At 68.5% G+C, this 56,108-nt stretch carries 56 protein-coding genes, 1 tRNA gene and 1 pseudogene (1 of these 58 running past the window's edge); 32 read left to right on the top strand and 26 right to left on the bottom strand.

The features are described from left to right. Positions 1–344: the beginning of an SOS response-associated peptidase gene (locus D9V41_RS03135; protein WP_121793089.1), read on the bottom strand. The gene continues 373 nt to the left of window position 1, outside the view; the window shows 344 of its 717 coding nt (coding positions 1–344); the start codon lies at positions 342–344; its stop codon lies beyond the left edge, outside the window. A gap of 162 nt (positions 345–506) precedes the next feature. Here D9V41_RS03135 and D9V41_RS03130 point away from each other — a divergent pair, with 162 nt between their 5' ends. The 8 genes from D9V41_RS03130 to folP all read left to right on the top strand — a co-directional run bounded on the left by D9V41_RS03130 (position 507) and on the right by folP (position 7,583). Next, complete coding sequence (locus tag D9V41_RS03130) at positions 507–1,901, top strand: RNA polymerase sigma factor (protein WP_121793088.1); 1,395 nt, start codon at positions 507–509, stop codon at positions 1,899–1,901. 40 nt (positions 1,902–1,941) lie between these two features. Then, positions 1,942–2,421, top strand: coding sequence for a DoxX family protein (locus D9V41_RS03125; protein ID WP_121793087.1), 480 nt, complete (start codon positions 1,942–1,944; stop codon positions 2,419–2,421). Positions 2,422–2,424: 3 nt separating this feature from the next. After that, positions 2,425–3,693, top strand: a complete 1,269-nt coding sequence (aroA, locus tag D9V41_RS03120) for a 3-phosphoshikimate 1-carboxyvinyltransferase (RefSeq protein ID WP_121793086.1) — start codon at positions 2,425–2,427, stop codon at positions 3,691–3,693. Then, the gene (rsgA, locus tag D9V41_RS03115) at positions 3,690–4,682 is read left to right on the top strand and encodes a ribosome small subunit-dependent GTPase A (RefSeq protein WP_121793085.1); all 993 of its coding nucleotides are present in this window, start codon (positions 3,690–3,692) and stop codon (positions 4,680–4,682) included. The genes aroA and rsgA overlap by 4 nt, the downstream gene beginning before the upstream one ends. A gap of 47 nt (positions 4,683–4,729) precedes the next feature. Continuing rightward, the gene (locus tag D9V41_RS03110; RefSeq protein ID WP_121793084.1) at positions 4,730–5,602 is read left to right on the top strand and encodes an inositol monophosphatase family protein; all 873 of its coding nucleotides are present in this window, start codon (positions 4,730–4,732) and stop codon (positions 5,600–5,602) included. A gap of 56 nt (positions 5,603–5,658) precedes the next feature. Then, positions 5,659–6,087, top strand: a complete 429-nt coding sequence (locus D9V41_RS03105) for a CBS domain-containing protein (RefSeq protein WP_121793083.1) — start codon at positions 5,659–5,661, stop codon at positions 6,085–6,087. A 207-nt stretch (positions 6,088–6,294) separates the two neighbouring features. Beyond that, a complete protein-coding gene (gene arfB, locus D9V41_RS03100) occupies positions 6,295–6,711 on the top strand; it encodes an alternative ribosome rescue aminoacyl-tRNA hydrolase ArfB (protein ID WP_121793082.1) in 417 nt (138 codons plus the stop codon). 5 nt (positions 6,712–6,716) lie between these two features. Beyond that, positions 6,717–7,583, top strand: a complete 867-nt coding sequence (gene folP / locus D9V41_RS03095; protein ID WP_121793081.1) for a dihydropteroate synthase — start codon at positions 6,717–6,719, stop codon at positions 7,581–7,583. Here folP and D9V41_RS03090 read toward each other — a convergent pair. The 3 genes from D9V41_RS03090 to D9V41_RS03080 are packed head-to-tail and all read right to left on the bottom strand — an operon-like array spanning position 7,580 to position 10,670. Beyond that, positions 7,580–9,088, bottom strand: coding sequence for an acyl-CoA synthetase (locus D9V41_RS03090; protein ID WP_121793080.1), 1,509 nt, complete (start codon positions 9,086–9,088; stop codon positions 7,580–7,582). The genes folP and D9V41_RS03090 overlap by 4 nt on opposite strands. Further along, positions 9,085–10,062, bottom strand: a complete 978-nt coding sequence (locus D9V41_RS03085; protein WP_121793079.1) for an NAD(P)H-dependent flavin oxidoreductase — start codon at positions 10,060–10,062, stop codon at positions 9,085–9,087. Before D9V41_RS03085 ends, D9V41_RS03090 begins: the two co-directional genes overlap by 4 nt. After that, complete coding sequence (locus D9V41_RS03080; RefSeq protein ID WP_121793078.1) at positions 10,059–10,670, bottom strand: TetR/AcrR family transcriptional regulator; 612 nt, start codon at positions 10,668–10,670, stop codon at positions 10,059–10,061. Before D9V41_RS03080 ends, D9V41_RS03085 begins: the two co-directional genes overlap by 4 nt. 61 nt (positions 10,671–10,731) lie before the next feature. On the opposite strand from D9V41_RS03080, the gene D9V41_RS03075 reads away from it, so the two are divergent. From D9V41_RS03075 to D9V41_RS17685, 3 genes are all read left to right on the top strand, one after another. After that, positions 10,732–11,865: an acyl-CoA dehydrogenase family protein gene (locus tag D9V41_RS03075; protein WP_121793077.1), complete on the top strand. Its 1,134-nt coding sequence runs from the start codon at positions 10,732–10,734 to the stop codon at positions 11,863–11,865. An 8-nt stretch (positions 11,866–11,873) separates the two neighbouring features. Continuing rightward, entirely contained in the window at positions 11,874–12,629 is a 756-nt protein-coding gene (locus D9V41_RS03070; protein WP_121793076.1) for an SDR family NAD(P)-dependent oxidoreductase, read from the top strand. Between the two features lie 114 nt (positions 12,630–12,743). Continuing rightward, positions 12,744–12,887 (top strand): hypothetical protein, encoded by a 144-nt coding sequence (locus D9V41_RS17685; RefSeq protein WP_166375894.1) that lies wholly within the window; start codon positions 12,744–12,746, stop codon positions 12,885–12,887. A gap of 2 nt (positions 12,888–12,889) precedes the next feature. Here the strand turns inward: D9V41_RS17685 and D9V41_RS17680 are convergent, their stop codons facing one another. The 3 genes from D9V41_RS17680 to D9V41_RS03060 all read right to left on the bottom strand — a co-directional run bounded on the left by D9V41_RS17680 (position 12,890) and on the right by D9V41_RS03060 (position 15,088). After that, positions 12,890–13,051, bottom strand: coding sequence for a hypothetical protein (locus D9V41_RS17680; protein ID WP_166375893.1), 162 nt, complete (start codon positions 13,049–13,051; stop codon positions 12,890–12,892). A gap of 103 nt (positions 13,052–13,154) precedes the next feature. Continuing rightward, entirely contained in the window at positions 13,155–14,276 is a 1,122-nt protein-coding gene (gene ald, locus D9V41_RS03065; RefSeq protein WP_121793075.1) for an alanine dehydrogenase, read from the bottom strand. A gap of 50 nt (positions 14,277–14,326) precedes the next feature. Further along, positions 14,327–15,088, bottom strand: coding sequence for an ABC transporter permease (locus D9V41_RS03060; protein ID WP_121793074.1), 762 nt, complete (start codon positions 15,086–15,088; stop codon positions 14,327–14,329). A 95-nt stretch (positions 15,089–15,183) separates the two neighbouring features. On the opposite strand from D9V41_RS03060, the gene D9V41_RS03055 reads away from it, so the two are divergent. Both D9V41_RS03055 and fdhD read left to right on the top strand, forming a co-directional pair. Continuing rightward, complete coding sequence (locus D9V41_RS03055) at positions 15,184–16,005, top strand: alpha/beta fold hydrolase (RefSeq protein WP_208006716.1); 822 nt, start codon at positions 15,184–15,186, stop codon at positions 16,003–16,005. Between the two features lie 22 nt (positions 16,006–16,027). Next, positions 16,028–16,852 (top strand): formate dehydrogenase accessory sulfurtransferase FdhD, encoded by an 825-nt coding sequence (gene fdhD / locus D9V41_RS03050; RefSeq protein WP_121793073.1) that lies wholly within the window; start codon positions 16,028–16,030, stop codon positions 16,850–16,852. Positions 16,853–16,863: 11 nt separating this feature from the next. On the opposite strand, the gene D9V41_RS03045 is transcribed toward fdhD, so the two are convergent. Together D9V41_RS03045 and D9V41_RS03040 are read right to left on the bottom strand one after the other, a co-directional pair. Beyond that, a complete protein-coding gene (locus tag D9V41_RS03045) occupies positions 16,864–17,493 on the bottom strand; it encodes an MBL fold metallo-hydrolase (RefSeq protein WP_121793072.1) in 630 nt (209 codons plus the stop codon). Then, positions 17,490–18,587 carry an S-(hydroxymethyl)mycothiol dehydrogenase gene (locus D9V41_RS03040; protein ID WP_121793071.1) on the bottom strand — a complete coding sequence of 366 codons (1,098 nt, stop codon included), beginning with the start codon at positions 18,585–18,587 and terminating at the stop codon, positions 17,490–17,492. The genes D9V41_RS03045 and D9V41_RS03040 overlap by 4 nt, the downstream gene beginning before the upstream one ends. Before the next feature lie 106 nt (positions 18,588–18,693). On the opposite strand from D9V41_RS03040, the gene D9V41_RS03035 reads away from it, so the two are divergent. The 3 genes from D9V41_RS03035 (at position 18,694) to D9V41_RS03025 (ending at position 22,759) form a co-directional block, all read left to right on the top strand. Next, complete coding sequence (locus D9V41_RS03035) at positions 18,694–21,027, top strand: FdhF/YdeP family oxidoreductase (protein WP_121793070.1); 2,334 nt, start codon at positions 18,694–18,696, stop codon at positions 21,025–21,027. 385 nt (positions 21,028–21,412) lie between these two features. After that, positions 21,413–22,294, top strand: a complete 882-nt coding sequence (locus D9V41_RS03030) for a DUF817 domain-containing protein (RefSeq protein WP_208006715.1) — start codon at positions 21,413–21,415, stop codon at positions 22,292–22,294. A 51-nt stretch (positions 22,295–22,345) separates the two neighbouring features. Next, on the top strand, positions 22,346–22,759 hold the full coding sequence (locus D9V41_RS03025; protein WP_121793069.1) for a hypothetical protein: 414 nt from the start codon (positions 22,346–22,348) through the stop codon (positions 22,757–22,759). A gap of 3 nt (positions 22,760–22,762) precedes the next feature. Here the strand turns inward: D9V41_RS03025 and D9V41_RS03020 are convergent, their stop codons facing one another. The 4 genes from D9V41_RS03020 to D9V41_RS03005 all read right to left on the bottom strand — a co-directional run bounded on the left by D9V41_RS03020 (position 22,763) and on the right by D9V41_RS03005 (position 24,957). Continuing rightward, on the bottom strand, positions 22,763–23,596 hold the full coding sequence (locus D9V41_RS03020) for an alpha/beta hydrolase (RefSeq protein WP_121793068.1): 834 nt from the start codon (positions 23,594–23,596) through the stop codon (positions 22,763–22,765). A 39-nt stretch (positions 23,597–23,635) separates the two neighbouring features. Continuing rightward, positions 23,636–24,316, bottom strand: coding sequence for a cation diffusion facilitator family transporter (locus tag D9V41_RS03015; RefSeq protein ID WP_121793351.1), 681 nt, complete (start codon positions 24,314–24,316; stop codon positions 23,636–23,638). Then, positions 24,316–24,642, bottom strand: a complete 327-nt coding sequence (locus D9V41_RS03010) for an ArsR/SmtB family transcription factor (protein WP_121793067.1) — start codon at positions 24,640–24,642, stop codon at positions 24,316–24,318. Before D9V41_RS03010 ends, D9V41_RS03015 begins: the two co-directional genes overlap by 1 nt. A gap of 90 nt (positions 24,643–24,732) precedes the next feature. After that, on the bottom strand, positions 24,733–24,957 hold the full coding sequence (locus D9V41_RS03005) for a hypothetical protein (RefSeq protein WP_121793066.1): 225 nt from the start codon (positions 24,955–24,957) through the stop codon (positions 24,733–24,735). A gap of 130 nt (positions 24,958–25,087) precedes the next feature. Between D9V41_RS03005 and gdhA the strand changes: the two genes are divergently transcribed. The 4 genes from gdhA to D9V41_RS02985 are packed head-to-tail and all read left to right on the top strand — an operon-like array spanning position 25,088 to position 28,211. Then, positions 25,088–26,425, top strand: a complete 1,338-nt coding sequence (gene gdhA / locus D9V41_RS03000; RefSeq protein ID WP_208006714.1) for an NADP-specific glutamate dehydrogenase — start codon at positions 25,088–25,090, stop codon at positions 26,423–26,425. Between the two features lie 49 nt (positions 26,426–26,474). Next, entirely contained in the window at positions 26,475–26,819 is a 345-nt protein-coding gene (locus tag D9V41_RS02995) for an ArsR/SmtB family transcription factor (RefSeq protein ID WP_121793064.1), read from the top strand. A gap of 17 nt (positions 26,820–26,836) precedes the next feature. Beyond that, positions 26,837–27,814, top strand: coding sequence for an SRPBCC family protein (locus D9V41_RS02990; RefSeq protein ID WP_121793063.1), 978 nt, complete (start codon positions 26,837–26,839; stop codon positions 27,812–27,814). Positions 27,815–27,836: 22 nt separating this feature from the next. Next, complete coding sequence (locus D9V41_RS02985; RefSeq protein ID WP_121793062.1) at positions 27,837–28,211, top strand: ankyrin repeat domain-containing protein; 375 nt, start codon at positions 27,837–27,839, stop codon at positions 28,209–28,211. Here D9V41_RS02985 and mgtE read toward each other — a convergent pair. Next, the gene (gene mgtE, locus D9V41_RS02980) at positions 28,180–29,532 is read right to left on the bottom strand and encodes a magnesium transporter (RefSeq protein WP_121793061.1); all 1,353 of its coding nucleotides are present in this window, start codon (positions 29,530–29,532) and stop codon (positions 28,180–28,182) included. The two genes, D9V41_RS02985 and mgtE, sit on opposite strands and share 32 nt — an antisense overlap. 153 nt (positions 29,533–29,685) lie before the next feature. Here mgtE and D9V41_RS02975 point away from each other — a divergent pair, with 153 nt between their 5' ends. Beyond that, complete coding sequence (locus D9V41_RS02975) at positions 29,686–35,364, top strand: GH92 family glycosyl hydrolase (RefSeq protein WP_121793060.1); 5,679 nt, start codon at positions 29,686–29,688, stop codon at positions 35,362–35,364. Positions 35,365–35,693: 329 nt separating this feature from the next. Continuing rightward, positions 35,694–36,338 (top strand): G5 domain-containing protein, encoded by a 645-nt coding sequence (locus D9V41_RS18275; RefSeq protein ID WP_208006713.1) that lies wholly within the window; start codon positions 35,694–35,696, stop codon positions 36,336–36,338. On the opposite strand, the gene D9V41_RS02965 is transcribed toward D9V41_RS18275, so the two are convergent. From D9V41_RS02965 to D9V41_RS02955, 3 genes are all read right to left on the bottom strand, one after another. Then, complete coding sequence (locus D9V41_RS02965) at positions 36,306–37,583, bottom strand: MFS transporter (RefSeq protein ID WP_208006712.1); 1,278 nt, start codon at positions 37,581–37,583, stop codon at positions 36,306–36,308. The two genes, D9V41_RS18275 and D9V41_RS02965, sit on opposite strands and share 33 nt — an antisense overlap. Further along, positions 37,580–38,221, bottom strand: coding sequence for a GntR family transcriptional regulator (locus tag D9V41_RS02960; protein ID WP_166375892.1), 642 nt, complete (start codon positions 38,219–38,221; stop codon positions 37,580–37,582). The genes D9V41_RS02965 and D9V41_RS02960 overlap by 4 nt, the downstream gene beginning before the upstream one ends. A 113-nt stretch (positions 38,222–38,334) precedes the next feature. Next, complete coding sequence (locus tag D9V41_RS02955; RefSeq protein WP_121793058.1) at positions 38,335–38,715, bottom strand: very short patch repair endonuclease; 381 nt, start codon at positions 38,713–38,715, stop codon at positions 38,335–38,337. Positions 38,716–38,847: 132 nt separating this feature from the next. Between D9V41_RS02955 and D9V41_RS02950 the strand changes: the two genes are divergently transcribed. Further along, positions 38,848–39,945 (top strand): DNA cytosine methyltransferase, encoded by a 1,098-nt coding sequence (locus D9V41_RS02950; protein ID WP_121793057.1) that lies wholly within the window; start codon positions 38,848–38,850, stop codon positions 39,943–39,945. 2 nt (positions 39,946–39,947) lie between these two features. On the opposite strand, the gene D9V41_RS02945 is transcribed toward D9V41_RS02950, so the two are convergent. Further along, a complete protein-coding gene (locus D9V41_RS02945; protein ID WP_121793056.1) occupies positions 39,948–40,706 on the bottom strand; it encodes an NgoMIV family type II restriction endonuclease in 759 nt (252 codons plus the stop codon). A 98-nt stretch (positions 40,707–40,804) separates the two neighbouring features. Here D9V41_RS02945 and D9V41_RS02940 point away from each other — a divergent pair, with 98 nt between their 5' ends. From D9V41_RS02940 to D9V41_RS02930, 3 genes are read left to right on the top strand one after another with little or no spacing between them, the layout of a single operon-like run. Further along, positions 40,805–41,512: a histidine phosphatase family protein gene (locus tag D9V41_RS02940; protein ID WP_121793055.1), complete on the top strand. Its 708-nt coding sequence runs from the start codon at positions 40,805–40,807 to the stop codon at positions 41,510–41,512. A 10-nt stretch (positions 41,513–41,522) separates the two neighbouring features. Beyond that, positions 41,523–42,071, top strand: coding sequence for a DUF3090 domain-containing protein (locus D9V41_RS02935; protein WP_121793349.1), 549 nt, complete (start codon positions 41,523–41,525; stop codon positions 42,069–42,071). After that, entirely contained in the window at positions 42,068–42,835 is a 768-nt protein-coding gene (locus tag D9V41_RS02930) for an SCO1664 family protein (protein WP_243697139.1), read from the top strand. The genes D9V41_RS02935 and D9V41_RS02930 overlap by 4 nt, the downstream gene beginning before the upstream one ends. Here the strand turns inward: D9V41_RS02930 and D9V41_RS02925 are convergent. Continuing rightward, entirely contained in the window at positions 42,832–44,226 is a 1,395-nt protein-coding gene (locus D9V41_RS02925) for an alpha/beta hydrolase fold domain-containing protein (protein WP_121793054.1), read from the bottom strand. The genes D9V41_RS02930 and D9V41_RS02925 overlap by 4 nt on opposite strands. Positions 44,227–44,374: 148 nt before the next feature. On the opposite strand from D9V41_RS02925, the gene D9V41_RS02920 reads away from it, so the two are divergent. After that, entirely contained in the window at positions 44,375–44,815 is a 441-nt protein-coding gene (locus D9V41_RS02920; protein WP_121793053.1) for a carboxymuconolactone decarboxylase family protein, read from the top strand. Here D9V41_RS02920 and D9V41_RS02915 read toward each other — a convergent pair. Beyond that, the gene (locus D9V41_RS02915; protein WP_121793052.1) at positions 44,812–45,726 is read right to left on the bottom strand and encodes a sigma-70 family RNA polymerase sigma factor; all 915 of its coding nucleotides are present in this window, start codon (positions 45,724–45,726) and stop codon (positions 44,812–44,814) included. The genes D9V41_RS02920 and D9V41_RS02915 overlap by 4 nt on opposite strands. A 396-nt stretch (positions 45,727–46,122) precedes the next feature. Further along, positions 46,123–47,475: an FAD-binding oxidoreductase gene (locus tag D9V41_RS02910; protein ID WP_121793051.1), complete on the bottom strand. Its 1,353-nt coding sequence runs from the start codon at positions 47,473–47,475 to the stop codon at positions 46,123–46,125. A gap of 66 nt (positions 47,476–47,541) precedes the next feature. Between D9V41_RS02910 and D9V41_RS02905 the strand changes: the two genes are divergently transcribed. From D9V41_RS02905 to D9V41_RS02890, 4 genes are all read left to right on the top strand, one after another. Next, positions 47,542–48,264 carry a methyl-accepting chemotaxis domain-containing protein gene (locus D9V41_RS02905; protein WP_121793050.1) on the top strand — a complete coding sequence of 241 codons (723 nt, stop codon included), beginning with the start codon at positions 47,542–47,544 and terminating at the stop codon, positions 48,262–48,264. 249 nt (positions 48,265–48,513) lie between these two features. Beyond that, the gene (locus D9V41_RS02900) at positions 48,514–49,476 is read left to right on the top strand and encodes an ice-binding family protein (protein WP_208006711.1); all 963 of its coding nucleotides are present in this window, start codon (positions 48,514–48,516) and stop codon (positions 49,474–49,476) included. A 3-nt stretch (positions 49,477–49,479) separates the two neighbouring features. Beyond that, entirely contained in the window at positions 49,480–50,064 is a 585-nt protein-coding gene (locus tag D9V41_RS02895) for a class F sortase (protein ID WP_121793048.1), read from the top strand. Between the two features lie 169 nt (positions 50,065–50,233). Then, positions 50,234–50,569 (top strand): hypothetical protein, encoded by a 336-nt coding sequence (locus D9V41_RS02890; protein WP_121793047.1) that lies wholly within the window; start codon positions 50,234–50,236, stop codon positions 50,567–50,569. A gap of 202 nt (positions 50,570–50,771) precedes the next feature. On the opposite strand, the gene D9V41_RS02885 is transcribed toward D9V41_RS02890, so the two are convergent. From D9V41_RS02885 to D9V41_RS02870, 4 genes are all read right to left on the bottom strand, one after another. Next, positions 50,772–51,314, bottom strand: a complete 543-nt coding sequence (locus D9V41_RS02885) for a hypothetical protein (protein ID WP_133434098.1) — start codon at positions 51,312–51,314, stop codon at positions 50,772–50,774. A 304-nt stretch (positions 51,315–51,618) separates the two neighbouring features. Then, a tRNA-Met gene (locus tag D9V41_RS02880) sits at positions 51,619–51,695 on the bottom strand. 321 nt (positions 51,696–52,016) lie between these two features. Then, complete coding sequence (locus tag D9V41_RS02875; RefSeq protein WP_121793045.1) at positions 52,017–52,889, bottom strand: ABC transporter permease; 873 nt, start codon at positions 52,887–52,889, stop codon at positions 52,017–52,019. Continuing rightward, positions 52,886–53,806 carry an ATP-binding cassette domain-containing protein gene (locus tag D9V41_RS02870; RefSeq protein ID WP_279432328.1) on the bottom strand — a complete coding sequence of 307 codons (921 nt, stop codon included), beginning with the start codon at positions 53,804–53,806 and terminating at the stop codon, positions 52,886–52,888. The genes D9V41_RS02875 and D9V41_RS02870 overlap by 4 nt, the downstream gene beginning before the upstream one ends. A 127-nt stretch (positions 53,807–53,933) precedes the next feature. Between D9V41_RS02870 and D9V41_RS02865 the strand changes: the two genes are divergently transcribed. Continuing rightward, entirely contained in the window at positions 53,934–54,671 is a 738-nt protein-coding gene (locus tag D9V41_RS02865) for a TetR/AcrR family transcriptional regulator (protein WP_166375890.1), read from the top strand. Positions 54,672–55,066: 395 nt separating this feature from the next. Here D9V41_RS02865 and D9V41_RS18645 read toward each other — a convergent pair. Continuing rightward, positions 55,067–56,087: pseudogene (locus D9V41_RS18645) on the bottom strand (alpha/beta fold hydrolase). Positions 56,088–56,108 lie beyond the last annotated feature (21 nt).

Genomic DNA, 56,108 nt, shown 5'->3' with positions numbered 1-56,108 from the left:
TGGTACCACTCGTAGAACCCGTCTGCGGGCACGAGCGCCCTGCGGCGGGCGAACGCCTTGCGGAAGGACGGCTTCTCGGCGACGGTCTCTGATCGGGCGTTGATGAGCTTGTTGCCGATGCTCGGGTCCTTCGCCCACGACGGGATCAGACCCCATCGGGCCGTGACCACCTCGCGGCGCGTTGCGGCGGCGTCCTCGTCGCGACGCGCGAGGACGAGCGGTTCGGGTTTGGTCGGTGCCGCGTTGTAGTCCTCGCCGGTGTCGGCGTAGAGATCGCCGAGGTTGGCCTCGAAGTCGCGTTCGAGGTCCGAGGACGTCCGGGAGGTGGCATAGCGACCGCACATACCGCTCTGTCTACCACCGGTCGCCGACATTCTCGCCATACGCGCCTCCGCACTGCGCGACGACTCACTCCCGTAGCGACGACATCCGCGTCGGTGAGAAGACTGTGTTTTTCCGCTCCGACGCCTACGATGGAAAGGACGCCGACCCAGGAGCCCTCCCGCATGACCTTCGCCGACGCCCGCTCGCGTGACGACGCGAGCCTGCTGGAGGCGACCCGTGAGGGCGACCACGCGGCCTTCTCCGAGCTCTTCGAGCGCCATCGGGCCGCCGTCGAACGACTCGCCGAGAGCGTGACCCGCGGACGCGATGCCGAGACGCTCGTGAGCGCCGCGTTCATCGAAGGTCTCGGTCGCGTCCTGGACGGTGCCGCCACCGATGCCGCGTTCCGACCCTGGATCTTGCGCGTCGTGATGGAGTGTCACGGCACGTCGTTCGCATCCACGACCGCGAGTGCCGCGTTCTGGTCGCTGCCCGTGTCGCAGCAGTCGTTGATCTGGTCGGCCGTCGTCGACGACGCGCCCGCCGACTCCCGCGCGCTCGCTGCCGCATCGGACGCGCTGCGCGCGGAATTCCTGCGTCGACAGCGCGAGGACGCGTCGAGCCGACATGCGCGCACCCACCTCGACGATCTCGAAGGGCACGCCGACACCTGCGCCACCTGCCTGGGCGTGTGGTGGAGCGCCGACGATCTCACCTCCGCGACCTCGTTGGCGCGCAGCGTGCTCGGCGTGGGGGGCGAACGTTATCTGCGCCAGCCCGCTGCGGACCGTCGCCGTCGGCGCCCCCGCCCTCGGTGGATCCCGGCCACCTTCGTCGCGTCCGTCGCCGCCATGCTGCTCGCCACCAGCCTCGGCGCCCTCGCCGTCGCCCACTGGGGGCCCGGCAACGTGGCCGCCGGATGGCGCACCTCGGCACCCACTCCGACTCCCGCCCCGACCGCGGCACCGTCCGCCGGCGCGCCCGCTCCGCCCAGTCCCGATGCCACAGCGACGCCACGGCCCGAACCGACGCCGTCGTCGGAGCCGCCGCCCGCTCCCTCGCCGTCTCCGGTGCCGAGCCCCACCGCGCGCCCGAGCGAGGAACCTTCAGTCCCCGAGGACATGGCGGTCGGTTTCGCGTTCGGCGATCCGCACGACGAGTACGTGACGCGCAACGGCACGGCCTACCAGGCGCGGCACATCCGCTTCCACATCGTCGCCGAGGACGCCCAGGGAACCCACGCTCGCGCGGTGATGATGCGCTTCGAGTTCGCCGGCGCGGTCACCTACCTCGACAGCAGCAGCGCCCTGTCCTGCACGCCGTCGGCACAGACGATCACGTGCACAACGTCGCTCGCTCCCGGCAACAGCGTGTCCGGAACGATCACGGTGGAGCACGAGCAGGGCTCGGGCCGCGCCCGCGTCCACACGAGCGATGATCCCTCCGCGGCCACCGACCACGTCTTCGACTTCGGTCCTTGGGCGGGAACCGAGAGCGCGAGCCCGTCGGCGCCGCCGCCCCCGCCGAACAACGAGACCACGGAGGAGACGACGCCGGCGGAACCGCCCCCGGCCTGAGCAAGTCGTGCGGCCGGCGAGGGTGCGGTAAGAATGTCGTATGACCCTTTTGCGAACCGTCGCCCGCCCGATGCTCGCGTCGATGTTCCTCTACGGAGGCACGATGGCGTTGCGCAACGCCCCGGCCATGGCGCCCAAGGTGCAGCCGTTGGCCGACAAGGTCCAGAAGGTGATGCCCTCCGCGGATGCGGTCACGCTCGCGCGGGTCAACGCCGCTGTGCACGTCGCCGCCGGGCTCAGCCTGGCCACGGGGCACTTCCCCCGCGCCAGCGCACTGGCGATCGCCGCGACGATGCCGGCCACCACCGCCACGGGGCACCAGTTCTGGAAAGAGACCGACCCTGACGCCCGCCGCAACCAGACCATCCACTTCATGAAGAACGTGTCGATGACCGGCGGCCTGCTGCTCTCGGCCCTCGACCCCGACCCGCACAAGAAGTGGGTCGGCGCACGCGCCAAGAAGAAGGTCGCCGACGCGGGTCACGCCATCGCCGACCAGGTCGACGAGCTGCGGAGCTGAGGTTTGACGCCATGGTGGCCCGCTCCCCATCGTGAGCGCCCGATCGACGCCGAGGTCGTCGTCCCGGGATCGAAGTCCCTCACCAACCGCGCCCTCGTGCTCGCCGCGCTCGCCGACCGCGGTTCGTCGCGCCTGCGCCAGCCGCTCGTCTCCCGTGACACCGAGCTCATGGCAGGTGCGCTGGAGAGCCTCGGCGCCCGGATCGACCGCGAGGCCGATGCCTGGACCGTGCATCCGCTGGAGCCCGCGTCAACGCCCGTCACCGTCGACTGCGGGCTGGCCGGCACGGTCATGCGGTTCGTCCCGCCGGTCGCGGCACTCGGTTCGGCCCCGGTGACCTTCGACGGCGACCCGAGAGCGCGCGAGCGCCCGATGTCCGGCACCCTCGCCGGGTTGCGCTCACTCGGCATCAAGGTCGAGGACGAGGGCCGGGGCACGCTGCCCTTCACCGTGGTCGGCGAGGGCGGCGTGGCCGGCGGATCGGTCGAGGTCGATGCGTCGTCGTCCAGTCAGTTCATCTCGGCCCTGCTGCTCGTCGGCGCACGGTTCCGCGACGGGCTCGACCTGCGGCACGTCGGCGCGGTATTACCGTCCCAGCCGCACATCGACATGACGGTGACCGAACTGCGCCGCCGCGGTGTCGTGGTCGACTCCACGCCGGGGCGCTGGACGATCCAGCCGGGGCCGATCGCCCCGCTCGACACCACCATCGAACCGGACCTCTCCAACGCCGGCGGCTACGTCGCGGCCGCGCTGGTGACCGGTGGCCGGGTCCGCGTGCGCTACTGGCCCGAGGAGACGGACCAGGCCGGCGATGCGTGGCGGCAGCTGGTTCCCGCGTTCGGCGGTGACGTGCGGCGGGACGGAGACGTCCTCGAGTTCAGCGCTTCGGGCACCCTGCAGGGCGCCGACCTGGATCTGCACGACGTGGGCGAGCTGACCCCCGTCGTGGCCGCGATCGCTGCCCTGGCCGAGGGGCCGACCACCTTGCGCGGCATCGCCCACCTGCGGGGCCACGAGACCGACCGGCTCGCCGCCCTGGCCGCTGAGATCAACGGGCTCGGCGGCGCGGTCACCGAGACCGCCGACGGTCTGCACATCGAACCGCGACCGTTGCGCGCCGGCCGCTTCCATACCTACGCCGACCACCGCATGGCGCATGCCGGTGTCGTGCTCGGACTCCGGGTCGCCGGCATCGAGATCGAGGACATCGCCACCACGGCCAAGACGTATCCCACGTTCGCGCGGGACTGGACGGAGTTCACGCGGTGAGTCCCCGCGAACGCGACGAGCACGAGCGCTTCGAGCGCCCGCGCCGGCGCGGAAGCCGCCCCCGCACGAAGGACCGGCCGACGTACGACGAAGCGCCGATCGCGCGGGTCGTCACCATCGACCGCGGCCGGTACACCGTGACTGCCGAGGACGGCACGGTCGTCACCGCCATGAAGTCACGTCCGCTCGGCCGGCAGGGCGTGGTGGTGGGCGACGAGGTCCGGATCGTCGGCGACCAGTCGGGCCGTGAGGGGACGCTGGCGCGGATCGTCGAGGTGCTCCCCCGCCGCACCGTGCTGCGGCGCACCGCGGACGACGACGAAGCGCTCGAGCGGGTCATCGTCGCGAACGCCGACCGCATGGTGATCGTGCAGGCGCTCGCCGACCCGCCGCCGCGCATGGGACTCATCGACCGTTGCTTGGTGGCAGCCTTCGACGCGGGCATCGAGCCGATCGTCTGCTTCACGAAGGCCGACCTCGGCTCCCCCGATGACCTCCTCAGCCTCCTGCGCCCCCTCGATGTGCGGGTCGTCGTCACTCAGCGAGGCGGGCCGCTGGACGAGCTCCGCGACGAGCTGCGCGACCACACCAGCGTTCTCGTGGGGCACAGCGGCGTGGGCAAGTCGACCCTGGTCAACGCTCTCGTGCCCGACGCCGACCGGGCGACGAGTCACGTCAACGAAGTGACCGGTCGCGGGCGTCATACCTCGACCTCGGCGCAACTGCTCGCTCTTCCGTTCGGCGGATCGATCATCGACACGCCCGGCATCCGGTCGTTCGGTCTGCGCCACGTGGAAACCGACCACATCATCCGGGCGTTTCCCGACCTCGCCGACGTCGCTCTCGACTGCCCGCGCGGATGCACTCACCTCGTCGAGGAACCCGAGTGCGCCCTCGACGTCGCCGTGGCCGAGGGTCGCCTCCCGGCCGAACGGGTCGTCTCGTTCCGGCGCATCCTGGCCAGCCGCGCCACCGCCGCGGAGTACTAACCCTCCGCGTGGCACCGGGCCCCGCGGCGATTGCGTACGCTGTGGCCATGGCCAACCCCTATCTCGACGACCTGCGCCTCGCGCACGTGCTCGCCGACTCGGCCGACAACCTGAGCATGGACCGATTCGGCGCGGTCGACCTGAGTGTCTCCACCAAGCCCGACATGACCTATGTGACGGAGTCGGATCAGGCGGTGGAGGCCGCCATCCGGCGGACCCTCGCCTCCGCGCGCAGTCGCGACATCGTGCTCGGAGAGGAGGAGGGCGAGACGGAGGGCACCGCCGGCAGCTCCGAGCGCCGGTGGATCGTCGATCCGATCGACGGCACGTCGAACTTCGTGCGCGGGGTCCCCGTGTGGGGCACGCTCATCGCGTTGGAGGAAGCCGGCGAGATCGTGGTGGGCTGCGTCTCCGCACCGGCCCTCGGTCGGCGCTGGTGGGCGTCCAAGGACGGCGGCGCGCACACCGGCAAGTCCCTGCTGAGCTCTCGCCAGATCCAGGTCTCGCACGTCAGCGACCTGGCGGCGGCCTCGATCTCCTACGCCTCGCTGGGCGGATGGGAGCAGATCGGCAAGCGCGACGACTTCCTCCATCTGCTGTCCCGGGCCTGGCGCACGCGCGCGTTCGGGGACTTCTGGTCGTACATGCTGCTCGCCGAGGGCGCGATCGACATCGCGGTCGAGCCCGAACTCAACCTGTGGGACATGGCCGCGCTCGACATCATCGTGCGCGAAGCCGGCGGACGGTTCACGAGCCTCTCGGGCGAACCCGGACCGTGGGGCGGCAACGCCCTGGCCACCAACGGACGGCTGCACGACACCGCGATGGCGTTCGTCGGCTACTTCCCCGACGAGGACCCCGCTCCCGCGCCCGATCCGACCGACAACGTGCGGCACCTGGATCTGCATCGCCGCTCCTGAGGTCTGGCGCGTTGATGTGACACACGTTACATTCGGGTCATCCCTGGAGGTGTCCCATGCGCGTTCGCGACGTCCTGAGTTCCAAAGGCAGTGATCGGGTCTTCACGGTCAGCCCGCACACGACGATGCCCGACCTGCTCGCCGCCCTGGCCGAGCACAACGTCGGTGCGCTCGTCGTGAGCGACGACGGTGTGTCCATCCTCGGCATCGTCTCCGAACGCGACATCGTGCGCAGGCTGCGCGACCTACCCGACCCCCGCGCGGCGACCGTGGAGATGATCATGACAGCCGACATCCAGGTCTGCCGGCCTGAGGATCCGATCACCGAGCTCATGTCGACGATGACCGAGTTCCGGGTGCGCCATGTGCCCGTCGTCGAGGACGGCGCCCTCGTCGGCCTGGTCAGCATCGGCGACGCCGTCAAGTACCGCATGGAGCAACTGCAGTTCGAACGCGACCAGCTCGAACAGTACGTCCAGGGCTGACCAGCACCCTAGGCGGTCGAGTAGGCGGAGCCTGACGAGCCAACCCACCCCTTAGGTGGTCGAGTAGCCAGCGAGCTCTGCGAGCGGCGTATCGAGACCACACCGGACCACCCCCAGCCCTAGGTGGTCGAGTAGCCAGCGAGCTCTGCGAGCGGCGTATCGAGACCACGACTCGACCACCGTGACGTGCGCTGGAATGATCGGCGGGTGAGCACGCGACGACACGGGCGCATCCGCCTGCCCGAGGAGGAGCTGAGCTGGCGGTTCAGCAGGTCGTCCGGGCCCGGTGGTCAGCACGTCAACACCTCGGACACCCGCGCGGAGGTGCGGTGGTCGCTGGCGTCCTCGACCATCCTCGACGACGACGAGAAGGACCGCGCTACCCAGCGGCTTCGGTCTCGCCTCACCAGCGACGGCGTGCTGGCCGTCGCGTCGTCGCGCTATCGCTCCCAGCACCGCAACCGCGAGGCCGCCCGGGTCCGGCTCGAGGAACTGGTCACCGAGGCCGTCGCACCCGTGGCCAAGCGCAAGCCCACCCGCAAGTCACGCGCGGCAGACCAACGCCGCCTGGACGCCAAGCGGCGGCGCAGCGACCTCAAACGTTCACGCCGTATGCAACCCTGAGCACCATGGCGACCCTCACCTTCCGCGGGCGGACCGTGGCCCGGGACCGTGCACTCGTGATGGCGATCGTCAACCGCACGCCGGACTCCTTCTTCGACCGCGGCGCGACGTTCGATCCCCGGCGCGCTCTGGCGGCGGTGGAACGCGCGGTGGACGAGGGCGCGGACATCGTCGACATCGGCGGGGTGAAGGCCGGCACGGGCACCGCGGTGACGGTGGCCGAGGAGATCGAGCGAACCGTGCCGTTCGTCGCCCGAGTGCGCGAGCGCTTCGAGGATCTGGTGATCAGTGTCGACACGTGGCGCGCGGAGGTGGGGGTTCGGTGCGCCGAGGCCGGTGCCGACCTGCTCAACGACACGTGGGCCGGCGCCGATCCCGAGTTGGCGGACGTCGCGGCGGCGTTCGGTTGCGGGTACGTCTGCTCGCATACCGGCGGCGCCGAGCCGCGGACCGACCCGTTCCGGGTGGCCTACGACGACGTGGTGCGCAGCGTCGCGGACGAGACCACTGCCGCCGCCGAGCGCCTCGTGAAGCAGGGCGTCCCTCGCGACGGCATCCTCATCGATCCCACCCATGACTTCGGCAAGAACACCTTTCACGGGCTGGAACTGCTGCGCCGCACCGACGAGTTGGTCGCCACGGGGTGGCCGGTACTCATGGCGCTGTCGCGCAAGGACTTCGTCGGCGAGACCCTCGACCTGGGCGTCGACGACCGCCTCGAGGGGACGCTGGCCGCCACCGCGATCGCGGCGTGGCACGGCGCGGCGGTGTTCCGCGCGCACGACGTCGTCGCGACGCGCCGGGTGCTGGAGATGGTCGCCGGCATCCGTGGCGAGCGACCGCCCGCCCGGCCACGCCGCGGCCTCGCCTAGGTCAGTTCGTCGCGCAGCACTCGCTTGAGCAGCTTGCCGGACTGGTTCCGCGGCAACTCCTCGACCAGGTGCACGCGCTTGGGCACCTTGTAGCCCGCGAGCCGCTCCTTGGCGTAGGCGATGAGTTCGGCTTCGGCGACCTCCCCCTTGGTCACCACGACGGCCGTCACCGCCTCGATCCAGCGCTCGTCCGGAGTGCCGATCACGGCGACCTCGGCCACGGCCGGGTGCGTGTAGAGCGCGTCCTCGACCTCACGCGAGGCGACGAGGACGCCGCCGGTGTTGATGACATCCTTGATCCGGTCGACGACCGTGAGATAGCCCTCCGCATCGACCCGCACGAGGTCACCGGAGTGGAACCACCCGTCGGCGAACGCCTCCTGGGTCGCCTCGGGCTTGTTCCAGTAGCCCTGGCACAACTGGGGTGAGCGGTAGACGACCTCACCGGCCTCCCTTGGCGGCACCTCCCGGCCCTCGGCGTCGACCACTTTCAGCTCGACGAAGGTCACCGCCCGCCCGCAGGACTCCGGACGCGCGTCATGCTCCTCCGGACGCAGCACCGTGGCCAACGGCCCGATCTCGGACTGGCCGAAGCAGTTGTAGAAGCCGAGGTCGGGCAGCCCGTCGCGCAGCCGCTGCAACACGGGGCCGGGCATGATCGAGGCGCCGTAGTACGCCTTGCGCAGGCTGGAGAGATCGCGCTCACCGAAGTCGGGATGATTCGACAACGGCACCCAGACGGTCGGGGCCAGGAACAGCGAGCCGATCCCCCGCTCCTCGACGAGCCGGAGGACCGTGGGGACGTCGGGCACCTCCATGAGGTGATTGGTCGCCCCCACCATGAGGTACGGCATGAGGAAGACGTGCATGCCGGCGGAGTGGTACAGCGGCATCGGGTGGAGCGGCTCGTCGTCGGGAGTGAAGTCCAGCGCGATGATCGACGACACGTACTCGTGGACCAGCGCGCGGTGCGTCATCATCGCGCCCTTGGGCCGCGACGTGGTGCCGGACGTGTAGAGCAGCTGGACGAGGTCGGTGTCGCCGACCTCGACATCGATGTTCGGAACCTCGCCGGTGCGCACCCGCTCGACCAGCGCATCGGGAGCGTCGCGCAGCACGATCGTGTGCTCGACCGGCACCGCGGTCGCGGCGAGCGTCGGCGCGAGCGAGGGATCGACGAGGACCGTCGTCGCGCCGCTGTCCTCCAGCAGATACTCCAGTTCGCCGCCGGTCAGGGCGAAGTTGATGGGCACGTGCACGAGCCCCGCCCGCGAGCAGCCGAGGTATCCCAGCAGGTACGCGTCGGAGTTCTTGCCGTACGCCGCCACGCGATCACCCGGCTGCAGACCGAGGTCGAGCAGATACCGCGCCGTGCGGCTGACCGCGTCGTCGAGTTCGGCGTACGTCCAACTGCGGTCGGCGAAGCGCAAGGCGACGCGATCGGGCGTCCGCCGCGCGCTGCGATACAGGACCTGGTCGACGGTGTTGCGGTCCGCCCCGGTCACGCGAGGTACCCCGGCAGCCGGTCGCGCACGATGCCCTCGGCCTCGGCGATGATCTCGTCGACGATCTCCTGGCAGGTCCCCACCGAGTCGATGAGGCCCTGAGCCTGGCCGGCCCACCACATGCCGCCTTCCATGTCGCCCTCGGCGAGCACCTTCTGACGACCGCGCGCTCCGGAGGCGAGCGGCGCGATGTCCTCGAACGTCGTGTCCTGCTGCTGGCTGATCTCGACGATCTTCTCTGAGATCGAGTTCCGGACGACCCGCGCGGTGTTGCGGAACTTGCGGAAGACGAGCACGGTGTCGCGCTCGGTGTTGGCGACGATCTGGTCCTTGACGTTGTCGTGGATGGGCGCCTCGGTGGTGGCCATGAAGCGCGTGCCCATGTTGACCGCGCAGGCGCCGAGTGCGAGCGCCGCGACGAGTCCGGAGCCGGTCGCGAGGCCGCCGGAGGCGATGATCGGGATGTCGAGCGCCTTGGCGGCCGCCGGAATCAGCACGAGGCCTGGCACGTCGTCCTCTCCGGGATGGCCGGCGCACTCGAAGCCGTCGATGCTGATCGCGTCGACGCCCTTGCGCTGAGCCGACAGGGCGTGGCGCACGCTGGTGGCCTTGTGGATAACCTTGATGCCCGCGGCCTTGAAGTCCGGCAGGTGCGGTTCAGGGCTCGATCCGGCGGTCTCGACGACCGTGATGCCCGACTCCACGATCGCGGCGCGGTACTCGTCATAGGGCACGGGGTCGATCGTCGGGAGAATCGTCAGGTTGACGCCGAAGGGCTTGTCGGTGAGGTCACGCGTCCGCGCGATCTCCTTGACCAGGTCTTCGGGGGTGGGCTGGGTGAGGGCGGTGAGGAACCCCAGCGCCCCGGCGTTGGCGACCGCGCCGATGAGCGGTGCCGTGCCGAGCCCGGTCATCCCGCCGACGACGATGGGGTGCTCGACTCCGTACTCTCGCGTGAACTCGGTGGTGATCATGCAGGCTGTGTCCTTTCCCCGGACGGGTGATCGGTGCCGGCCGTGAGCAGCGCGGCGAGTTGGTGGTAGGCGTTCGAGTCGTCGAGGCCGGTCAGCGCCTCGATCTCGCCGCGATGGATCGCTTCCATGACCTGACCGGCGACCGCACCCACGAAGGCGGAGGTGAGCGGCCCGGGGGCGTCGTCCACCGATCGCACGAGCGCTTGCACGCGGCGCGCCGCGATCCGCGTGTTCTGCTGGTAGATCCGGCCGGCGGGCTCGAAGGCGTCGAGGTCGGCGAAGAACGCCGGCGACGCCGGGCGCAACTCCTCGGCGATCGCGGCGAGGTAGATGCCGACCGCGGACGCGGAGCCGGCGTGCTCCGCCACGCGGGTCTCGACGTGCTCGGTCGCCCGCCGGAAGAAGGCCCGGACGGCAGTCACGATGATCTGTTCCTTGCTCTCCGCGATGAGGTACAGCGTGCTCTTGGAGCAGCGCAGACGAGCGGCGAGTTCGGCGACGCCGAAACGGAGGAAGCCCTCGGCGAGATACAGCTCGATGAGATCGTCGAGCAGCGCCTCGCGCCCACGAGCACCCCGCGGCCGGGCTGGATGGGTGACCGGGCTCACGTGCGTTACAGTACCGAACGAAGCCCGCTGGTACTAGTACCGGACCCGAAAGGATGCGAACGTGCCTGCAGAACGCCTCCTGCCCACGCGCGAAGCCGAGGACCTCATCGCGCTCACGCGCCAGATCGTCGACAAGGAGATGCGGCCGATCGTCGACCAGCACGAGCGTGACGGGAACTTCCCCCGCGAGGTCTTCCGCCTGCTCGGCAACGCCGGTCTGCTCGGGCTCCCCTACCCGGAGGAGTACGGCGGAGGCGGACAGGCCTACGAGGTCTACCTTCAAGTCCTCGAGGAGATCGGCGCGGGCTGGGCCTCGGTCGGCGTGGGTACGAGCGTGCACGCGCTGTCCTGTTTCGGCCTCTTCACGGCCGGCACCGAGGACCAGCGGCGACGGTGGCTGCCCGACATGCTCGGTGGCGACCTGCTGGGCGCCTACTGCCTGTCCGAAGCCCACGCCGGCTCCGACCCCGCGGCCATGCGCACGTCCGCTCGCCGCGACGGTGACGAGTACGTCATCAACGGCGCGAAGGCGTGGACGACGCACGGCGGGCAGGCCGACTTCTACAAGGTCATGGCGCGCACCGACGGCGGCATCACGTGCTTCCTGGTCCCCGGCGATGCCGAGGGCCTCTCGGCCGATCACCCCGAGGACAAGATGGGCCTGATGGGCTCGACGACCGCCACGATGCTGTTCGACGACGTCCGGGTCCCCGTGGAGCGGCGGCTCGGCGAGGAGGGACAGGGCCTGTCGATCGCGCTCGCCGGACTCGATTCCGGCCGGCTCGGGATCGCCGCGGTCGCGACCGGGGTCGCGCAGGGTGCCCTCGACGTAGCGGTCCGCTACGCCAAGGAACGCGAGACCTTCGGACAGCCGATCATCGATCACCAGGGCCTCGCGTTCGTCCTGGCCGACATGGCAGCTGCGGTCGAATCGGCCCGCGCGACGTATCTGGCGGCCGCACGGCTGCGCGATGCCGGCCGTCCCTTCAGCCGCCAGGCGTCGATCGCGAAACTCGTCGCGACCGACAACGCCATGAAGGTCACCACGGACGCAGTCCAGGTGCTCGGCGGTGCTGGCTACACCAAGGATTTCCCGGTCGAGCGCTACATGCGCGAGACGAAGGTCATGCAGATCTTCGAGGGCACCAACCAGATCCAGCGGCTCGTCATCGGACGCAGCCTCAAGAAGCAGTAGGAGCATCCATGCAGGTCAAGGACACCGCAGCGATCGTCACCGGCGGAGCCTCCGGACTCGGCGCCGCCACCGCCGCCACGCTTATCGCGCAGGGTGCGCACGTGTACGCACTGGACCTCGCCTCGGCGATCGACCAGGCCCCCGGCGACGAGCGCATCACGTACCTGCCCACCGACGTGACCGACGAGGAGCAGGTGCGCGAAGCCGTCCGAGTGGCGGCGGAGACTCTTCCGCTCCGGACCGTCGTGAACTGCGCGGGCATCGGACCGTCGGCCCGCATCCTCGGGCGCAAGGGCGTCCACGATCTCGCCCTGTACGCCAAGGTCGTGCAGGTGAACCTGGTCGGGACCTTCACCGTCCTCGCCGTCGCGGCCGAGGCGATCGCCCAGACCGAGCCGCTCGAACACAGTCAGCGCGGCGTCGTCGTCAACACGGCCTCGATCGCCGCCTTCGACGGGCAGATCGGCCAGGTCGCCTACGCGTCCAGCAAGGGCGGGGTCGTGGGGATGACCCTCCCGGCAGCGCGCGACCTCGCACAGCACGGCATCCGCGTCAACACCATCGCCCCCGGCATCGTCGACACCCCGATGCTCGCGACGGTGAGCGAGGAGTTTCGCGCGGGCCTCGCCGCCGGGGTGCCGTTCCCCCAGCGCCTCGCCACTCCCGAGGAGTACGCCCAGCTCGTCGCGATGGTCATCGAGCACGACTACCTCAACGGGGAGACGATCCGCATGGACGGCGCCCTGCGGATGGCTCCTCGCTGACCCCCGGTCGGCAGGCGATGCACGGGCGCTGACACGCGCGGCCGGCGTCGGGTCGCGGCCCCTTGTCCCGTGTGGTGTGCTGGAACCGGAAGACGCACCAACGAGGAGGTCGAGATGTCCGAGCCGTTCATCGAATCCCCGGCGCCCGACCACGACGTGGCCGAGCAGCAGCAGGAGATCTGGCAGGACGAGGAGCCCGAGAACATCGTCCTTCCCGATGAGGAGCGCCCCGTCCCCCTGGAGGACCCGGAAGACTGACGTCAGAGGATCGTCGCGGCGGCGAACGCGATGAACGTCGTGCCGGTCAGCGCGGTGAGCGCTCCCCCGCCGTAGACGAGCGCTTCGTTCTGACGGCGACGCCCGAAAGCGATGATGGCCACGCCGAGAGCGAGCAACAGGACCAACCGCAGTGCGATCGGCATTTGTCCTCCGATCCGGGTTCATATCGATGGTGTGGCATCTATTGTGAGCCACGCCCGTCCGCCGGCCCTCGCCGGCATGATGTGATCTCGGTCGCGTCGACCTTCAGCCGCCGGCAAGCACCTCGCGCGGCTCCACATGCGGCATGCCGAGCGCGTCGCCCACTTGGGGGTGGGTGAGCCGCCCGGCGTGGGCGCTGAGCCCGGAAGCGAACCCGGCGTCGTCCGCCAGCGCCTCCTGCCACCCCTGCCGGGCGAGGCGCTGGACGTACGGCAGCGTGACGTTGGTGAGCGCCAGCGTCGACGTCCGCGGGACGGAGCCGGGCATGTTGGCGACGCAGTAGAAGAGCGCGTCGTGGACCGGGAACGTCGGGGCGTCGTGGGTCGTGGGCCGCGAGTCCTCGAAGCAGCCGCCTTGGTCGATCGAGATGTCGACGAAGACGGTGCCCGGGCGCACCCGGGAGACGAGGTCGTTGCTCACCAGCGTCGGCGCTTTGGCCCCGGGCACGAGCACCGCGCCGATCACGAGGTCCGCCTCGAGCACCTGCTCCTCGACGACGAGGGGGTTCGACGCCAAGGTCATGACGCGGCCGCCGAAATGGACGTCGAGCTCGCGCAGCCGCGGCACGCTGAGGTCGAGCACGGTCACGTGCGCGCCCATGCCGAGGGCGATCGTCGCCGCTTGGGTCCCCGAGACGCCGCCCCCGATGACGACGACCTTGGCCGGCGCGACGCCGGGCACACCGCCGGGCAGCACACCGCGGCCGCCCGCGGGACTCATCAGATGGTAGGCGCCGACCTGCGCGGCGAGCCGTCCCGCCACCTCCGACATCGGCGCGAGCAGGGGCAGCGACCCGTCAGCCCCCTGCACGGTCTCGTACGCGATTGCCGTGGTGCCGCTGTCGAGGATGGCCCGGGTACCGGCGGGGTCGGCGGCCAGATGCAGATATGTGAAGAGCACCTGGTCGGCACGCAGCCGCCGGTACTCGGCCTCGACCGGTTCTTTGACCTTGAGCAGAAGGTCGGCATCGGCCCACACATCGCTCGAGGTCTCGTAGATCCGCGCTCCGGCGGCACGGTACTCGTCATCGGAGAAGTAGGAACCGGCACCCGCGCCGGCCTGCACGACCACCTCGTGACCGTCCTGCACCAGCGTCGCAGCGCCGGCCGGCGTCAGCGCCACCCGATCCTCGTGATTCTTGAGCTCTGTGACAACGCCGATTCTCATGGACTTAGATCACCAGAGCGCCCGCGCCGCCGCAACCGCGCAGGTTCTCGTCACCGCACCGGCAGGGCGGCCGCACCGCCGAGGCGCCCGGCCGCGACGAGTTCGACCGTCAACGCGGCGGCCGTGGCCTGGACGGCCAGCAACGCGACGAGGATCAGCACCTGGGCCGCGCCCGCCTCGGCCGGGGAGGCGCCGGCGAGGATCAGACCGACGAACGCACCCGGCAGTGTCACCAGACCCACGGTCCGGGTCTGGTCCTGTCCGGGCACGAGGGCGAGCGCGGCGGCGGGGCGGGCGACGAGTCCGACCGCCTTCCGTGCACTGAGCCCGATCGCGAGGGCCGCTTCGTAGGAACCGCGCTGGTCACGTAGCTCCTCCACGACCCGGCGGCCGCTCACCGACGTCGCCGTCATCGCGCCACCGACGAGGATGCCGGCGAGTGGCAGAAGGGCGATCGGCTCGGCGGGCACCACCCGGGTGAGCACGGCCAGGGCGAGCGGCGGCGCGATGCCGACGACGATGGGGACGAGCAGCCAGGCGACCTGCCGATTCCCCCTCGTCGTGACCCGCCGGCCCGCGGTCCACGTCGCCACGGCGACCATGAGCGCGATGAAGCCGAGCGTCCCCCAGAGCGACTGCAGCGCAACCCCGATCACCAAGCTCACGACGGCAAGCTGCACCACGGCGCGGGCGCTCGCGATCACCGGCGTGCGCCATCGTCCGAGGCCGCTGGTTGCGGTGATGGCGGCGGCAGCGACCGCGAGCAGGACGAGCAGGGCGCCGAGACTCCAGCCGAGATTCACCGTTTCCATGCGCTCAGCGTCCCACTGCGCAGCTGTCGTCCTGCGAGGACACCGGCCAGCACCTACCGTCGAGGAGACCGCATCGTCTCGCGAGAGGACCTTCGATGCCCACCATCGACGCCAACGGCATTTCGCTCTCCTACGAGGACACCGGCGGCTCCGGTCGTCCCGTCGTGCTCATCCACGGATGGCCGCTCAGCGGCGCCTCCTGGGAATCACAGCTCCCGGCGCTCACCGAGTCCGGGTATCGCGTCATCAGCTACGACCGCCGTGGTTTCGGCTCGTCGGAGAAGCCGGCGACCGGCTACGACTACGACACGCTCGCGGCCGATCTCAAGGGGCTGCTCGACAGCCTCGACCTGACCGACGCCACCCTCGTGGGCTTCTCGATGGGCGGCGGCGAGGTCGCCCGCTACCTCGGCAACTACGGCTCGGACCGCATCCGCTCGGCCGTCTTCGCCGCAGCCGTGCCGCCGTACCTCCTCAAGACCGACGACAACCCCGATGGCGGACTCGGCGACGAGGACGTCCAGCAGATGATCGAGGGCGTCGCGACCGGCCGGGAGGCGTTCCTGGACGAGTTCAGCGTCACCTTCTTCTCGTTCGACGGCGAACTCAAGGTCAGCGACGACGAGCGGCGCCGCGCCTTCGGTCTCTCCGCGCCTGCGCGCGACGAAGCGGTCCAGGGGTGCATCGACGCGTTCAGTCGCACCGACTTCCGCGACGACCTCGATCGCGTCGACGTCCCGGTCCTCGTCATCCATGGGGCCGGCGACGCCATCGTGCCGTTCGAGGTCTCCGGCAAGCGCACCGCCGACCTGGTCGACGAGGCTGAGCTGATCGTGGTCGACGACGCGCCGCACGGCCTCAACGTCAGCCACGCCGACGAGTTCAACCGCGCGCTGATCGACTTCCTCGCGGCATGAACCTCGATGCCACAATGACGACGTGACCAAACCGACCCAGCGACGCCGCATCGAACGAGTGCGGGTCGCCGCGTCGCGCGTCATCGGCCGCGACACGCTCGCCGCGGAGGAGCCCCTGGAGATCCGCGTCGACGGCGAGCAGTTCGCGGTCACGATGCGCACGCCGGGGCACGACTTCGACCTCGTGGCAGGGTTCCTGGTCAGCGAGGGCATCGCCGTCGGGGCCGATGACATCGCCGCGATGCGGTACTGCGCGGACGACACGCCGTTGGCCGAGAACACCTTCAACGTCATCGACGCGGCGATCCGAGGGACGGGTTCGGTCCGGGCGGCCGCACGACGGCGCCACGTCTACACCTCCAGCTCCTGCGGCATCTGCGGGCTCGACTCCATCGAGGCGGTCGAGACCGCGACGCCGTACGACCTCCTCGCCGACCGCACCACGGTCGGCGAGGAGGTCATCGGCGCACTACCGGACCGGCTCCGCGAGTCCCAGGAGCTGTTCGAGACCACCGGAGGGCTGCACGCTGCCGGCATCTTCTCCCCCGACGGCACGCTCGAGGCCATCCGCGAGGACGTCGGCCGTCACAATGCCGTCGACAAGGTGGTCGGTCACGCCTACTCCGAGGGTCGTCTCCCGCTCACCGGACGCATCCTCCAGGTGTCCGGCCGAGCATCCTTCGAGCTCGTGCAGAAGGCGGCCATGGCGGGCGTCCCCGTGCTCGCGGCGGTCAGCGCACCGTCGAGCCTCGCGGCCGACCTGGCCGAGCGCGCCGGCGTGACGCTCGTCGGGTTCTCCCGCGGTGCGACCTTCAACGTCTACACGCACGGGGACCGCATCGTGTGACGCCCGGCCACTCAGTGACCGCGGTCGACCCACTCCTGCAGGTGCGGCTTCTCGTCGCCGATCCGGGTGTCGTCACCGTGTCCGGTGTGCACCACGGTGTCCTCGGGCAGGACCAGGAGCCGGTCGCGGATCGAGTCGATGATCGTCTCGAACGACGAGAACGAGCGGCCCGTGGCGCCGGGGCCGCCGTTGAACAGCGTGTCCCCCGTGAACACCGCACCGAGCTGTTCGGCGTACAGGCACGTGCTTCCCGGCGAGTGTCCCGGCGTGGCGATCGCCGTCAGCACCGTGCCGGCGACCTCGAACCGCGTTCCCGCGACGAGGTCGAAGTCCGGCTCCTCAAGCGGGTGCTCGGCCGTCCACAGCATGTGGTCGCCGAACGGGAACCAGATCGGCGCGCCGGTCCGCTCCCGCAGCTCGACGGCGGCGTTGACGTGGTCGTTGTGACCGTGCGTGAGCACGATCGCGACCACGCGCCGTCCGCCGATCGCCTCGGCGATGGTGTCGGCGTCGTGCGGCGCGTCGATGACGAGGACCTCCTCGTCGTCACCGACGAGCCAGACGTTGTTGTCGACGTCCCAGGTGCCGCCGTCGAGGCTGAACTGCCCCGAGGTGACGACCCGTTCAATCCGCGCGCTCACAGGACCACCACCGAGCGCAGGACATCACCGTGGTGCATCTTCTCGAACGCGGCCTCGATGTCGTCGATGCCGATCTCCTCGGTCACGAAGGCGTCGAGGTCGAGCCGGCCCTGCTGGTAGAGGTCGACGAGCATCGGGAAGTCGCGCTTGGGCAGGCAGTCGCCGTACCAGCTGGACTTGAGCGCCCCACCGCGGCCGAAGACGTCGATGAGCGGGATGTCCGGCAGGGTCATGTCGGGGGTGGGCACACCGACGAGGACGAGCACGCCGGCCAGGTCGCGCGCGTAGAACGCCTGCTTCCAGGTCTCGGGACGTCCGACCGCCTCGATGACGACGTCCGCTCCCTCGGCCCCGTTGCCGCCGACGATCTCGCGGATCGCCTCGACCGGGTCGACCTCGCTGCTGTTGACCACGTGGGTCGCGCCAAGCTCGCGCGCCTTGGCGAGCTTGCGCTCGTCGATGTCGACGGCGATGATCGGCGACGCTCCGGCGAGCGCCGAGCCCACGATCGAGGCCGCACCGACGCCTCCGCAGCCGATGACCGCGACGCTCTTGCCGCGGGTCACCGCGCCGGTGTTGATCGCGGCGCCGATGCCGGCCATGACACCGCAGCCCAGCAGTCCCACGGCGGCCGCGCGCGCCTCCGGGTCGACCTTGGTGCACTGGCCCGCCGCCACCAGCGTCTTCTCGGCGAAGGCGCCGATGCCGAGGGCCGGCGAGAGTTCCGTGCCGTCGGTGAGGGTCATCTTCTGCGTGGCGTTGTGGGTGTTGAAGCAGTACTGGAGTTCACCGCGGTCGCACGCCCGGCACTCACCACACACGGCGCGCCAGTTGAGCACGACGAAGTCGCCGGGAGCTACCTCGGTGACACCCTCGCCGACCGCTTCGACGATGCCCGCGGCCTCGTGGCCGAGCAGGAAGGGGAACTCATCGTTGATGCCGCCCTCCCGATAGTGCAGGTCCGTGTGGCAGACGCCGCAGGCTTGCACCTGCACCACCGCCTCGCCCGGACCGGGGTCGGGGATGACGATGTCGACGAGCTGGACGGGTTCGGACTTCGCGAGGGCGACGACGCCCTGAACGGTCTGAGGCACGGACTCTCCTGGTCGGGATCGGCGTTCGTCCCCGCATCATGGCATGCATGCGACGCAGCGGCTCGGCCCGGTGTCGGTGACGGCCCGAGCACGTTAGCGTAGGTCCATGGAGCGCGATGTCGAGGTAACCGGACAGAAGAAGTCGGCGGCCGGTGTGCCGGCCGTCGCCGTCGCGATGAAGCGTGCGTTGACCCACATGGGTGCGACGCGTTCGGTCAAGACGCTGCTGAAGCTGAACCAGAAGGACGGGTTCGACTGCATGGGCTGCGGGTGGCCTGACCCGGAGCACCGGCACGTCGCCGAGTTCTGTGAGAACGGCGTCAAGGCCGTCGCCGAGGAGGCCCTCACCGATCGGGCGACACCGCAGTTCTTCGCGCGTCATTCGATCGCCGATCTGGACCGGCAGACCGAGCTGTGGCTGGGCAAGCAGGGGCGCATCACCCACCCGATGATCAAGCGGCCGGGCGGGGACCACTACGAGCCGATCGAGTGGGACGACGCGTTCGCCCTCATCGCCGACCACCTGCAGTCGATCGACCCTGATGAGGCGATCTTCTACACCTCCGGCCGCACCTCCAACGAGGCCGCCTTTCTGTACCAGCTCTTCGCACGCGCCTACGGCACCAACAACATGCCGGACTGCTCGAACATGTGCCATGAGTCCACGAGCGTCGCGCTGGCCGACGCGATCGGCATCGGCAAGGCCAGCGTCACGATCAACGACGTCTACAACGCCGACCTCATCGTCATCGCCGGGCAGAACCCCGGCAGCAACCACCCGCGGATGCTCTCGGCCCTCGAGGTCGCCAAGAAGCGCGGCGCCAAGATCATCGCGATCAACCCGCTGCGTGAGGCCGGACTCGTCCGATTCCACAACCCGCAGAACGCCCGCGGCGTCGTCGGCCCCGGCACGGAGATGGCCGACCTCCACCTGCCCGTGCGGATCAACGGCGACCTCGCCCTGTTCCAGGGCATCGGATCGCTGCTGCTGGAGTGGGACGCGATCGACCGCGAGTTCATCGAGCAGCACACCCAGGGATTCGAGGAGTGGGCCGCGCATCTCCGCGAGGTCGACTGGAACTACGTCGAGCAGACCAGCGGGCTGAGCCGCCGGCAGATCACCGAGGCCGCGGAGATGATCCGCGACTCCTCGGCGACGATCTACTGCTGGGCGATGGGCCTGACGCAGCACCGGAACTCGGTCAACATCATCCGCGAGCTGGCGAACCTCGCGTTCGCCCGCGGCGACATCGGCAAGCGCGGCGCTGGCCTCTTTCCGGTGCGCGGCCACTCGAACGTCCAGGGCGACCGGACGATGGGCATCTGGGAACGGCCGCCGGCCTCGTTCCTCGACGCGCTGCAGAAGGAGTTCGGTTTCGATCCGCCGCGCGAGCACGGCTACGACACCGTCGACTCGATCCGGGCGCTGCGCGACGGCAAGGCCTCGTTCTTCATGGGGCTCGGCGGCAACTTCGTCGACGCGACGCCCGACACCGCGGTCACCAAGGCGGCGATGCGCAAGGCCAAGCTGACCGTGCAGGTCTCGACCAAGATCAACCGCTCGCACCTGGTGACCGGTGAGACCGCCCTCATCCTGCCGACCCTCGGTCGCACGGAGAAGGATGTCCGCGGCACCGGCGAGCAGTTCGTCACCGTCGAGGACTCGGCGTGCGTCATCCGCTCGTCGCACGGACCGCTCGAGCCGGCCAGCCCCCACCTGCGCAGCGAGGTCGCGATCATCGCGGGCATCGCCGCAGCAACGCTCGGCGACCGGCACGGCATCCGGTGGCGCGAGATGGCCGAGGACTACGACCTCATCCGCGAGCACATCTCGCGCGTCGTCCCCGGCTGCGAGGACTACTCCCGGCGCGCCACGCGGCAGGGCGGTTTCGTCCTCCCCCACGGGCCCCGCGACTCGCGCACCTTCGCCACCGACAGCGGCAAGGCGGAGTTCGCGGTCTCGCCGATCGAGGCGCTGCAGGTGCCGGAGGGCCATCTGCTGCTGCAGACCATGCGCAGCCACGACCAGTTCAACACGACGATCTATGGGCTCGACGATCGCTACCGCGGCGTCAACGGCGGTCGCCGCGTCGTCTTCGTGCACCGTGAGGACATCGCCCAACTGGGCTTCGACCCGGACGACCTCGTCGATCTCGTGACGCGTTGGGAGGGCGACGACGTCGAGCGGGTGGCCGAGGGCTTCCGCATCGTCGAGTACGACACGCCGCGCGGTTCGGCCGCCGCGTACTACCCGGAGACGAATGCGCTCGTGCCGCTGGATTCGACGGCGGAGGGCTCGAACACGCCGACGTCGAAGTCCGTCGTGGTGCGCCTGGTTCCGGCCGGCACCGCCCGGCCTCATCTCGCGGACAGCAGTCAGGACGGCGTCCGCGCCGACGACGCCCACAAGGCCGAGTGGCGCCCCACCCAACTCTCCTGACCCAACCCCTCGCTGGTCGAGTAGCGGCGAGCTCTGCGAGCCGCGTATCGAGACCACGTCACGTCACCTGGTCTCGATACGTCGGTCGCTGAGCGACCTCCTACTCGACCACCTACCCCCCGCCCCAAAGCTGGTCGAGTAGCGGCGAGCTCTGCGAGCCGCGTATCGAGACCACGCCACCCAACATGGCCTCGATACGTCGGTCGCTGAGCGACCTCCTACTCGACCACCTACGGCGCGTGTTTGGTGGTCGAGTAGGCCGCGAGGAACGAGCGGCCGTATCGAGACCACGACACGTCACTGATCTCGATGGTCGACCACCTACGGCGCGGGCTCGAGACCGGAGTTCTCCCGGGTGCTCTGCGCCATCCTCTAGCCTGGCCGCGTGCATCAGGGCCCGGCAGACGAGCCGTTCGAACTGACCGCCGTCGAGTTGCGGCTCCACCGGTGGGCGAACGCGCTGCTCGCCGACGCGCCCGAGGGCGGAACGCGGGCCAAGCTCGTCGAGTTCCTGGTGTTCGGGGCGAAGCAGGCCTGGGCGTGCATCTTCGGCGCGGCGATGCTGGTGATCCTCGTGGTCGCGCGCCTCTGGTACCCCGACGACGCGGTGCTCGCGCGTAACGACGCCCTGGTGCTCGCCGCCGTGGCGATCCAGATCGTGATGGTGGTGGCGAAGCTGGAGACGGGGCGCGAGCTGCTGGTCATCGTGATGTTCCACGTCGTCGGCACCGTCATGGAGATCTTCAAGACGAACGTCGGCTCGTGGGAGTATCCCGGCGACGGCGTGCTGCACATCGGGGCGGTGCCGCTGTACACCGGGTTCATGTATGCCGCCGTCGGTTCGTACCTCGTGCGCGTCTACCGGCTGTTCGACCTGACGTTCGTGCGCTACCCGCCGCGCTGGACGACGGCGGTCGTCGCCGTACTGATCTACGTCAACTTCTTCGCCCACCACTACACGGTCGACATCCGCTGGCCGCTCGTCGCCGCGGTCGTCGCCCTCTACGCCCGGACGGTGATGCACTTCCGGGTCTTTCGCGGCGTGCATCGGATGCCGATCCTCGTCGCGTTCGCCGGGGTCGCATTCTTCATCTGGGTGGCCGAGAACATCGGCACGGCCAGCGGCGCCTGGCTGTATCCCGGCCAGGTGGAGGATTGGCACGTCGTCCCGCTCAGCAAGCTCGTCGCCTGGTTCCTTTTGATGATCATCTCCGTCGTGATGGTCGCCTGGGTCGACAAGCCGGTCGAACCACGCACCCGTCGTTGACGCTGTGGAAAGTCGTTCGACGGTGTCGGTTCATCGCGACAGCGTGAGGGCATGGAAGCGCTCAACCGACCCGTTCACGACCTCGCCGATCTCACCGCCATGTGGCAGGCCATCGCCCACCCCTTCGGCTTCAGCGAACCGTCGCTGTTCGTCGTGATGATGGATGCCGACGGAGTGCTGCTGCCGTCGGTGCTCGACGTCAAGGAGAATCCCCCTCGCCCCGACCCGGCGTTGCTCGCCGATCTGGCCTGGAGCATCGAGCGCGTCATCGAGGGTGTGGCGCCCGGCGGCTCGGCGGCGGCGATGTGGGGCCGCCCCGGCCGGCCGCCCTCACGGCCCGACGACGACGCCTGGTGCCGGAGCGCGCACGAGGCGTTCAGTGCCGCGGCCTTCGTCGCCTGGCCCGTGTTCTTCGCGACCGACGAGACGGTCGGCATCGTGCCGCCGGACGTGCTGGTGGGTTGAGCGTCAGCGGATCGCCCTGTCGGCGAGCCGCTCGACCGCGTCGGCGACCGGTGGCCCGAACATCGCCGCGTCGTTGTGCCCCACGCCTTCGAGCGGCACCTCGTCGACGAGGTTGCCGGTCTGCGCGGCGACCCGGCGACTGAGGTCGGGCGGGACGATCGTGTCCGTCGTGCCGTACACGACGCAGACCGGTACGTCGCTGCCGCGCAGGTGATCGATGCTCGCGAAGCGGTCGCGTAGCAGCAGCCGCACCGGCACGAAGGGGTAGTGGTGGGCCGCGACGTCGGTGAACTCCGGGAACGGCGAGCGCAGGAGCACGCCTGCCGGCGGTCGAGTGCTCTGCAGGCGGGCCACGACGCCGGTGCCGATCGACTCACCGAAGTAGATCGTCCGCGCGGGCTCGAAACCTTCCGCCTCGAGCGCATCGACGGCCGCGACCGCGTCGGCGGCGAGTCCCTCCTCGGAGGGACTTCCCGGGTTGCCGCCGTATCCGCGGTAGTCCAGCAGCAGGACCGTGAAGCCCCGCTCGGCGAGCTCACCAGCGATCGTGACCCGGCCGGCCCGGTTGCCGCCGTTGCCGGACGCGTACAGCACGGCGATATCGCGATCGGCGTCAGCCACCGGCGGGATGAGCCACGCGGTGAGGTCGAGTCCGTCGCTCGTGGTCAGCGTGAGGTCGCGCGCCCCGGGCATCACGGCGTCTGCGGGCCCGACCGGGGTCGTATCGGGCAGGTAGATCAGCGAGCGTTGGATCGCCCACAGCAGCCCCACGAACAGCCCTCCGATCACGACCACGACACCCGCGACGCGCGCGCTGCGGCGGGCGATCGTGTTCATGGCTCCATCGTGGCATTCTCCGCGAGGACGGGCGCTCCCTCAGCAGCAGTCGCAGCCGTCCCCGCACCCGCAGCCGTCCGCATCCTCGCGGAAGAGCGCTTCGGCCGGCGAGCAGCACGCGTCACCGCACCAGGCGTTGAAGCCTTCGCGCACCGCGAGCCCGGCGATCAGCAGCGCGGCGATGGGATCTGCCCACCACCAGCCCCACACGCTGTTGAGCAGCAGGCCGACGAGCAACGCGGCCGACATGTACGTACACAGCAGCGTCTGCTTGGAGTCGGCGACGGCCGACTGCGAGCCCAGCTCCCGGCCGGCGCGCCGCTCGAGGTAGGACACGGTGGGCATGATCAGCAGGCTGACGGCGGCGATGGCGATGCCGACCGAAGAGCGCTGCGCAGCGTCGCCGGCAAGCAGCCCGGTCACCGCGTCGTACGTGACGAAGGCCGCGAGCCCCCAGAACGAGAACGCGATGACCCGCAGCGCCTGCTTCTCGCGGCGTTCGTGGTCGCGGCCGGCGAACTGCCACGCGACGGCGAGCGCCGACGACACCTCGACGACCGAGTCCAGCCCGAAGGCGATCAACGCGCTCGAACTCGCCGCGGTTCCGGCGATCAGCGCGATGACCGCCTCCACCACGTTGTAGGCGATCGTGAAGATGACCAGGAAGCGGATGCGGCGGACGAGGGTGGCGCGCCGGTCCGGGGTGAGCAGCGTCGTCATCAGCAGGAGCCGTCCGCACAGCAGCACGCCGGATCGGTCACCAGCACGAGGTCGTGAAGGTCGCGCAGGGCGTGGGCGATTGCCGAGTCAGCGAGTTTGTAGCGGGTGCGCCGCCCCTCGGGCACCGCCACGACGAGGCCGCATCCGCGCAGACAGCCCAGGTGATTGGACATCGACTGCCGGGAGACCCCCAGCGACTCCGCGAGGTCGGCCGGATAGGCCGGGCTCTCCCCCAACGACAGGAGAATCCGCGCCCGGGTCGGGTCGGACAGCGCGTGTCCGAACCGGGCGAGCGCATCGAGACTCACAGCAGTGGCAGCGACCATGCACTGACAGTACACCGAAATCTGTATTCATCGAAGGCTGAACTCTTCGCTTCCGCGGTAGGTGGCCATAGCGTGGCCACCTGGCTCACTTCAGTCCGATGCCCCGCCCCGCGAGACCAGCCAGCGGAACACGTCCGCATCAGCGCTCTCGAGGCGGTCGACCTCTTCGCCCCCGTCACACCGCAGAAGGGCGATTCGCGTCCGCCCCGTGCTCTTCCCGTCGTCGAGCACCTGCCACGCGCCGCCGTGCGTCTCCCACCGCTCGAGGCGGGCGATCGCCTCTGTGGCGTCCAGCACGTCGTCATCGTCGGGCATCCTCCGATCGTCACACAGGCAAGACCCGACCGTCGCTGCGCGATGCCAACCCGTACGATCGCTGAGGTGGCCTCCCGCCGTGTCGCAGGCCACGTAAGCGAGTAAGGCAATGAAGGAAAGAGGCAACCGCGTGAAGGACACCCTCCGGGACATCTACGACGAGGTGCTGCGCCGCAACCCCGGCGAGACCGAGTTCCACCAGTCCGTCCACGAGGTCCTCGACAGCCTCGGCCCGGTCGTCGACAAGCACCCCGAGTACACCGACTCTGAGGTCATCCGCCGGATGTGCGAGCCGGAGCGTCAGATCATCTTCCGCGTGCCGTGGGTCGACGATCTCGGCCAGGTTCAGGTCAACCGCGGCTTCCGCGTCGAGTTCAGCTCGGCTCTCGGCCCGTACAAGGGCGGGTTGCGGTTCCACCCGTCGGTCTACCTCGGCATCGTGAAGTTCCTCGGCTTCGAGCAGATCTTCAAGAATTCGCTCACCGGCCTGCCGATCGGCGGCGGCAAGGGCGGCTCGGACTTCGACCCCAAGGGCCGTTCCGAGGGCGAGATCATGCGCTTCTGCCAGTCCTTCATGACCGAGCTCTACCGCCACATCGGCGAGTACACGGATGTGCCCGCCGGCGACATCGGCGTGGGCGGCCGCGAGATCGGCTACCTGTTCGGCCAGTACAAGCGCATCACCAACCGGTACGAGTCCGGCGTCCTCACCGGCAAGGGCTTGACGTGGGGTGGCTCGCAGGTGCGCACCGAGGCCACCGGATACGGCACCGTGTTCTTTGTCGACGAGATCCTGCGCAGTCGCGGCGACTCCTTCGACGGCAAGAAGGTCGTGGTCTCCGGTTCAGGCAACGTGGCGATCTACGCGATGGAGAAGGTCGACCAACTCGGCGGCAGGGTCATCGCCTGCTCGGACTCCTCGGGCTACATCGTCGACGAGAACGGCATCGACCTCGAACTCGTCAAGGAGCTCAAGGAGATCAAGCGCGCTCGCATCTCCGAGTACACCGACGCCCGTCCCGAGGCTCGGTTCATCGAGAACGGCTCGGTGTGGGACGTCCCGTGTGAGATCGCCCTCCCCTGCGCCACGCAGAACGAGCTCGACGGCTCCTCCGCCAAGGCTCTGGTGCAGAACGGCTGCCGCATCGTCGCCGAGGGCGCCAACATGCCGTGCACGCCGGACGCCGTCCGCGCGTTCACCGAGGCCGACGTGACCTTCGCCCCGGGCAAGGCGGCGAACGCCGGCGGCGTGGCGACGAGCGCCCTGGAGATGCAGCAGAACGCCTCGCGCGACTCCTGGAGCTTCGAGCACACCGAGGAGCGCCTCGGCGAGATTATGCGCGGCATCCACGACCGCTGCCTGGAGACGGCCGACGAGTACGGCGTCGAGGGCAACTACGTGGCCGGCGCCAACATCGCCGGCTTCACGCAGGTCGCGAACGCGATGCTCGCCCTCGGAGTGGTCTGAGAGAACCCCCTCTTGACCCCGCGCTCCGCGCGGTCTAACGTACAACCAAATGGTTGTACGTAATGAGCGCATTGCTCTCTCCGATGACGAGGTGGACCGGATCTTCCGGGCCCTCGCCGACGCGACCCGTCGCGACATCGTGCGCCGCACCCTCACCGGGCCGGCGAGCGTGTCACAACTGGCCGCCACCTACGACATGTCGTTCGCGGCCGTGCAGAAGCACGTCGCGGTCCTGGAAGGGGCGGGTCTGGTGACCAAGCAACCTCAGGGCCGCGAGCGCCTCGTCCACGGCAATCCCGCAACCCTTCAGCGGGCGCAAACCCTGCTGGACGAGTACGAGCGGATCTGGCGCGGTCGCGTCGCTCAGCTCGACGCACTGCTCGAGGACGACTGACACAGAAAGGCTTCGCCATGCCCGTCACCTCCGTTGAGAAGAACCCCGAGAGCCTCACCATGACCGTGGTCGCCGACTTCGGGGTCCCCGTCCGCCGCCTGTGGGACGCGTACGTCGACCCTCGGCAGATCGAGAAGTTCTGGGGACCGCCCGGGTGGCCCGCCACCTTCACGCGTCACGACGTCGCCCCCGGCGGCCGCTCGGACTACTACATGACCGGACCGGACGGCGAGAAGTCGGCCGGGTTCTGGGAGTTCCTGTCCGTCGACCCGCTCCGCTCCTTCGAGGTACGGGACGGTTTCGCCACCGACGACGGCTCCCCCAACCCGGACATGCCCTCGATGCGGATGGTCTTCACGTTCGAGGAGACCGACCAGGGCTCGCGCCTGACCACCACGACGCGCTTCAACTCGGTCGAGGAACTCGAGCAGCTCGTCGGCATGGGCATGGAGGAGGGCATGCGTGCCGCCATGGGCCAGATCGACGACGTGCTGGCCGACCTCGCCTCGTTCGCGGCCGGCCGAGGGACCGAGACGCAGATCCTCAGCGATACCCTCGTCCGGGTGAGCCGGGTCATCCGCGGCGACATCGAGCAGGTGTGGCGCGCACATCAGGAGCCGGAGCTGCTGCAGCGCTGGCAGCTCGGTCCCGACGGCTGGACGATGCCGGTCTGCGAGGTGGCCGACAAGGTCGGCGAGACGTACCGCTACGAGTGGGAGAGCGTCGACGGCGAGAACCGTTTCGGCTTCACCGGCGAGCTGCTGGAGTCCGAGCCGCCGCACCGGATGGTCACGACCGAACGGATGATCGGCATGGAGGGGCCGGGCGTCGTGAACGAGATGACGCTGACGCCCGTGGAGGGCGGCACGCTCCTCTCGCTCGTCATCGCCTACCCCAACGCCGAACTGCGCGACACCGTCCTCGCCACCGGCATGACCGACGGCATGGAGCGCAGCTACGCCCGACTCGAGTCGGAGGTGCTCGCCCCCGCCTGAGGTCTGCGGCATTCTGGGCCTCATGTCCGGCGGCGATTGGAAAGACTTGTACGCGGCGGCGTGCCGTGGCGATCTCGAACTCGTGCGGTTCCATGCCGACCGAGGTGTCGACCTCGACTACGCGCATCCGGAGTTCCAGTCGACCGCACTCGTCGCGGCGATCGTCGCCGGGCAGGAGGACGCCGCTCATCTGCTGCTCGACCTCGGTGCCGACCCGCTGCTGTGGTCCGAATTCGATGAGCTCACGCCCGTCGAAGCAGCCCGACAGGCCGAACTCCCGGCGCTCGAGGAGCGACTGGTTGCCGCGGGGGCTCACCCACCAGCGCAGCAGGACGAGGTGGCACGGCGTCGTCGATGGTGGCCGCTCAAAGCCCGAGCACGACGAGGGCGACGGTGAAGTAGACCAGCAGTCCGCTCGCGTCGCAGAACGTGGAGATGAACGGCGTCGAGAACACCGCGGGGTCGACCTTGCAGGCGCGAGCCACCAGCGGGATGACCCCGCCGACGGTCGCCGCGATCGGACAGTTGATGGCCAGCGTGAGCGCGACCACCGAGCCGATGCCGAGTCCGTAGACGACCGAGGCCGCCGCGAAGGCGAGCACCGCCAGGAGCAGACCGAGCAGCAGCCCCGTGCGCACCTCCTTGAAGGCCACGCGGAGAACGTCGCGTTTGCGCACCTCCCCGAGGGAGAGCGCCCGGGTCACGGTGGTCGCGGCCTGCGAGCCGGTGTTGCCTCCGATTCCGGTCAGCAGCGGGATGAAGAGCGCGAGCGCGACCTGCTCGGACAGCTCGGCCTCGAAGATCTCGAGCACGTTGACCGTCAGGACGCCCGAGAGCGCGAGGACGAGCAGCCACACCACGCGCGCCCGGGTGAGAGCGAGCACGGGAGTGACCAGGTAGGGCCGCGCCAGCGGCTCGCTCGCGCCGGCACGGGCCTGGTCCTGGGCGATGGCCTCGCGGTCGATGCGCGCGGCGTCCTTGATGGGCAGGATGCCGACGAGCCGGTCCTCGCGATCGACGATGGGCAACACCGTGGCGCCGGCGTCGAGGGTTCGTCGGGCGACCAGCTCCCTGTCGTCGCTCGTGGTGGCGAACAGCGGCGCCGCCATCACCTCGGCCACGAGGGTGTGGTCGGGATGGCGCAGGAGTTCGGTCACGTCGACCATGCCCATGAGTCGGCGGTGAGCGGACATGACGGGGATCGAGGCGACCTCCTCGGAAGGGCCGGTGAACGCGCAGATGCGCTCGCTGACCTCGCCCAGCGTGTCCTCGGGGCGGGCGTGGACCGCCGCGGGCGACATGCGCCGACCGATCGAGTCGGGGGCGTAGCCGAGCAGCGTCATCGCCGCACTGGTCCGCTCGGGGCCGAGCGTGGCGAGCATCCGCTTGGCGACCTTCGCCGGCACCTCGTCGAGCAGCCGGGCCTGCTCCTCGGGGTCGAGGTCGCCGATGACCTCGGCGAGATGCTCGTCGGCGAGCTCGCTGACCAGGTGCGCCTGAAGGCCAGGGTCGAGGCGGTCGAACACCCTGACCGCCGGCGTCTTCTCCAGCAGCCGGAACACGATCGTCGCCTCGTCGATGGGTAGTTCCCTGAGGACGCCCACCACCCGTTCGCCCGTCTGCTCGCGCACCAGCTGCGCCAGACGCGGCCAATCGTGCTCGTCGAGCAGAGACCGGACCGTCTCCCCGTCGAACCGGACATCGGGTGATGTCGACATGATCGATCCTTCCGCTCGCCGTAGTCCCTTATCACAGTTTCATGACGCGCTTCGCCGCCGCTTGTTCGCCCGGTGGACGCGATCTCGTCACGATCTTGAGCAGCGCCGTCCGAAGCATAGGTACGCCCCGTCCTGTAATCGGAAGGAACCTGCATGCCCCCTCGGCTCCGAACGTTCGAGCGACCCCCCGCTCGACGACGCCTGACCGCAATCGCCGCCGGTGCGCTCGCGTCCGTCGTACCCCTGTCGCTCCTGGCGGTACCGCCGGCGACTGCCGCGGATCTCGAACCTTTCGACGCAGTCGACCTGTTCATCGGCACGCAGCTCGACACCACGCAGAACAAGAGCAACGACGCCTACGGCAACACCTATCCCGGCGCCGCGGTGCCGTTCGGGATGGTGCAGCCGAGCCCGACCACCTTCAAGCGCGACGAGCCCAACGGCCTCGTGCAGGAGAAGGGCGGCTACGAGTACACGGCGGACCAGATCCGTGGGTTCGGCATGACCCGTTACTCCGGGTCCGGATGTCACCAGCGTTTCGGCGGCTACGAGTTCCCGACGATTCCGTTCACCGGCGCGCTGCAGGACGGGTCGCTCCCCTCGCTGCCGGACACGAATATCGGCGACTACTTCCTCGACTTCTCCCACGACAACGAGGAGGCCGAGCCGGGCTACTACTCGGTGACGACGGACAACGGTGTCACCACCGAACTCACGGCAACGGACCGCACCGCGGTGAGCCGGTTCGCGTTCCCCGACAGCGGCGACGCGACGCTCGTGCTGGACGTCTCCGGACCGAACAACCGCACGTACGGCAGCGAGATCACCATCGATCCGGCGACGAACACGGTCAGCGGGTGGATGTACGGCGCCGACATCTGCGACAACGGCAACCACTACCGCGCCTACTTCTCGACGACGTACGACCAGCCCTTCGAGTCCTACGGCACCTGGAACGACGGCGCCCTGCAGCCGGGCTCGGCGTCCGCCACCAAGGATTCCGGTGGCGACACCGGCGTGGACTTCCGCCACGACACGGGCGGCTGGGTCACCTTCGCCGACGGCGCGACGGTCACCGCACGTACCGGATTCAGCTACGTGAGCGTCGAGAACGCCGGGCTGAACCGCGAGACCGAGGCCGACGGCCGCTCCTTCGAGGAGGTGCGCGGAGCCGCGAAGGAACGCTGGGTCGAGGCGCTCGGCACGATCGACGTCACCGGCGGCGACGCGGCGGAGCGCACCAAGTTCTACACGGCGATGTACCACTCGTTCCTGCACCCCAACATCCGTAACGACGTCAACGGCCAGTACCTCGGCTACGACGAACAGGTCCACCAGGTCGAAGAAGGCCGCGACTTCTACGTGAACTTCGCGGGGTCGGGTTGGGACATGTATCGCAGCCAGGCGCAGCTCATCGCGCTCACCTTCCCCGAGGTGGCCGCCGACATCGCGCAGTCGATCGTCGGACTCACGGAACAGACCGGCGGGTGGGCGCCGGGCGCCGCGCGCATGCAGGGTGACAACCTGCAGGTCATCATCGCGACGCTCGACGACATGGGCATCACGGACTACGACCGCGAGACCGCACTCGCCTCGATGCTCGACACGCAGACGGTGCCGGCGACGAAGTCGAACCGCTCCGACGCCTACCAGTACTTCTCCACCGGCATGATCGAGAACCGCAAGCGCGACTTCGCGACGTCGCGGGTGCTGGAGTACGCCGTCGACGACTTCGCCATCGCGCAACTCGCGCAGCGCCTCGGCAACCAAGAGGCCTACGACCAGTTCATGGTGCGCGCACAGAACTGGATGAACGTCTTCGACCCGCAGACGCAGCACATCCGGCCTCGTGAGCGCAGCGGGTTCGACCGCAACTTCGACCTGCGCAACCGTGCGTCGGACTCCAACGGCGACCAGTTCAATCAATCGACCGGCTACCAGTACGGCTGGATGGTGCCGCACAACATCGGCACCCTGATCGAGAAGCGTGGCGGCGTCGAGAAGTCGATGCGCGAACTCGACGTGCTGATGGCCGACCTCGACGCGGGCGCATACACCCAGACCGGCAACTACCTGTCGAACCAGCCCGCGTTCTACACTCCGTGGGTCTACAACTGGTTGCAGGCCCCGCACGAGACCACCGACGTGCTGTACCGCGCGGTGACCGAGATGTACGACACGACCCCGTCCGGGCTTCCGGGCAACGACGATCAGGGGTCGCTCAGCTCCTGGTACATCTTCGCCAACCTCGGCATCGCCCCGACCATCTACGGCACGGGCGATCTCGTGGTGAGCGCACCGATGTTCGAGCACATCGTCATCGATCCGGTCGGCAGTGACCGGGTCATCACCATCGATGCGCCGGGCGCGGGCACCGATGCGAAGTACACCACCGGCCTGTCGGTGAACGGCACGGCACAGACCGCTTCGTGGGTCGACGCCGAGTTCGTGCGGTCCGGCGGCACGCTGGACTTCGAGATGTCGGCGCAGCCCGGCACCTGGGGCACCGGCGCCGACGACGTCCCGCCCTCGCACACCGACGGTGCCGATGCGCGTAACAACGTGGGCATCACGCCCGACGGCAACGGCAACATGGGCTCGATGGACCTCAGCGACTGGTCGTTCTCCCGCGAGGCCCTGACTGCCGCCGGTGCCGCCCCCGGAGCAACGATTCCGCACGGCGACACCGGTCTGGAGTTCACCTGGCCCGACACGCAGCCGGGTCAGCCCGACAACTGGATTCCGCACGGGCAGCGCATCGACCTCGGCGGCGTGACCGCAGCCAGCCTGTCGTTCCTCGGTCTGTCCACCAACGGACCCGCCCGCGGCACGGCCGTGGTGGAGTACACGGACGGATCGACGCAGAACGTCGAGATCGAGCTCACCGACTGGGCAGTCGGCGCCGGTGGCGGCAACACCGAGCTCATCACCGTCGGATACCGCAACAACGTCAACGGCACGAGCGGTTCGGGAACCTTCCGGGTGTTCGGCACTCGGCCTGCGGCGCTCGACGCGAGCAAGCAGGTTGCGGCCGTGCGGCTGCCGGAGGGCTCCGACCGCGGCATCATGCACATCTTCGACATCGCGACGAGCGAAGAGGCGTGGGAGGACCCCGACGCACCGAAGGGCGAGCCGGAGCGGGTCGTGCTGAACCCGACCGACGACCCCGCGACCTCGCAGCACGTCACCTGGCGCTCGCGCAGCCCGCTCCCCCTCGACGGCAAGGCTGAGGTGCGGCCGGTCGGTGGCGACGTTGTCACGGTCGAGGCGGAGAATCAGCCGGAGCGAAGCCTCGACGGCTACGCGGTGCGCAACCACTCCGTGCGGCTCGACGACCTCGTCCCGGGGACCGAGTACGAGTACCGCGTGGCGTCCGGCGATAACTGGAGCCAGTGGTACACGTTCGAGACACCGAGCGAGGACGCCGACCCGTTCACGTTCCTCTACTTCGGCGATGCGCAGGAGGGCATCGGCACGGTGTGGCACAACACCGTGGACATGGCGCTGGAGGCGCACCCGGACGCCGAGCTCGGTGTGTACGCCGGGGACCTCGTCAACAATGCGTCGAACGAGAACGAGTGGCGCGATTGGTTCGCCGGCGTCGCTGGGTTCGGCGACCGCACGAACGTGCTGGCGACGATGGGCAACCACGACACCAACTTCGAGCGCTGGACGGACACGTTCGAGTACGAGGCCAACGGGCCGATCGCCTCGGACGCGCAGGAGTACGAGGCCGAGTACGGAGCGCACCTGGAGCAGGTGCTCAAGGACTCGGTCTACTACACCGACTACCAGGGCGTCCGCTTCATCACGCTCAACGCGAACCGTGACGACATCTGTCCGTTGCTCGAGTCCGGTGGAGCGACCTCGGGCTGCGACGTCGGCCGCCAGGCGTGGATGACGGCGCAGGCCACGTGGCTCGACCGCGTGCTGCGCGGCAACCCGCACGAGTGGTCGGTCGTGGTGGCGCACCAGCCGGTGTTCTCGACCGGGATCAGCGGCAACGGGCTGCGCGACGAGTCCGACTGGCGTCAGTACATGCTGCCGGTGATCGAGCGTCACAACGTCGATCTCGTCCTGCAGGGGCACGATCACACGTATGGTCGCGGCTTCCACACGTCGACGGAGACGGACATGTCCGGTGTCACCGCCGGTCCGGTCTATGTGGTGTCGAACGCCGGGCAGAAGCAGTACACGCTGCCGAGCGAGACCGACAACATCTGGACGCGCAACGGCGCGGTCGCCGTCAAGCGGGCACAGGACACCTCGACGTACCAAGCCATCCGGGTCGACGGCGACACACTGTCGTACGAGTCGGTGGTGACGTACACGCGCCCCGGCGGCGCGGCGACGACGCAGGTGGGCGACACTCTGGATTCGTTCACGATCACCAAGCGCGACGACGGCGCGAAGTGGGTCACGGAGCAGGGTGTCGATGTGCCCGACGAGTCGGTCGAGCCGGTCAACGTCGACCGTCCCGGTCCGGCCGAGTTCGACCCGGAGACCTTCGGTGAGGTCACCTGGGACGACGACTTCTCCACCGATCGCCTCGGCGAGTACGAGGCCTATGGTGATCGCGGCGAGGCTGCGGCCGAGCTCGCGGTCGACACCGAGGCAGGCCTCCTGACGGCGACAGCGCCGGGCCGTCGGTGGAGCCACGTGTCCTTGCCGGTGGAAGCGGGCGAGAAGTTCGCGTTGATCGTCGAGCCCGAGCGCTTCCTCGGCGACGGTTCACCCGAGGACAGCTTGTTCGTGGGGCTGACCGATGGACCGGGCGATCGGGCGCACAGCTGGTACAACAACAGCCGGGGTCGCGGTGGTCTCGACGTCGTCGTCGATGGCCAGAGCCAGGGCTTGTCGGCTGGTGTCGGCGACCGAGCCGTGACCTGGGAATCGGGCGATCGGTTCGCGACGGTCGTCGATCACGGCGAGATGCGGTCCTGGATCGAGAAGGACGGCCAGTGGGAGCCGATCCGGTCGGGCCTGCTGCCGCTCACCATGAGCGAGGAGCAGATCGAGGGGTGGGCACCGACGTTCAGCCTGCGTCTCGACGCCGGGCAGATGGCAGTCGACCGCGTGACGCTCCTGCAGCCGTCCGAGGACGCCGAGCCGGTCGAGGTCGTGCCGGCTGAGGTCACCTTCACCGACGCGGCGGCCACGGAGAACGACACGTACACGATCCCGGAGTCCACCGGTGTCGAGTACGTGGTCGACGACGTCGTCGTGGCCACCGGGACGTATCCCGGCGCGGGCGAGGTCACCGTCAATGCTCGTGCGACCGACGGGTACGTCATCGCCGAGAGCGCGCAGACGACCTGGTCGTTCGCGTTCACCGACGAGCCGGCCGAGCCCGGCGAACCGGGTGAGCCCGGCGAACCGAACGAGCCCGGACAGCCCGGTGAGGTCGTGGCCCCGTCGGCCGAGGACCTGACCGACGCCAACCGTGGGTCGCTGCAACTGCCGGACACGGTGGTGGCGGGTGAGACGCTGGTCGGTCGAATCGATCCTCGTCATGCGGGCTCGACGTTGCACGGCTGGATGTTCTCGGAGCCGCGCGCGCTCGGCTCGGCGACCGTGAACGCGGTCGGTGAAGTCCGCTACCTGATTCCGTCGGACGTCTCCCCCGGCGAGCACCGCGTCGCCGTGGCGGGTGCTGACGGCGCGGTGATCGGTTGGGACGAGGTCACCGTGGTGGCACCGGACGGTGGACCGCAGCGCTCGGGCCTCCTGCCGGGCACGGGAGCGCAGCAGGGTGCCGCGCTCGCCGCCTTGCTGGCCCTCGCGATGCTCGCCGCCGGCGCCGTCCTCTGGCGCCGCCGCAAGTCGGCCTGACCGGCACGCGACGGGGCCCGGTATCCGCACGGATACCGGGCCCCGTCGCCGTTCCGGCGGTGGTCGAGTAGCGACCGAGCCGCACTTTGCTGGTCGAGTAGCGACCGAGCCGCACTTTGCTGGTCGAGTAGCGACCGAGGAACGAGGGAGCGTATCGAGACCACCCATCGAGAGGAGCGAACCTCACGGCACGTGCTACGAGTGAACGCCACACGCTCGTCTCGAAAAGCGGACGCGATGATCAATCAGGACTAATCACTCCGCTCCAGCGAGCCATGGTAACTCCGATTGGCACCAGGAAGGATCTTCCAGGACCAAGGGAGATTTTCATGAAGAAGTGGTTTTTCGGCCATTCCCGTGCGGAGCAAGCGGCTCTCGGCGTGGTCGCCGTGCTCATCTTCCTGGGATCTGTGAGCGCCGTTGCGGCAACGGTTGCACCCGACTCCATGCCGCGACCCGTGGAGACAACGGCATCACCCACCCCCACCCCGGAGAAATCGACTCCGAAGCCAGTCGTCACGTACGAAACCGAGACGGTCACCGAGACCATTCCGTTCGAGACCAACACGGTTGAGGACCCGGACCTTGACGTGGGCCAAACCCGCATCGCAACGGCTGGCGTTCCTGGTGAGGTCCAGCGTCAGGTCCGCGTCACGTACGTCGACGGTAAGGAAACGAAGCGCGAGCCGCTTCCCGATGTCGTCACGCGGGAGCCCGTCCCCGAAGTCGTGGCCCACGGGACGCGGCAGCCTGCGCCCCCTCCGCCACCTCCGGCTCCGGAAGCGCCCGCAGCGCCGGCCAACTGCCCGAACGGCACTTACACGAACAGCGCAGGCAACGAGGTGTGCAGTCCTTACGAGAGCCCGAGCGCACCGGCCGGTGCGACCGCCAGGTGCAACGACGGCACCTGGAGCTTTAGCCAGAGCCGCCGCGGCACGTGTTCACACCACGGAGGTGTCGCGGCCTGGCTGTGATTCCCCCGTCGGGAGATGGGCTCGCCAGGCGAAAGCGACGGTGACGAGGCAGATCAGCGCGATGACCAGCCCGCCGAGGAACATCTGCGGGTACGTCCAGCGCACTGCGAGTGCGGCGAGCACGACCGGCGCGAAGAAGCCGATATACGTCAGCGAGTAGTAGACCGCGGTGAGACCGGCGAGATCGTCAGGGCGCGCGATGCGCTGGACCTCGCTGAGGCTCGCCACGAGCGCAAGTCCGTAGCCCGCGCCGAGGACGATCGCGGCGAGGAAGACGGTCGGGTAGTCCAGCCGCGTGGCGGCGAGCGCGCCGAAGCCCATGCCAGCGGTCACGAGCATCATCGCGATGACCGAGGCACGAGCGCTGTGCTGGGTGTCGATGATCCGGCCGAGCACCTGAATGCCCACGCCACAGCCGAGGCCCACGACGGTGAGCGCGCCGGCGAAGGCGATCGCCCGGTCTCCCGCCTGCTCCATCATCAGCGCCGGCAGGATCGCGTACGCCGAGGCGGCGGTACCGAACACCCACGGCGCGACCGGCACGACGACGCGCAGGAACCGGCCGTGGGCGACGGCCGGGATCTTGAGGTCGTCGAGGAGGCGTTGCGTGGGCGCGGCTTCTCGCGGGCGCGTCTCCGGCACGCGCAGCAGCCACAGCCCGGTGATGAGCGCAAGGAGGGCGTGGAAGGCGTACGCGCTGTGCGTCGGCCATGGACCCCATTGGGCGAGCGCAGCGGCGACGCCGGCACCAATGAGGAAACCGAACGTGAGCGCGAGCCCGGCGCGGCGCGCTCCCGCGGAGGCATCGATGCCCGCACCGGCGCGGTCCGCGACGTCGCTGAGCTCTTTGACCCACGTCGTCCCCACGGCCATGACGAGCCCGAGGGCGACGCCACACAGAACCCGTCCGAGCGCAAGCGTGATCGCCGACTGCTCTCCGACGGCCAGGACGAGCGATCCGAGGAGTGAGATCGGCGCGGCGGGCAGCAGGAGGGGCCGCCGCCCGTACCGGTCCGAGAGCGGGCCGCCGAGCAGGAGCGCCGGGACGATGCCGAAGACGTACGCGGCGAGGAGCGCATCCACGGTGACGTCGGACAGTCCGCTGACCTCGCGGTACATGACCAGCAGCGGAGTGAATTCGTTGCCACCCCAGGCGGCCGCCAGCATGACTCCGGCGACGGGCCACCAGGACCGCGCGTCGATGCGCTTGATGGCCGGCGCGTTGGCCTCAGCCCGTGTGTTCACAGGCCCGCCCGGGCGTCCTCGAGATGCCGGACCAGGAGTTCGGCGAGGGCCTCGCCGTCGCGTCGCTCGATCGCGTCGACGAGCGACCGGTGTCCAGCCACAAATCGCGCGACCTGATTCGGGTCCCAGCGCACGCTGTGCGCGATCATCCGCTGCTGGCGTTCGCGTAGTCCGACCGAGAACGTGCGCAGCACCTCGTTCCCGACGGCCGCGACGATCTCCTGATGGAAGCGGGCGTCGAGGGCGGCGTACTCGCCGAGGTCACCGTCCTCGACGGCCGATTCCTGCGCCACGACAAGGTCGCGGAGGAGCTCGACGAGGCGGCGGTGCTGCGCGTCCGGCAGCGCCGCCGCCTGTCGTCCGGCATGCGTCTCCACGAGCAGCCGGGCTTCAATGACGTCATCGGCCTCGGCCGGGCTGACCGGCACCACCAACGCGCCACGTTTGGGGTAGAGACGAAGGAGCCCCTCGGCCTCGAGCCGCAGGAACGCCTCGCGCACCGGCGTGCGACTGAGGCCGATCTCCGCGGAGATCTCCCCCTCGCTCGTCATGCTCCCGCCAGGCAGGCTCCCGTCGAGCAGCCGCCCCTTCACGTGCCGGTACGCTCGCTCGGTCGCCGACTCCGTCTCCAACTTCATAGATACATGATGCATCTATGCCGTTCTCGGAGATCGGTCGGACGCCTTTTGCTGGAACAGAGACAAGCTCGAGCCCCTGACGCCCACAACGCACAGTTCGAAGCCCTGGCGCTTCATAGGCGCCGCCTAGCTCTAACCTCGGCTGCTACCCGCTCGGCTACAGTAGTCGGCTCCTCGTGCTCCCAAACTCGCAAAACCTTCCAGCCGGCCTCGACGAGTAGACGGTCGGTCTCAACGTCGCGAGCTCGGTTCTGTCGGACCTTACTGGCCCAGTACTCGGCGTTCGTTCTTGCGGCCGTGTGATGCTCAGGACAGCCATGCCAGAAGCAACCATCAATGAACACAGCCACCTTGGCGGCAACGAACACCAAATCCGCGCGTCGATTGAGCCATGACAGCGGCCGGACGTCGACTCGGTAGCGAAGGCCCATCGCATGCACCCGGCGACGGACAGCCCATTCCGGACTAGTGTCGCGCCTCTTGTTTCCCTGCATCCCTTTGCGTACGCCAGGGGAAGAAGCCCAGGACCTGGTCAAGCCGCATCGCCACCAACCCAGCGCACAGTATGCGGCGATCGCAGCGCGTTGATACCAGGACTGTCAGTGCACCGGCGTACCCTTCTACACATGGCGAGTCCCACTGTAATCGACCTCTTCGCTGGATGCGGAGGCATGACTGTCGGCTTTCATCAAGAAGGCTTCGCCTCCGTGCTCGCTGTGGAGTGGGACAGGTATGCAGCCGCAACCTACGCTGCCAACTTCGGCGAGGAGATCGTCCGCGCTGAGGACATCGGAGAGGTCGCCGACGAGGAGATCCCGCCCGCGGACGTCGTCATTGGGGGTCCGCCGTGCCAAGGCTTCTCGAATCTTGGGCTGAAACGATTGGACGATCCGCGCAATCAGCTCTGGCGCGAGTACATGCGATTCATCAAGCATTCGAAGCCGAAGGTCTTCGTCATCGAGAACGTCGACCGCTTCAGCAAGTCACCCGAATTCCAAATGCTGCTCGCGGAAGTAGAAGGAGGCATTCTCAAGGATTATGACGTTTCGTACGGAGTACTGAACGCCGCGGACTTCGGGGTAAGCCAGCGGCGCCGAAGGACAATCCTAATCGGCTCGCGAGTGGGCAAGATCGATCTTCCTTCACCCACGCATACCAAGGACCCTCAGCCCGGATCGAAACTCCTTCCTTGGCGTACCGTCCGCGATGCCATCTACGGACTGCCTGAAGTCCCTTCGACCACCGACCTGCCAGCTTCTTGGACAGACTTTTTCGGTGAGCGCATGCCCGGGGTCTACAAGAGCTTGGACATTCACTTCGGGAGAAATCCCCGACCTCTGTCGATCGCGCGGTACGATTCCGTCCCCCCGGGAGGCGGGCGTTTCGATATCCCTGAGAAACTCCTGCCCCGCTGCTGGCGAGAAAAGCCCACGGGAACGACCGACGTGATGGGCCGAATGCGCTGGGATGCCCCCTCCCTTACGATCCGTACCGAGTTCTTCAAGCCGGAGAAAGGCGCTTATCTCCACCCCCAATGGGAGAGCGACCCAAACCGGCGAGTGAATCGGGTCATCACGCATTACGAGGCTAGCTTGATTCAGGATTTTCCTCGCGACTTCCTTTGGGTCGGCCCGAAGACAGCAATAGCGAAGCAAATTGGAAACGCCGTGCCCTGCGGCCTTGCTCAAGCCATTGCCCGACAGATCAAACCTCTCGTCGAGTAAGATCACCAAGCTGCCAGCGTCGGCGCGAGCTCGTCATACGGTTTCAGACGCCCTTGAGCAACACACTCATTCCACGCATTCTGTTGCTCCTGATTCCCTGCGCTTCGAACTGCCTCAGCAAGCGCATCGAATGCCACATGGTAAGTTGCATCGACTTCGCCCGTACCTCTGGCAATGGAAGCTAGCCGCGTAGGAAGCGGCTCCGCCGTTAGGGTTACCAGGTGGGGTTGACGACCCCGTCGGTGGCGGATCATCTGTCCGAACTCGTGGCGAATGTTCTGTACGCGGTCTGAGCGAATGGTCCACTTACACGAGATCACCGCGTGCAAAAAAGGAGCTGGGTCGGCTGCCCTATCCATCAAACGATGCCGAGAAATGCCAACCGTCACGTCGGGTTTGATCATGTAATCGGTTCCGATGGTGACTCGAAGTGCCGGCTGATTGCGCACCAGCTGATCAAGGGCGTCGAGGTGCCGATACTGCTGAAAGCGACTGATGAGCACTCCGCAGTGCACATCCCAAGCACGTTCGGGCGCGAGCTCTAGAAGTTCTTGCTGGAGATCCCTTCTAGTCATCTGTTCGAGTGCTGACCCGGGGTCTCTCGGGAGCAGCGGGCTTTCGGCGGCTTCCACTCCCAGGTTCTCAAGAACCGCCGCCGCGAGCCGCATTGACATGCTGCTCGCGGTATCGGCCGTGTTAGGCACCAGCCTCCCCTTGCTCGTCTTCCAGCCAAGAAGGGCGTTCGCGAAGGGCGCAGTCACGCCTGAACGTTAACCCAATACGGCGAGCGACAACTACTGCATACGCGGATAGGAATCTGAACACTTTGCGTAGCCGTTGGCGTCGCTAGGCTCGCGGCATGGCCATCGTTCTGCTCGTCCGGCACGGACGCACCACCGCCAACGACGCCGGCATCCTCGCCGGCCGCTCCCCCGATGTGCATCTGGACGACACCGGGGTCGATCAGGCGTCGCGGATGGGCGCCCGGCTCGCCGATGTCTCCCTGACGCGTGTGGTCACGAGTCCGCTGGAGCGCTGCCGCGAGACCACGCAGGCGATCCTCGAGCGGCAGGACCAGCCTCTCGTACCCGTGGTGGACGAACGCCTCACCGAGTGCGCCTACGGCACGTGGCAGGGGCGACCGCTGAAGGAGCTGGCGAAGGAACCGCTGTGGAAGGTCGTGCAGTCGCAACCGTCGGCGGCGGTGTTCCCCGAGGGCGAGTCGTTGCTGTCGATGCAGGCCCGGGCGGTCGAGGCGATCCGGCGCATCGATGCCGAGATCGAGGTCGAACACGGGCCGACGGCGGTGTGGGCCGCGGTGTCGCATGGCGACGTGATCAAGTCGATCCTCGCCGATGCCCTCGGCATGCATCTGGACCACTTCCAACGGCTTCACGTCGATCCCGCATCGGTGTCGATCGTGCGGTACGGCGAGGCGCGTCCCGACGTTGTGGCGACGAACACTTCCGCCGGTGACCTCGCGTGGTTGCGCGCGGCGGAGGCTACCGCTGACGCCGCCGTGGGCGGAGGCGCCGGTCCCGCAGCAGCGACGGAGCGACGCTCCTAGCATGGACGACATGGCGACTGTGGTGCACGACTTCGACTGGCCGGACCGATTCGTGGTCGGCACGGTCGGCAGCCCCGGCCAGCGGACGTTCTATCTCCAGGTCCGTGATGGCGATCGAGTCGTCAGCGTCGGCATGGAGAAGGAGCAGTCCGCCGTTCTCGCCGACCGCATGGACGAGTTGCTCGACGAGCTGATGTCGATCGAGGGCAATCCGGCGAGCATCCCGGCGCGCGCTCCCGAGGGTCTGGACGACGACGATCCACTGGACGCCCCCGTCGTCGAGCAGTTCCGCGTCGGGATGATGACGCTGGGGTGGGACCCGAGCACCGCACAGGTGGTCATCGAGGCGCACCCGCTCGTCGAGGGCGACCTGGAGGAGACACCAGACCCGCAGGAGTCACCGGAGGTCCTGCAGGTGCGCATCCCGGTGGGCGCAGCGCGGTCGTTCGCCAAGCGGGCTCGGGAAGTCGTGCTCGCGGGACGGCCGTACTGCCCGCTGTGCCTCAACCCGATGGATCCCGAAGGCCACATCTGCCCGGCGACCGACGACTTCCTGTGACCGTTCAAGCGGTGCCCGAGGGCGAGTTGATGCTCGAGGGCCGCATCCTCCCGGCCTCGAACGCGACCTTCTACGGCCGCATCGGCGACACCGCGGTCGTCTACAAGCCTGTTGCCGGTGAGCGTCCGCTGTGGGACTTTCCCGGTGCCGTCCTCGCGCAGCGCGAGGTGGCAACGTATCTCGTGTCAGAAGCGACGGGATGGAACCTCGTGCCGCCGACGTGGCTGGGCGCTGGCCCGCACGGCACCGGCATGCTTCAGGTCTGGAAAGAGATCGACCCGGAGCAAGACCCGGTGACGATCGTTCCCGCCGACCAGGTTCCCGAGCACGGGTGGAAACACGTCCTCGACGGCGTCGATGCCGAAGAGAAGCCGGTGTCGGTGCTCCACGAGGACTCCCCGACGTTACGGCGCATGGCGGTGCTCGACGTCCTGGTGAACAACGCGGACCGCAAGGGCGGTCACGTGCTGGCGATGCCGGACGGGCACCGATTCGGCGTCGACCACGGGCTCACCTTCCACGTCGAGCCGAAGCTCCGCACGGTGCTGTGGGGCTGGGTCGGTGAGCCGCTGACCGACGACGAGCTCGCCGGCGTGCGGCAGGTGCGCGAGGCGCTCGGTGGAGAGCTCGGCACGCAGTTGACTGACCTCCTCGAGATGCCAGAACTCGGGGCGCTGCACGCGCGGGTCGACCGACTGCTTGCCGAGGGCGTGTTCCCCGCGCCCGAGGGCGACATGCCGCCTGTCCCCTGGCCCCCGTTCTAGCCGAAGTACCGGCGCAGCCTGCGGTGCCGATGCGCGAAGAACGCCTGAATGACCCCACTCAGCACTGGCCCGGCGACGCTGAGCGGGAGGCGAGGCTCGAACGTGACCCGGTCCGTGACGACGGTGCGGTTGCCGGCAGGCTCGACCGTGCGGTCGTGGATCCAGGCGCGCATGCTCAGCATCGTCGACTCCTCGCGGAACCGCCGGCCGGGCTCCAACTCCGCCACGAGGAGGTCGTCATACTCGAACGGGATCAGCCCGCCCAGGCGTAGCGGCGCCCGCCCGATCGGTTGGCCCACCGTGATCGTGTCGATCGTGACGCTCTGCGCCCCTCGCGGGAGCGTCATCGTCATCACGGGACGCATCTCGTCGTTGATGCCTTCGGGCGTGACGACCCGCGCCCAGACCTCCGCGGCCGGTGCGTTCACGGTCACCTGCTGCTCGAAGTGCCAGGTCGCGCCGGGCACCGCGCCGGCACCGACGCGCTCACGCACGATGCGGACGAGCGCCTGGCGGGTGCGTCGCGCTTCGGGGATGCGCCGCGTCATCCAGACATGGAACATCGCCCGGACCTCGTGAAGCCGCAGGTCAGCGTCCTGAACTCGGGCCTTGGCGACGAGGTCGTCGACGGCCGGTCGGAGGATGTCCTTGTCCCCGATGAAGACGTCGAGCGGCGGAAGGTCGTGCACGTCACCGTTCACCGGGCTCACCAACGGATCGGCGGGGCTGCGAGAACCGGCCCACCAGCGCCCAGCGGCGCGCAGCCCCGATTCGGCCAGCATCGGATCGCTGGCCTCAAGACCTGCGACGGCGTCCTCGTCGAGCGTGGCATCCAACCACGGGGAGAGCATGACGACACCGGCCGGTTGTGCGCCGCCGGCGTCGCGGAGGAGCTGAGCGAGCACGAGGACGAGGGCACCTCCGGCCGAGTCGCCCATGAGAACGGTGGGGAGTCCGGCCAGCGACTCCTCCGCGAGCCGTTGCAGTGCCGGCAGGACGGTGTCCACGGTGGCGTCGGGAGCCAGCGGGTAGGCCGGTACCACCACCTCGATGCCGGCCCGGGCCAGATCGCGGACCAGGAGCCAGTAGTCGGCGGTGAGCGGGTGCACGTACCCGCCGCCGTGAACGTAGAAGACACGAGCGACCGGACGCGTTCGGCGTGGACGGACCGTCCACACCGTCATGCCGTCGCGGCGTGTCTCGCGGATGCCTGACACCCACCGGGTGAGCCGGGTGGGTGGGCAGTTGCCGGACTGCTGCCGCTGCCGGGCGACCTGCAGCGTGTGCTCCTCCCCCTCGAACGCCTGCTTGTCGCGGGCGATGCGCATGCCCAGCATGTAGGCGCGGGCACGCAAGGTGGCAGGCCGGTCGTCGACATCCCAGGAGATCACGGGTCGAGTCTGCCGGGTCTCGCTGGTTCTGACACGCGGGAAGAGCTTCGAACTGTCACATCCGAGACGTCCGGATCGACAACTCTGCTGGGGAAGCGTTCCCCGCTCGTCCGGCGGATCCCGGACGAGGTGACGAAGTGGAGATTCGATGACTCGACTGGCAATTAACCAGACCGCTCCGGAGGGATACCGCGCGGTCGCACAACTCGACGCCTACATTGGAAAGAACCTCGACCACGAACTGCTCGACCTGGTCAAACTCCGCGCGTCGCAGCTCAACGGGTGTGCGTTCTGCGTCGACCTGCACGCCACCGATCTGGAGAAGCAGGGCGTGCCGACCCGGAAGATCTACGCGGTCAGCGCGTGGAGGGAGACCACCTTCTTCACCGAGGCCGAGCGGGCGGCTCTCGCGCTCACCGAGCAGATCACCGCCATTTCCGGCGGGGTCGACGACGCGACGTGGCAGACCGCTGCCGACAACTTCTCCGAGCGCGAGTTGGCCGATCTCGTGCTGGCGATCGGCACGATCAACCTGTGGAACCGGATCGGCGTATCGACGCACCTGAGCCCGCCGGCGCTGAAGGGCTAAGCCGCATCTGCCTCGGCGACCGGGTCGCGGCGGCCGAGGGTGCTGTGCTTGGCGGGGTTGCAGACGTCGAACACACGATAGATACGCCCGTCCCGCACCTCGATCGACAGCACGTGCCGCACCCCGTCGAGGGTGACGACCGCGCCCGGCGCTCCGTTGACGTTCACGAACGCGACGGCGCGCCGGGAGCGGTTCAGGGCGGCCACACCCGCCGTGAACCGAGCGACGTTCCGGACCCCGATCAGCAGACGCCTCGCCGCCCGCACCTTGCCGCCGCCGTCCTGGTAGGCGCGAACGTCGGCGGAAAGTAGCGACGACAGTCGTTCGAGGTCGCCGTCTCGGGCCGCCGCGAGGAACGCCTCGAGGAGCGGTGCCGTCGACACGGCGATGTCCTCGACCGCCCGCTCGCTCGTGCGCGCTGCGAGGCCGGGCTCCCCGTTCCGGTAACCCGCCGCCGCCAGACGTCGCGTGCCACGAACCTGATGCTGGCGCGCCGCGCTCGGGGAGATGTCGAGGATCTCGGCGATCTCGGCATGGGTGTAGTCGAGTGACCGGAGCACGACGACGGCCCGCTGTGGAGGGGTGAGCGTTTCCGCGAGCACCATGAAGGCCATCGCCAAGGTTTCCCGGTGCTCGATCGCCTCGTCGGGGGCAGCACCGGACGGCGTCACGATCGGTTCCGGGAGCCACGGCCCGACATAGGTCGCAGCTCGCTGCCTGGCCCGGAGCGCGTCGATGGCCCGGCGAACGGTCGTCTTGGTCAACCATCCGGCCGGATTGTCCGCCGGCTGTGGCAGGGCGAGCCACTCGATCGAGGCCTGCTGCACGACATCCTCCGCGTCGGCCCACGAACCGCAGATGCGATACGCCACCAGCACCAGTCGACGACGTTCCGTCTCCACTGCAACCACGCGTCAACCCTATCCGCGGCCACCGACGCCGAACTAGATTTCGCGATCGATCAATCGCCCGGGCGCCCATCGCACTGGCGGTCGAGCATCAGCAGTCAATGGGAGCGAAAGTCACGAGGAGCGTGCACAGAACGCCCACAGTTCACACTCATATACCCCAGCTGCAGACGAACGTCGTCAGAAACTGCCGCGTTACCAACTCTCGCTCCACGGGTTCAGGCAGTCGACACCCAGGGGCTCGAGGTGCCGGACGTTTCGGGTGACGACACAGCGACAGGGTCTGCCAGGTGTCCTCGCTCAGCGGCGCGAGCGCGTCGTGGAGGCGCTGACACTCGGCCGCGACGAGCGGCATCGCGGTGTCGGCCATCAGCCCTCCTCGGGTGCTTTCGACACACCCTAGAGCTGCACGCCCGGGTTGAGTAGGCACTCGGGGTCGAAGGTGCGGCGGAGCGCTCGCTGCAGTTCGAGGGCGACGGGGTCGAGTTCGCGAATAAGCCAGTCGGCTTTCAGCCGGCCGACGCCGTGCTCGCCGGTGATGGTGCCGCCGAGGGCGAGTGCGGCCTCGGTGATCTGGTCGAACGCCGTGAGCGCGGCGTCGCGCGACGCCTCGTCGAAGTTCAGCGTGGGGTGCAGGTTGCCGTCGCCCGCGTGGCCGAAAACCCCGATCGTCAGGCCGGTGGCGGCGGCGATCCCCTCGACCGCGGCGATCAGCTCGACGACGCGGCCGCGCGGCACGCAGACGTCATCGAGCAGCCACTCGCCGAGCCGTTCCAGTGCGGGCAGCGCGAGGCGGCGCGCTTCCATGAGCATGGCGGCCTCGGCCGGGTCCTCGCTGATGGCGATGTCGACCGCACCGGCGGCTTCGGCCAGCTTTTCGGCCTCGGTGAGGAGGGATGCGGCGTCGTCCGAGTCGGCCTGGACCAGCAGCATCGCTGCGGCGTCGCCGAGACCCATACGCGTCATCGCGTCGACGGCCTGCAGCGTGGTGCGGTCGAGGATCTCGACGGCGGACAGGGCGAACCCTGCCGCGCTGATCGCGCTGACCGCAGTGCCGGCCGAGGTCAGGTCGGAGAAGGTGGCGACCAAGGTCAGCGGCGGCCGCGGCGCCGGCACGAGCCGCACGACGACCTCTGTGACGATGCCGAGAGTGCCCTCCGAGCCGACGAACAGCGACGTGAGGTCGTAGCCGGCGACGCCCTTCACCGTCCGCGTGCCGGTACGCATGACGCGCCCGTCGGCGAGCACGACCTCGAGTTCCTCGACGAAGTCCCGGGTGACCCCGTACTTCACGCAGCACATCCCGCCGGCGTTGGTCGCCACATTGCCGCCGATCGAGCACGAGGCAACCGAGCCCGGGTCCGGCGGATACATCAGGCCCTGCTCGGCGACCGCCGCACGCAGCTCCCCGGTGTTCACGCCGGGCTGCACGACGGCGAGGCGCTCGACCGGGTCGACGAAGAGAATCTGGTTCATGCGGTGCAGCGACAACACGACGCCGTTCGCGACCGCGTTCGCGCCGCCACTGAGCCCGGTGCCCGCGCCGCGGGTGACGACCGGGATCTTCGCCTCGCGGCAGGTGCGGACGCACGCGGCGACCTCGTCGGTGGTCCGCGGGGCCAGCACCGCGAGCGGAGTCGCGGAATCGGTGAACCGCGACTGATCCCGTGCGTAGGACGAGAGCAGATCGGGGTCGTCGATGACTACGCCCTGGGGAAGGTCGCGGAAGGAAAGCGGCAGTGCGGTGTCCACGAGCCCATCATCGTCCGCTGCTGCTCCCAGAACGCGCTTCGGGGTACTGCTCGCTAGATTGGCAAGATGCGCCTGATCCCGGATCCTCGAGACGCCCTGGCACTCGCCTCCCGCGGCCCGGCCCTCGCCGCAGAGCTGGCGACGGCACTCCCCCGGGCCCTGGCGTTGTTGGATGAAGCTGAAGCGCTGCTGGCTCGCGTCTCGACGATGGTCGACCAGGTCGACGCGACCCGGACGGCGGCCGACGAGATCGTGCGCCGCGCAGGCGAGACCGTCGACGCGGCCGATGAGCTCGTGCGTCGCGCCGACAAGACCGCCGCCGATGCCGACGAGATCGTCCGGCGCTCAAGCGCGACGGTGGACTCTGCCAACGCGATCGTGGTGCGCACGGCAGGAACGGTCGGCAGCGTCGAGCCGACGATCAAGCGCACCGAACGCCTCATCGATCTGTTTGCACCCTCGTTGGAACGGTTGCAGCCGTTGCTCGATCGGCTCGCCACGACGACCGATACGCAGGAGGTGGACGCGCTGGTCGGGCTGATCGACCACCTGCCGCACCTGCTGGAGCGGGTCGAGACCGAGGTCATTCCGATGCTGGCCAACCTCCAGACCATCGCTCCCGACATCCACGACATGCTCGACCTCGTCCAGGAACTCGGCGAGATGCTCGGCAAGGTGCCCGGCATGGGTCGCATCAAACGCCGCGCCGACGAGCAGCAAGGCCAACGGGATGAGGAGCGCGATCGGGTTCGGCTCGATTCCGGTGACCCGGCCGAAGGCGGGCAATAATTTCCAATCGCTCCCAGACTCCGCAAGGGCGATTTTCGTTACAATTACCGATGTTTTTCGCCGCGACAGTTCGACCAGTTCGCGTCAGTGATCGCGCGAATTCTCCCCACCTCGCTATCTGCGAAAAAGAGCGTACGCTGAGAAATATCAGCCGCCGAGGCAGGGACATCTGTTATGCCGCACCAACTCAGTACGAAGCGTAGGTTTTTTGCGCCCGCCATCGGCCTCAGTGCCGCCGCCGCTCTCGCCGTGACGGGGGTGGTCAACCTCCCAGCTAACGCCGCTGTCGGTGCTCCGGACCTCGCCACCGCCGAGTCCTTCGGGGTACTCGGCGGCGAGTCCGTGACCAATACCGGCCCGACAGTCGTGACTGGGAGCGTCGGGGTCTCGCCGGGAACCGCCATCAGCGGCTTTCCGCCGGGCACGATCGTGCCGAACTCCGGTACCCAGCACGCCGCGGACGCCGAGGCTGCGCAGGCTCAGTCCGACCTGACGACCGCCTACAACGACGCCGCCGCAAGCGCGAGCGACGACGATCTCACCGACGAGGACCTGGGCAACAGGACGCTGATTCCCGGCGTCTACACCTTCTCTTCGTCCGCGCAGCTGACCGGGCCCCTGACGTTGGACGCGCAGGGCGACCCGGACGCCATCTTCATCTTCCAGGTCGGCAGCTCGCTGACGACCGCCTCGGCGTCGTCGGTCAACCTCATCGGTGAGGCGTCGCCGTGCAACGTGTACTGGCAGATCGGTGCGTCCGCGACGCTCGGCACGGACACGTCGTTCGTCGGCAACATCATGGCGAACGCGTCGGTCACGCTCACCACGGGAGCCGACTTGTCGGGGCGAGCCTTGGCCCGCACCGGGTCGGTCACGCTCGACACCAACGTGATCACCAGCCCCGACTGTGACGACACCGATCCAGGCACCCCGGGCACGCCCGGCACCCCCGGTACTCCAGGAACGCCGGGCACCCCCGGAACGCCAGGAACCCCCGGTACTCCGGGTGAGACGCCCGGTAACCCCGGCGACACCCCGGGCAACCCCGGCGACACGCCCGGTAACCCGGGTGCCGACTCGCCCGGCGGTTCCTACGGCCCTCCTGGCGCGAACAATGGTCGCGGGAGTGCCCTCGGAGGCACCGGCACACGGATTCCCGCCGGTCACCCGCAAACTGGATGGGGCGGGTTGGTTCAATCCGGCCCGGCGTGACCTGTGAGAGGTCTCCTCGCCCTCGGGTTCTCGGTGCTGTTGCTCGCCGGTTGCTCCGTGGACCCGTCGGCGGCGCCGACCGCAACCCCGTCGGACACGCCGTCAGCTCAGTCCGATAGCCCATCTCCTGCGGCGGCAGCGCCGGCTCCGGAGCGCCTGTCCATCGACGCGATCGGAGTGGACACCGGGCTCGTGTCGCTGGGTCTGGCCGAGGACGAGACGGTCGAGGTGCCGAGCAACCCGGACGACGCCGGCTGGTACACGTTGGGGCCATCGCCGGGTGAGGACGGGTCGGCGGTGATCCTCGGTCACGTCGACTCCCCCACAGGTCCCGCCGTGTTCGCGCAACTGCCGTCGCTCCAGGTCGGTGACGAGATCGACGTGACCCGAAAGGACGGCTCGCAGGTCACGTTCAGCGTCGCCCGCGTCGCAACGTACGCGAACGAGGACTTCCCGGCGAACAAGGTGTACGCCAGCACCCCGGGCTTCCCGACGCTGCGGCTGGTGACGTGCGGCGGGGACTACGACGCTGCCAACGGCGGATACCAGTCGAACGTGGTCGTCTACGCGAACCTCGTGACACCCTGATTCGCGAAGGCGTTCCGCCCACACGGTCGAGACGCGCACGACCAGGACCGTCGGCAGCGTCGAGCCCATCACCAAACGCACCGAACGACTCATCGAACTCATCGCGCCGTCGCTCCAGCGCCTGCAACCCACGCTCGGCCGCCTCTCCAGGACGACCGACACCCAAGAGGTGGACGCGCTGGTCGGGCTGATCGATCACCTGTCGCATCTGCTCGAGCGGGTCGAGACCGAGGTCATCCCGATGCTGGCCAATCTCCAGACCATCGCGCCCGACATCCACGACATGCTCGACCTCATCCAGGAACTCGTCGACATGCTCGGCAAGCTCCCCGGCATGGGCCGCATCAAACGCCGTGCGGACGAACAGCAAGCGGAACTCGAGAAAAGACCCCGACCGTCGACGCTCGGATGCTCTCGATCTTCAGGAGCAGGTCCCTTGCGTCAACGGGTCACCCCGCGGACTCACTCAACGCATCAACTTGCCCGCAGGCGGCCGTCTGCATGATTCCAGCGCCAGCCACCCGAGTAGCCCTCGTCGAGTAGTTGACGAGGAGTTGTTCGTTCGAGCTGGTCGGGAACGGTGAGGGTGAATAGACGTAGAAACTGGGTATCCAAAAACGGTGCTCAGAACAAAGTTCAGCCCCGCGGAATTTCGGCGCCGCAGTAATCCAGGAAAGTAGGATCTAGTTCCTGATCCGCACTGGTTCTCACCAGCTTTGCCCTGAGTCCAAGTTCAGAGTTCTCTCAAAAATATCGAGATCTTCCTCGGTAACCTCGCTACCGTAATACTCCACAGTCACAGCGATGTCCTGGCCTGGATCTACAATCATCCACCAGCGGCCAGTAATGTCCGCTCCTGATCCCTCTAGACTGAAATTGATAATGGAGGCATCCTCAGCCCCGGGGATATCAACCTTCCCGTCCTCACGGGTGCGGATTCCAGGGTGAGTGCCGGAAGCGCGCACCTGCGCAATCATCTCGGTTGCGGCGTGAGTTGCCGAGGGAGGGGTTTCCCTGAAACGCCACACCCCAATGAAGGCTCCCGCGCTTTCTTGATCGTCAGCGTACTCGGCAACCCAGCCACCTTCACGCTCAGCGTCCCGGTAGACCTCCTGAATTCCCTCGGGCAACTCGAAGCTGACCGGACCCACTTGTGTGCTGGCCGCGCCGCCCGCGCTGTCACTGCCGCAACCGGCCAAGCTCACCATCAGCACACCAGTCAGGACCGCTACTAAGGCGCGTCTCTTCATCGTTCGGGTCCTTTCAGTAGATACGCCAGCAGTTGGGTGCGTATTCAGGGGCGAGGTCTGCGTCGCTCTGCCTGTTTGGGCCTGGACGGGGAGCGAGGTCTCCCGAAGATGCAGGCTCCTACACGCCTCGTCCGGAAGACCTCGACATGCCTGATGCTACCCGTTCGCCGAGCTTCACCTGCCCAGACCTGACTACGTCCTGGCATCTTGGGTGGTCTGTCGATGTGAGGGGTAAACGATGGGATCGCATCTCGCCTCAAAAAGCGAAAGTCCAGGTCAACCATGGGCTGACCTGGACTTTCCTTGGTAGCGGGGGCAGGATTTGAACCTGCGACCTCTGGGTTATGAGCCCAGCGAGCTACCGAGCTGCTCCACCCCGCGTCGGTAGTTGCTACTTTACGGGATGGCCATATGGCGTTCAAACTCGGGGTCCCCCTCCAAGCTTCCGAGCTGGAACCGCGGGAAGATCAGCGTTCTCGCGCGCCCCAGATGGCGCACTCATCGGGATACGTGGCACGCGAGAGTTCTCCCTCAGCACCCGACTGATGCTGAGCTCGGCGACGACGAGGTCGCGGAAGTGGACGTCCACGCGGGCCGCCCGTCTCGCAACGAGACCAGTCACGCCACGTGGTCTCGATACGTCGGTCGCTGAGCGACCTCCTACTCGACCACCGAAGGCGCCCAGCGCGGCGTTCCCGGTCCTCACTTGCTCAGGTTGCGGAACTGCCGGACCGCCAGTGGCACGAAGATGGCCATGATGACGACCGGCCAGACGATCGCGCCGGCGATCGCGTGCCCGTCGATCCAGTAGCTCGCCTCACCCACCCCTGCGCCGGGCGTCTCGAACAGCTCGCGGATCGCGTTCGCCGTCGAGGACACCGGGTTCCAGGCCGCGATGGCACCGAGCCAACCCGGCATCATCTCCGGCGGCGCGAACACCGACGAGATGAAGCCCAGCGGGAAGGCGACCGCGAAGAGCGACCCCGCCACCTCGGTGTTCTTGATCAGCAGACCGAGGTAGATGCCGACGAAGATCAGCGCGAGTCGCAACCACAGCAGCAGACCGAAGGCCAACATCGACGCGGCCAAGCTCCCGCCTGAGCGCCAGCCGATCACGAGCGCGACACCGGCTATGACCGCGAGGTCGACCCCCGCCTGGATGATGTCGGAGACCCCGCGGCCGGTCACGACGGCCGACGGCGACATCGGCATCGACCGGAAGCGGTCCATGAACCCCTTCTCCTTGTTCAACGTCACCACGAACGCCGTGTTCATGAACCCAAAGGCCATGGTCATCGCGAACATGCCGGGCATGGCGTAGTCGACGTACCCCTCCCCTGCGCCCTGGCCGGTCACGTCCATCGCCGACCCGAAGACGTACACGAACATCAGCACCATCACGACAGGCATGCCGAGCTGCCACGCGAACGTCGACGGCTGACGGACGAGATGCGTGAGTTCTTGCATGACGATCGTCCAGCAGTCCTTCATCGCCCAGGTGAACCGGGACACGGGACCTGAGGGAAGGAGTGCATACGAACGGCGTTGCTGCGAGGTCTGATCGTTGACGCTCATCGGGCGGCCTCCTGTTCGGTGCGGCTGGTGAGGTGGAGGAAGGCTTCGTCGAGGGTCGGTCGGCGCAGTCCGATGTCCGTGATCTCCAGGCCCTGCTGGCGAATCTCCGCCGCCGCTTCGGTCAAGGCACGGACACCACGGGCGACCGGCACGCTGAGGCTGCCCTCGACCACGGTCACCTCCGCGCCCGCGACACGACCGGCGATCTGCGCGACCTGCGCCAGCACCGCGGAATCGTCAGCGGCGATCTCCAAGCGCTCGTCGCCGATGCGCCGCTTCAGTCCGGCCGGAGTGTCCTCGATGAAGTTGCGGCCTTCGTCGATCACGCTGATGCGGTCACAGAGTTTGTCGGCCTCGTCGAGGTAATGCGTTGTCAGCAGCACCGTGGTGCCCTGCTCGGCGAGATCGCGGACCGTCTTCCAGACTTCACGCCGGCCCGCGGGGTCCAGTCCGGTCGTCGGCTCGTCCAGGAACAGCACATTCGGCGCCAGGATCATGCTCGCGGCCAAGTCGAGCCGGCGCCGCATTCCGCCGGAGAACGTCTTGGGTGAGCGTTTCGCGGCGTCCGCGAGGCCGAACAGCTCCAGCAGTTCGTCGGCACGCCGCCGAGCCGTGGCCTTGTCCAACCGGAAGAGCCGGCCGAAGATCGTGAGGTTCTGCCGGGCGCTGAGGAGGTCGTCGACGGCGGTCTGCTGCCCGACGAGCCCGATGCTCGCCCGGACCTCCCGCGGCTGGTTCCGCACGTCATACCCGGCGACGACGGCCTCCCCCGCGTCTGCCCTGGTGAGTGTCGCGAGGATGCGCACCGTGGTGGTCTTTCCCGCGCCATTGGGCCCGAGCAGACCGTGCACGGAACCGCGAGGCACCGACAGATCGACGCCGTCGAGCGCGAGCTTCTCCCCGTAACGCTTGGTCAAACCGCGGGTCTGAACCGCTAGCTCTGAGGACAGCACGGAAGCCTCCAAGATTTTGTGAGTACGATGTACGCAGCACGGTAGCGTACGCTGTGCGCAGTACGCAAGCGTCAGCACGATGGAGGGGAACATGGTCGAGCAGAACCCACTCGCGCGGAGTCACCAACTGCTCTGGGAGGGCCTCCCCTCGCCCCGCAAGGGCCCCAAACCGACCCTGTCGCTCGAGCAGATCGTGAGCACCGGGATCGCCATCGCCGACAGCGAAGGCATCGAAGCCCTCTCGATGCGCAAGCTCGCGACGACGCTCGGGATGGGCACGATGTCGCTGTACCGCTACATCCCGAGCAAGTCCGAGCTCCTGAACCTCATGCTCGACCACGTCAGCGGCAGCCAGCTCGGTCGCGTGGACCCGGACGGCGATTGGCGGGCAACGCTCACCACCGTGGCATGGGAGGGCCGTGCACTGTACCTCAAGCACCGGTGGCTGCTGAAGGTCAATTGGAGCCGCCCCGTCCTCGGCCCGAACAGCGTCGCGCAGATGGAGGAGACCATGTCCGGCCTGAAGGACCTACCCTTCACCGACCAGGAGAAGATGGTGGTGGTCTCCGCGCTCGATTCGTACGTCACCGGCTCGGTGCGCCAGGAGATTCTGTACGAGAACGCGATCGTCGAGAGCGGGATGTCCGACGAGGAGTTCTGGGGCAACCAGCTTCCGGCGCTCGTGACGGCGATGGAGTCGGGCAAGTACCCCACGATGGCGAGCTTGAGCGAAAACGTCTTCGACGCCAGCTGGGAGCAGACCTTCGAAGCCGGACTGCGCTTCATGCTCGACGGCATCGACCGCGACGTCGAACGTCGCACCAGGTAGCTGGTCGAGTAGGTAGCGAGCTCTGCGAGCAGCCGTATCGAGACCAGGCTTCGTGCGGTGGTGGTCTCGATACGCTCGGCCGCGGCCGGCCTCCCTACTCGACCACCCAAGCCGCCCGTAGGTGGTCGAGTAAGCGCGAGCTCTGCGAGCGGTGTATCGAGACCAGGCCCTCCGCAGAGCGACCTCCCCACTCGACCACCCAAGCCGCCGGTAGGTGGTCGAGTAGCGGCGAGGAACGAGCCGCGTATCGAGACCAGGCTCCGTGCGGTGGTCTCGATACGCTCGGCCGCGGCCGGCCTCCCTACTCGACCACCTATGCCGCCCGTAGCTGGTCGAGTAGCCGCGAGCTCTGCGAGCGGTGTATCGAGACCACGGCCTCCGGCCTACTCGACCACCTATGCCCTTGCGGCTCGTTGCAACTCGGTCCAGCGGGTGAGTTCTGCGGTCAGCTGCGCCGGCGCGTCGAGCTGGATGAGGTGACCCGCCCCCTCCACCAGCGTGAGAGTCGCGCCGGAAATCAACGACTGAAGCCGGTGGGCACGGTCGACGGGAATCCACGCGTCCTCGGTGCCCCACACGATGTGTGTCGGCTCGTCGACGTTCCCGTACAGCGGCTCGACTTCGTCGGTGAACCGTTCGTCCGCCTGGGCCATCTGCCGGTACAGCGCCGGCTGGCCCTCGTCGCCGGTCCAGGGGTCGACGAGCATCGCCAGGTCCTCCGCGCAGCCCCCGATGGCTCGCGCCGCTGATGTACGCCTCGACAGCCCCGCGATGGACCGCTGGCGGCAACTGCTCGAACACCTCGCCGTGCTGCTTGACCAGCGTGAAGAACGGCGAACCCCACGGGCTGAGCGCCACCACGTCGACGAGGCACAACGACGCGAACCGCGCGCCGTGGAGCAAGCGGGCGCGGAGTGAGACCACTCCCCCGAAGTCATGCGCGATTACGTGCGGCCGCTCGAGCCCCCACTCGTCCAGCAGGTGCGCGAACAGCTCTCCCTGCACGGCGAGGTCGACCGCGTGATCGGGGTGCTTCGACGACGCGCCATAACCGGGCATGTCCCACAGGTACACGGAGAACCTGCTGGAGAGCGCTTCGGCGATGGGGCGCCACAGCGCCGACGACCAGGGCGTGCCGTGCAGCAACACGAGCGGCGGGCCATCGCCGAAGCGATCCCACGCCACGGTCCGGCCGTTCCACTCGATCGTTCGGGTGAGGGTAGGAGTCACGAGAGCGACGATAACGGCGGGCGGTGTCGGTCTTCCGTATTCGGCTCGGTGGTCTCGATACGGCCCTCGTTCCTCGGGCCTACTCGACCACCTATACCGCGATAGGTGGTCGAGTAGCGGCGAGTTCTGCGAGCCGCAATGGAGCCGTGGCAGTGAGGGCGTAGCCGCCACGGAGCGAGACCACATCTCACGTGACGTGGTCTCGAT

Origin of the sequence: Aeromicrobium phragmitis (genome assembly GCF_003674095.1) — a bacterium.
Classification (GTDB): Bacteria; Actinomycetota; Actinomycetes; order Propionibacteriales; family Nocardioidaceae; genus Aeromicrobium; species Aeromicrobium phragmitis.
This window is presented reverse-complemented; position numbering and strand designations above follow the sequence as displayed.

Excerpts from the sequence above, each read along its gene's own strand:
- D9V41_RS02985 (WP_121793062.1), top strand. The coding sequence starts at position 27,837 with ATGTCCGGCGGCGATTGGAAAGACTTGTACGCGGCGGCGTGCCGTGGC.
- D9V41_RS17685 (WP_166375894.1), top strand. The coding sequence starts at position 12,744 with ATGTCCGAGCCGTTCATCGAATCCCCGGCGCCCGACCACGACGTGGCC.
- D9V41_RS02865 (WP_166375890.1), top strand. The coding sequence starts at position 53,934 with ATGGTCGAGCAGAACCCACTCGCGCGGAGTCACCAACTGCTCTGGGAG.
- D9V41_RS03110 (WP_121793084.1), top strand. The coding sequence starts at position 4,730 with ATGGCCAACCCCTATCTCGACGACCTGCGCCTCGCGCACGTGCTCGCC.
- D9V41_RS02975 (WP_121793060.1), top strand. The coding sequence starts at position 29,686 with ATGCCCCCTCGGCTCCGAACGTTCGAGCGACCCCCCGCTCGACGACGC.
- folP (WP_121793081.1), top strand. The coding sequence starts at position 6,717 with ATGGCGACCCTCACCTTCCGCGGGCGGACCGTGGCCCGGGACCGTGCA.
- D9V41_RS03130 (WP_121793088.1), top strand. The coding sequence starts at position 507 with ATGACCTTCGCCGACGCCCGCTCGCGTGACGACGCGAGCCTGCTGGAG.
- D9V41_RS03035 (WP_121793070.1), top strand. The coding sequence starts at position 18,694 with ATGGAGCGCGATGTCGAGGTAACCGGACAGAAGAAGTCGGCGGCCGGT.
- D9V41_RS03010 (WP_121793067.1), bottom strand. The coding sequence starts at position 24,642 with ATGGTCGCTGCCACTGCTGTGAGTCTCGATGCGCTCGCCCGGTTCGGA.
- D9V41_RS02940 (WP_121793055.1), top strand. The coding sequence starts at position 40,805 with ATGGCCATCGTTCTGCTCGTCCGGCACGGACGCACCACCGCCAACGAC.
- D9V41_RS02885 (WP_133434098.1), bottom strand. The coding sequence starts at position 51,314 with ATGAAGAGACGCGCCTTAGTAGCGGTCCTGACTGGTGTGCTGATGGTG.
- D9V41_RS02950 (WP_121793057.1), top strand. The coding sequence starts at position 38,848 with ATGGCGAGTCCCACTGTAATCGACCTCTTCGCTGGATGCGGAGGCATG.
- D9V41_RS02990 (WP_121793063.1), top strand. The coding sequence starts at position 26,837 with ATGCCCGTCACCTCCGTTGAGAAGAACCCCGAGAGCCTCACCATGACC.
- ald (WP_121793075.1), bottom strand. The coding sequence starts at position 14,276 with ATGAGAATCGGCGTTGTCACAGAGCTCAAGAATCACGAGGATCGGGTG.
- D9V41_RS02920 (WP_121793053.1), top strand. The coding sequence starts at position 44,375 with ATGACTCGACTGGCAATTAACCAGACCGCTCCGGAGGGATACCGCGCG.
- D9V41_RS02875 (WP_121793045.1), bottom strand. The coding sequence starts at position 52,889 with ATGAGCGTCAACGATCAGACCTCGCAGCAACGCCGTTCGTATGCACTC.
- D9V41_RS03105 (WP_121793083.1), top strand. The coding sequence starts at position 5,659 with ATGCGCGTTCGCGACGTCCTGAGTTCCAAAGGCAGTGATCGGGTCTTC.
- D9V41_RS03005 (WP_121793066.1), bottom strand. The coding sequence starts at position 24,957 with ATGCCCGACGATGACGACGTGCTGGACGCCACAGAGGCGATCGCCCGC.
- D9V41_RS03020 (WP_121793068.1), bottom strand. The coding sequence starts at position 23,596 with ATGAACACGATCGCCCGCCGCAGCGCGCGCGTCGCGGGTGTCGTGGTC.
- D9V41_RS03025 (WP_121793069.1), top strand. The coding sequence starts at position 22,346 with ATGGAAGCGCTCAACCGACCCGTTCACGACCTCGCCGATCTCACCGCC.
- D9V41_RS03125 (WP_121793087.1), top strand. The coding sequence starts at position 1,942 with ATGACCCTTTTGCGAACCGTCGCCCGCCCGATGCTCGCGTCGATGTTC.
- D9V41_RS17680 (WP_166375893.1), bottom strand. The coding sequence starts at position 13,051 with ATGCCGATCGCACTGCGGTTGGTCCTGTTGCTCGCTCTCGGCGTGGCC.
- D9V41_RS03060 (WP_121793074.1), bottom strand. The coding sequence starts at position 15,088 with ATGGAAACGGTGAATCTCGGCTGGAGTCTCGGCGCCCTGCTCGTCCTG.
- D9V41_RS03055 (WP_208006716.1), top strand. The coding sequence starts at position 15,184 with ATGCCCACCATCGACGCCAACGGCATTTCGCTCTCCTACGAGGACACC.
- D9V41_RS02960 (WP_166375892.1), bottom strand. The coding sequence starts at position 38,221 with ATGAAGTTGGAGACGGAGTCGGCGACCGAGCGAGCGTACCGGCACGTG.
- D9V41_RS03070 (WP_121793076.1), top strand. The coding sequence starts at position 11,874 with ATGCAGGTCAAGGACACCGCAGCGATCGTCACCGGCGGAGCCTCCGGA.
- D9V41_RS03085 (WP_121793079.1), bottom strand. The coding sequence starts at position 10,062 with ATGATCACCACCGAGTTCACGCGAGAGTACGGAGTCGAGCACCCCATC.
- D9V41_RS18275 (WP_208006713.1), top strand. The coding sequence starts at position 35,694 with ATGAAGAAGTGGTTTTTCGGCCATTCCCGTGCGGAGCAAGCGGCTCTC.
- mgtE (WP_121793061.1), bottom strand. The coding sequence starts at position 29,532 with ATGTCGACATCACCCGATGTCCGGTTCGACGGGGAGACGGTCCGGTCT.
- D9V41_RS03015 (WP_121793351.1), bottom strand. The coding sequence starts at position 24,316 with ATGACGACGCTGCTCACCCCGGACCGGCGCGCCACCCTCGTCCGCCGC.
- D9V41_RS02935 (WP_121793349.1), top strand. The coding sequence starts at position 41,523 with ATGGCGACTGTGGTGCACGACTTCGACTGGCCGGACCGATTCGTGGTC.
- D9V41_RS02905 (WP_121793050.1), top strand. The coding sequence starts at position 47,542 with ATGCGCCTGATCCCGGATCCTCGAGACGCCCTGGCACTCGCCTCCCGC.
- D9V41_RS02955 (WP_121793058.1), bottom strand. The coding sequence starts at position 38,715 with ATGCAGGGAAACAAGAGGCGCGACACTAGTCCGGAATGGGCTGTCCGT.
- D9V41_RS02995 (WP_121793064.1), top strand. The coding sequence starts at position 26,475 with ATGGTTGTACGTAATGAGCGCATTGCTCTCTCCGATGACGAGGTGGAC.